General features: G+C 34.2%; 58 protein-coding genes (1 of these 58 running past the window's edge). 34 read left to right on the top strand and 24 right to left on the bottom strand.

Features of this window, described 5'->3' with window-relative positions; all coding sequences use genetic code 11:
- Positions 1-23, top strand: the end of a protein-coding gene (locus NEF87_RS10285; protein ID WP_457919728.1) for a hypothetical protein. Its footprint begins 712 nt before the window's first position; 23 of the gene's 735 nt are visible here — the last part of the coding sequence; the start codon falls outside the window, past its left edge; the stop codon is at positions 21-23.
- A gap of 47 nt (positions 24-70) precedes the next feature.
- On the opposite strand, the gene NEF87_RS10290 is transcribed toward NEF87_RS10285, so the two are convergent.
- Positions 71-1,678: a hypothetical protein gene (locus tag NEF87_RS10290; RefSeq protein ID WP_457919729.1), complete on the bottom strand. Its 1,608-nt coding sequence runs from the start codon at positions 1,676-1,678 to the stop codon at positions 71-73.
- A gap of 222 nt (positions 1,679-1,900) precedes the next feature.
- The gene (locus tag NEF87_RS10295; protein ID WP_371806456.1) at positions 1,901-2,140 is read right to left on the bottom strand and encodes an LSM domain-containing protein; all 240 of its coding nucleotides are present in this window, start codon (positions 2,138-2,140) and stop codon (positions 1,901-1,903) included.
- Between the two features lie 128 nt (positions 2,141-2,268).
- On the opposite strand from NEF87_RS10295, the gene NEF87_RS10300 reads away from it, so the two are divergent.
- Positions 2,269-2,904, top strand: coding sequence for a class I SAM-dependent methyltransferase (locus NEF87_RS10300; RefSeq protein ID WP_457919730.1), 636 nt, complete (start codon positions 2,269-2,271; stop codon positions 2,902-2,904).
- A gap of 26 nt (positions 2,905-2,930) precedes the next feature.
- Here NEF87_RS10300 and NEF87_RS10305 read toward each other — a convergent pair whose 3' ends face one another.
- The 3 genes from NEF87_RS10305 to NEF87_RS10315 form a co-directional block, all read right to left on the bottom strand.
- Entirely contained in the window at positions 2,931-3,845 is a 915-nt protein-coding gene (locus tag NEF87_RS10305; RefSeq protein WP_457919731.1) for an RIO1 family regulatory kinase/ATPase domain-containing protein, read from the bottom strand.
- Between the two features lie 80 nt (positions 3,846-3,925).
- A complete protein-coding gene (locus NEF87_RS10310) occupies positions 3,926-4,366 on the bottom strand; it encodes a peptidylprolyl isomerase (RefSeq protein WP_371806459.1) in 441 nt (146 codons plus the stop codon).
- Positions 4,367-4,507: 141 nt separating this feature from the next.
- On the bottom strand, positions 4,508-4,825 hold the full coding sequence (locus NEF87_RS10315; protein WP_371806460.1) for a hypothetical protein: 318 nt from the start codon (positions 4,823-4,825) through the stop codon (positions 4,508-4,510).
- Positions 4,826-5,046: 221 nt separating this feature from the next.
- On the opposite strand from NEF87_RS10315, the gene NEF87_RS10320 reads away from it, so the two are divergent.
- Positions 5,047-7,473, top strand: a complete 2,427-nt coding sequence (locus NEF87_RS10320) for a clostripain-related cysteine peptidase (protein WP_457919732.1) — start codon at positions 5,047-5,049, stop codon at positions 7,471-7,473.
- Positions 7,474-7,557: 84 nt separating this feature from the next.
- Here NEF87_RS10320 and NEF87_RS10325 read toward each other — a convergent pair whose 3' ends face one another.
- Positions 7,558-8,073: a transcription factor gene (locus tag NEF87_RS10325; RefSeq protein WP_371806847.1), complete on the bottom strand. Its 516-nt coding sequence runs from the start codon at positions 8,071-8,073 to the stop codon at positions 7,558-7,560.
- 188 nt (positions 8,074-8,261) lie between these two features.
- Between NEF87_RS10325 and NEF87_RS10330 the strand changes: the two genes are divergently transcribed.
- Complete coding sequence (locus NEF87_RS10330; RefSeq protein ID WP_371806462.1) at positions 8,262-9,062, top strand: hypothetical protein; 801 nt, start codon at positions 8,262-8,264, stop codon at positions 9,060-9,062.
- A gap of 35 nt (positions 9,063-9,097) precedes the next feature.
- On the opposite strand, the gene NEF87_RS10335 is transcribed toward NEF87_RS10330, so the two are convergent.
- Positions 9,098-9,646 carry a Rab family GTPase gene (locus NEF87_RS10335; RefSeq protein WP_457919733.1) on the bottom strand — a complete coding sequence of 183 codons (549 nt, stop codon included), beginning with the start codon at positions 9,644-9,646 and terminating at the stop codon, positions 9,098-9,100.
- A gap of 192 nt (positions 9,647-9,838) precedes the next feature.
- On the opposite strand from NEF87_RS10335, the gene NEF87_RS10340 reads away from it, so the two are divergent.
- From NEF87_RS10340 to NEF87_RS10365, 6 genes are all read left to right on the top strand, one after another.
- A complete protein-coding gene (locus NEF87_RS10340) occupies positions 9,839-10,627 on the top strand; it encodes a DJ-1/PfpI family protein (RefSeq protein ID WP_457919734.1) in 789 nt (262 codons plus the stop codon).
- Between the two features lie 84 nt (positions 10,628-10,711).
- Positions 10,712-11,761, top strand: a complete 1,050-nt coding sequence (locus tag NEF87_RS10345) for an MBL fold metallo-hydrolase (protein WP_457919735.1) — start codon at positions 10,712-10,714, stop codon at positions 11,759-11,761.
- A 59-nt stretch (positions 11,762-11,820) separates the two neighbouring features.
- The gene (locus NEF87_RS10350; protein WP_457919736.1) at positions 11,821-12,687 is read left to right on the top strand and encodes a GNAT family N-acetyltransferase; all 867 of its coding nucleotides are present in this window, start codon (positions 11,821-11,823) and stop codon (positions 12,685-12,687) included.
- Between the two features lie 127 nt (positions 12,688-12,814).
- The gene (locus NEF87_RS10355; RefSeq protein ID WP_457919737.1) at positions 12,815-14,920 is read left to right on the top strand and encodes a tetratricopeptide repeat protein; all 2,106 of its coding nucleotides are present in this window, start codon (positions 12,815-12,817) and stop codon (positions 14,918-14,920) included.
- A 127-nt stretch (positions 14,921-15,047) separates the two neighbouring features.
- The gene (locus NEF87_RS10360; protein WP_371806468.1) at positions 15,048-15,455 is read left to right on the top strand and encodes a hypothetical protein; all 408 of its coding nucleotides are present in this window, start codon (positions 15,048-15,050) and stop codon (positions 15,453-15,455) included.
- Between the two features lie 377 nt (positions 15,456-15,832).
- Positions 15,833-16,000: a hypothetical protein gene (locus NEF87_RS10365; protein ID WP_457919738.1), complete on the top strand. Its 168-nt coding sequence runs from the start codon at positions 15,833-15,835 to the stop codon at positions 15,998-16,000.
- A 76-nt stretch (positions 16,001-16,076) separates the two neighbouring features.
- On the opposite strand, the gene NEF87_RS10370 is transcribed toward NEF87_RS10365, so the two are convergent.
- Positions 16,077-16,499 carry a hypothetical protein gene (locus NEF87_RS10370; protein WP_457919739.1) on the bottom strand — a complete coding sequence of 141 codons (423 nt, stop codon included), beginning with the start codon at positions 16,497-16,499 and terminating at the stop codon, positions 16,077-16,079.
- A 111-nt stretch (positions 16,500-16,610) separates the two neighbouring features.
- Between NEF87_RS10370 and NEF87_RS10375 the strand changes: the two genes are divergently transcribed.
- Both NEF87_RS10375 and NEF87_RS10380 read left to right on the top strand, forming a co-directional pair.
- Positions 16,611-17,888 carry an NAD-binding protein gene (locus tag NEF87_RS10375; RefSeq protein ID WP_457919740.1) on the top strand — a complete coding sequence of 426 codons (1,278 nt, stop codon included), beginning with the start codon at positions 16,611-16,613 and terminating at the stop codon, positions 17,886-17,888.
- A 558-nt stretch (positions 17,889-18,446) separates the two neighbouring features.
- A complete protein-coding gene (locus NEF87_RS10380) occupies positions 18,447-19,637 on the top strand; it encodes a MalY/PatB family protein (protein ID WP_457919741.1) in 1,191 nt (396 codons plus the stop codon).
- Between the two features lie 25 nt (positions 19,638-19,662).
- Here the strand turns inward: NEF87_RS10380 and NEF87_RS10385 are convergent, their stop codons facing one another.
- Positions 19,663-20,205, bottom strand: coding sequence for a hypothetical protein (locus NEF87_RS10385; RefSeq protein ID WP_457919742.1), 543 nt, complete (start codon positions 20,203-20,205; stop codon positions 19,663-19,665).
- Positions 20,206-20,285: 80 nt separating this feature from the next.
- Positions 20,286-20,942 carry a helix-turn-helix domain-containing protein gene (locus NEF87_RS10390; protein WP_371806474.1) on the bottom strand — a complete coding sequence of 219 codons (657 nt, stop codon included), beginning with the start codon at positions 20,940-20,942 and terminating at the stop codon, positions 20,286-20,288.
- A gap of 40 nt (positions 20,943-20,982) precedes the next feature.
- Between NEF87_RS10390 and NEF87_RS10395 the strand changes: the two genes are divergently transcribed.
- From NEF87_RS10395 to NEF87_RS10415, 5 genes are all read left to right on the top strand, one after another.
- Positions 20,983-22,275: a S41 family peptidase gene (locus NEF87_RS10395; protein WP_457919743.1), complete on the top strand. Its 1,293-nt coding sequence runs from the start codon at positions 20,983-20,985 to the stop codon at positions 22,273-22,275.
- An 82-nt stretch (positions 22,276-22,357) separates the two neighbouring features.
- A complete protein-coding gene (locus tag NEF87_RS10400) occupies positions 22,358-23,131 on the top strand; it encodes a GNAT family N-acetyltransferase (protein WP_457919744.1) in 774 nt (257 codons plus the stop codon).
- Positions 23,132-23,410: 279 nt separating this feature from the next.
- On the top strand, positions 23,411-24,400 hold the full coding sequence (locus NEF87_RS10405) for a hypothetical protein (RefSeq protein WP_457919745.1): 990 nt from the start codon (positions 23,411-23,413) through the stop codon (positions 24,398-24,400).
- A gap of 250 nt (positions 24,401-24,650) precedes the next feature.
- Positions 24,651-24,899 (top strand): hypothetical protein, encoded by a 249-nt coding sequence (locus NEF87_RS10410; RefSeq protein ID WP_371806477.1) that lies wholly within the window; start codon positions 24,651-24,653, stop codon positions 24,897-24,899.
- Positions 24,900-25,066: 167 nt separating this feature from the next.
- The gene (locus tag NEF87_RS10415; protein WP_457919746.1) at positions 25,067-25,876 is read left to right on the top strand and encodes a sulfite exporter TauE/SafE family protein; all 810 of its coding nucleotides are present in this window, start codon (positions 25,067-25,069) and stop codon (positions 25,874-25,876) included.
- A 35-nt stretch (positions 25,877-25,911) separates the two neighbouring features.
- On the opposite strand, the gene NEF87_RS10420 is transcribed toward NEF87_RS10415, so the two are convergent.
- Positions 25,912-26,424 (bottom strand): hypothetical protein, encoded by a 513-nt coding sequence (locus tag NEF87_RS10420; protein WP_457919747.1) that lies wholly within the window; start codon positions 26,422-26,424, stop codon positions 25,912-25,914.
- 381 nt (positions 26,425-26,805) lie between these two features.
- Here NEF87_RS10420 and NEF87_RS10425 point away from each other — a divergent pair, with 381 nt between their 5' ends.
- Together NEF87_RS10425 and NEF87_RS10430 are read left to right on the top strand one after the other, a co-directional pair.
- Positions 26,806-27,270, top strand: coding sequence for a hypothetical protein (locus tag NEF87_RS10425; protein WP_457919748.1), 465 nt, complete (start codon positions 26,806-26,808; stop codon positions 27,268-27,270).
- Positions 27,271-28,169: 899 nt separating this feature from the next.
- Positions 28,170-30,212, top strand: a complete 2,043-nt coding sequence (locus tag NEF87_RS10430) for a leucine-rich repeat domain-containing protein (protein ID WP_457919749.1) — start codon at positions 28,170-28,172, stop codon at positions 30,210-30,212.
- 296 nt (positions 30,213-30,508) lie between these two features.
- On the opposite strand, the gene NEF87_RS10435 is transcribed toward NEF87_RS10430, so the two are convergent.
- Positions 30,509-32,050 carry a phytoene desaturase family protein gene (locus NEF87_RS10435; RefSeq protein WP_457919750.1) on the bottom strand — a complete coding sequence of 514 codons (1,542 nt, stop codon included), beginning with the start codon at positions 32,048-32,050 and terminating at the stop codon, positions 30,509-30,511.
- 127 nt (positions 32,051-32,177) lie between these two features.
- Between NEF87_RS10435 and NEF87_RS10440 the strand changes: the two genes are divergently transcribed.
- Positions 32,178-33,647, top strand: coding sequence for an MFS transporter (locus NEF87_RS10440; RefSeq protein ID WP_371806483.1), 1,470 nt, complete (start codon positions 32,178-32,180; stop codon positions 33,645-33,647).
- Positions 33,648-33,845: 198 nt separating this feature from the next.
- Here NEF87_RS10440 and NEF87_RS10445 read toward each other — a convergent pair whose 3' ends face one another.
- On the bottom strand, positions 33,846-34,409 hold the full coding sequence (locus tag NEF87_RS10445) for a methyltransferase family protein (RefSeq protein ID WP_457919751.1): 564 nt from the start codon (positions 34,407-34,409) through the stop codon (positions 33,846-33,848).
- A 130-nt stretch (positions 34,410-34,539) separates the two neighbouring features.
- On the opposite strand from NEF87_RS10445, the gene NEF87_RS10450 reads away from it, so the two are divergent.
- The gene (locus NEF87_RS10450) at positions 34,540-35,292 is read left to right on the top strand and encodes a hypothetical protein (RefSeq protein WP_457919752.1); all 753 of its coding nucleotides are present in this window, start codon (positions 34,540-34,542) and stop codon (positions 35,290-35,292) included.
- Positions 35,282-35,560 carry a winged helix-turn-helix domain-containing protein gene (locus NEF87_RS10455; RefSeq protein ID WP_457919753.1) on the top strand — a complete coding sequence of 93 codons (279 nt, stop codon included), beginning with the start codon at positions 35,282-35,284 and terminating at the stop codon, positions 35,558-35,560. The genes NEF87_RS10450 and NEF87_RS10455 overlap by 11 nt, the downstream gene beginning before the upstream one ends.
- A gap of 27 nt (positions 35,561-35,587) precedes the next feature.
- Here NEF87_RS10455 and NEF87_RS10460 read toward each other — a convergent pair whose 3' ends face one another.
- Complete coding sequence (locus NEF87_RS10460; protein WP_457919754.1) at positions 35,588-36,217, bottom strand: hypothetical protein; 630 nt, start codon at positions 36,215-36,217, stop codon at positions 35,588-35,590.
- Positions 36,218-36,351: 134 nt separating this feature from the next.
- Positions 36,352-36,948: a hypothetical protein gene (locus tag NEF87_RS10465; protein ID WP_371806488.1), complete on the bottom strand. Its 597-nt coding sequence runs from the start codon at positions 36,946-36,948 to the stop codon at positions 36,352-36,354.
- Positions 36,949-37,085: 137 nt separating this feature from the next.
- On the opposite strand from NEF87_RS10465, the gene NEF87_RS10470 reads away from it, so the two are divergent.
- Positions 37,086-37,631 carry a GNAT family N-acetyltransferase gene (locus NEF87_RS10470; RefSeq protein WP_457919755.1) on the top strand — a complete coding sequence of 182 codons (546 nt, stop codon included), beginning with the start codon at positions 37,086-37,088 and terminating at the stop codon, positions 37,629-37,631.
- Between the two features lie 28 nt (positions 37,632-37,659).
- On the opposite strand, the gene NEF87_RS10475 is transcribed toward NEF87_RS10470, so the two are convergent.
- Together NEF87_RS10475 and NEF87_RS10480 are read right to left on the bottom strand one after the other, a co-directional pair.
- Entirely contained in the window at positions 37,660-38,103 is a 444-nt protein-coding gene (locus tag NEF87_RS10475; protein WP_457919756.1) for a hypothetical protein, read from the bottom strand.
- A 126-nt stretch (positions 38,104-38,229) separates the two neighbouring features.
- Positions 38,230-38,361 carry a hypothetical protein gene (locus NEF87_RS10480; RefSeq protein WP_371806491.1) on the bottom strand — a complete coding sequence of 44 codons (132 nt, stop codon included), beginning with the start codon at positions 38,359-38,361 and terminating at the stop codon, positions 38,230-38,232.
- Positions 38,362-38,519: 158 nt separating this feature from the next.
- On the opposite strand from NEF87_RS10480, the gene NEF87_RS10485 reads away from it, so the two are divergent.
- From NEF87_RS10485 to NEF87_RS10495, 3 genes are all read left to right on the top strand, one after another.
- The gene (locus NEF87_RS10485; RefSeq protein WP_457919757.1) at positions 38,520-39,635 is read left to right on the top strand and encodes a hypothetical protein; all 1,116 of its coding nucleotides are present in this window, start codon (positions 38,520-38,522) and stop codon (positions 39,633-39,635) included.
- A 371-nt stretch (positions 39,636-40,006) separates the two neighbouring features.
- Positions 40,007-40,453, top strand: a complete 447-nt coding sequence (locus NEF87_RS10490; RefSeq protein WP_457919758.1) for a MaoC family dehydratase — start codon at positions 40,007-40,009, stop codon at positions 40,451-40,453.
- 65 nt (positions 40,454-40,518) lie between these two features.
- Complete coding sequence (locus NEF87_RS10495; RefSeq protein WP_457919759.1) at positions 40,519-41,343, top strand: PHP-associated domain-containing protein; 825 nt, start codon at positions 40,519-40,521, stop codon at positions 41,341-41,343.
- A gap of 46 nt (positions 41,344-41,389) precedes the next feature.
- Here the strand turns inward: NEF87_RS10495 and aroC are convergent, their stop codons facing one another.
- From aroC to NEF87_RS10530, 7 genes are read right to left on the bottom strand one after another with little or no spacing between them, the layout of a single operon-like run.
- Complete coding sequence (gene aroC, locus NEF87_RS10500; protein WP_457919760.1) at positions 41,390-42,481, bottom strand: chorismate synthase; 1,092 nt, start codon at positions 42,479-42,481, stop codon at positions 41,390-41,392.
- Positions 42,474-43,190, bottom strand: coding sequence for a type I 3-dehydroquinate dehydratase (locus tag NEF87_RS10505; RefSeq protein ID WP_457919761.1), 717 nt, complete (start codon positions 43,188-43,190; stop codon positions 42,474-42,476). The genes aroC and NEF87_RS10505 overlap by 8 nt, the downstream gene beginning before the upstream one ends.
- On the bottom strand, positions 43,162-44,274 hold the full coding sequence (aroB, locus tag NEF87_RS10510; RefSeq protein ID WP_457919762.1) for a 3-dehydroquinate synthase: 1,113 nt from the start codon (positions 44,272-44,274) through the stop codon (positions 43,162-43,164). The genes NEF87_RS10505 and aroB overlap by 29 nt, the downstream gene beginning before the upstream one ends.
- Positions 44,275-44,285: 11 nt before the next feature.
- On the bottom strand, positions 44,286-45,596 hold the full coding sequence (aroA, locus tag NEF87_RS10515) for a 3-phosphoshikimate 1-carboxyvinyltransferase (protein WP_457919763.1): 1,311 nt from the start codon (positions 45,594-45,596) through the stop codon (positions 44,286-44,288).
- A gap of 40 nt (positions 45,597-45,636) precedes the next feature.
- Positions 45,637-46,503, bottom strand: coding sequence for a prephenate dehydratase (gene pheA, locus NEF87_RS10520; RefSeq protein ID WP_457919764.1), 867 nt, complete (start codon positions 46,501-46,503; stop codon positions 45,637-45,639).
- Positions 46,493-47,383: a prephenate dehydrogenase/arogenate dehydrogenase family protein gene (locus tag NEF87_RS10525; protein WP_457919765.1), complete on the bottom strand. Its 891-nt coding sequence runs from the start codon at positions 47,381-47,383 to the stop codon at positions 46,493-46,495. Before NEF87_RS10525 ends, pheA begins: the two co-directional genes overlap by 11 nt.
- Positions 47,384-47,394: 11 nt before the next feature.
- Positions 47,395-48,552, bottom strand: coding sequence for a bifunctional 3-deoxy-7-phosphoheptulonate synthase/chorismate mutase (locus tag NEF87_RS10530; RefSeq protein WP_457920124.1), 1,158 nt, complete (start codon positions 48,550-48,552; stop codon positions 47,395-47,397).
- 482 nt (positions 48,553-49,034) lie between these two features.
- Here NEF87_RS10530 and NEF87_RS10535 point away from each other — a divergent pair, with 482 nt between their 5' ends.
- From NEF87_RS10535 to NEF87_RS10570, 8 genes are all read left to right on the top strand, one after another.
- Positions 49,035-50,312 (top strand): serine hydroxymethyltransferase, encoded by a 1,278-nt coding sequence (locus NEF87_RS10535; protein WP_457919766.1) that lies wholly within the window; start codon positions 49,035-49,037, stop codon positions 50,310-50,312.
- Positions 50,313-50,523: 211 nt separating this feature from the next.
- Positions 50,524-52,116, top strand: coding sequence for an SBBP repeat-containing protein (locus tag NEF87_RS10540; protein WP_457919767.1), 1,593 nt, complete (start codon positions 50,524-50,526; stop codon positions 52,114-52,116).
- 61 nt (positions 52,117-52,177) lie between these two features.
- The gene (locus NEF87_RS10545) at positions 52,178-52,429 is read left to right on the top strand and encodes a hypothetical protein (protein WP_457919768.1); all 252 of its coding nucleotides are present in this window, start codon (positions 52,178-52,180) and stop codon (positions 52,427-52,429) included.
- Between the two features lie 78 nt (positions 52,430-52,507).
- On the top strand, positions 52,508-52,951 hold the full coding sequence (locus NEF87_RS10550) for a hypothetical protein (RefSeq protein WP_457919769.1): 444 nt from the start codon (positions 52,508-52,510) through the stop codon (positions 52,949-52,951).
- Positions 52,952-53,088: 137 nt separating this feature from the next.
- Positions 53,089-53,607 (top strand): Ada metal-binding domain-containing protein, encoded by a 519-nt coding sequence (locus NEF87_RS10555; protein WP_457919770.1) that lies wholly within the window; start codon positions 53,089-53,091, stop codon positions 53,605-53,607.
- Between the two features lies 1 nt (position 53,608).
- Positions 53,609-54,148, top strand: coding sequence for a methylated-DNA--[protein]-cysteine S-methyltransferase (locus NEF87_RS10560; RefSeq protein WP_457919771.1), 540 nt, complete (start codon positions 53,609-53,611; stop codon positions 54,146-54,148).
- Positions 54,149-54,279: 131 nt separating this feature from the next.
- On the top strand, positions 54,280-55,023 hold the full coding sequence (locus NEF87_RS10565) for an ABC transporter ATP-binding protein (RefSeq protein WP_457919772.1): 744 nt from the start codon (positions 54,280-54,282) through the stop codon (positions 55,021-55,023).
- A 5-nt stretch (positions 55,024-55,028) separates the two neighbouring features.
- Complete coding sequence (locus tag NEF87_RS10570) at positions 55,029-57,497, top strand: ABC transporter permease (RefSeq protein ID WP_457919773.1); 2,469 nt, start codon at positions 55,029-55,031, stop codon at positions 57,495-57,497.
- The last annotated feature ends 174 nt before the right edge of the window (positions 57,498-57,671 follow it).

Genomic DNA, 57,671 nt, shown 5'->3' on the forward strand with positions numbered 1-57,671 from the left:
ATAAGCTAAAAACTGAAGGTTAAACTTCTTTACTAATTAATTGTTTTCATCAAATATTAGAGAAAAAAAATTAGTTCCAATATCGGCTGGCACGCTCATCTCGAATATGATATGGACTAGCGTGAAATAATTTTCCTTTAATAATCATATAAGTGATCCAAATTATAAATATGGTACACAGCGCCGAGAAAAATCCAGCAATAAGTCTTGCTACTAGCCCAGTTAGATCATTTATGATTAAACTAAATATCGTCGCATCGATTCCAATAAGGGTAACAATAAGAATAATTTTGAAATAAGGCGTTATTTTCTCCCTATTTTGCTCTCTAACCTTAGCATAATATCCAGTTCTAGATCGAATACGACTTTGCACTGGTTTCAAATCAGTTTCTTCAGTAGTTTTTCTTTTTGTCATTCCAAAAGTGGAATCTTTAGTTCTGATAAACTCATAACTATCCCTTACTTCATCTAATGCAATGTGCTTGATTCCATAAAATGCTAACAAATTCCATCCAATTGAAAAGGTTATTAAAAAGATCCGGACAGTTATATTGAGGGATATTGTTAATACAAAAATCATAAGTGCATCAAATGCAACAATTATCCACAGGAAAAATAAAGTGGCATCCATTATAGAATAAAAATGAATTTTTGTTTTCGGAGGAAATTTATGTTTTAATATGGGGCGAAGGATTGCATAAAGCCAAGTAATATTCCATAATATAATACAACTCAATATTATATAGTTAGGATCCTCAAATCCCCAAATTATATTCACCAATAACAACACTAAACCAAGCCCAAATAAAATCAAAGTACCTTGATCAGGAACAACTTTAAACAAGGTAATTCCATCATTTTGCTCAACTGGGAAAACAATCTCAAGAGATTTTTCTTTATGGCAATAAGGACAAGATGCTGATAAGAATTCTTCTTCTTTTCTAAAAACTTTTGGAACACATTCATAGCACACAAGTTTTTTGCACGTGTTACACAAAACAGATTTTGTTTCAAAGAGATCATCTGAACATGTTCCACATTTTGGAATTTCTCCATGTGCATAAAATTCAATGGGAACTTGGTGAGTATAGGTAATAAATTCTTCAATTCGATGAATTTTACTTTTTTCTGCTTTTTCTTCAGACGATTCTTCTTCAGATTTCTTTTTTGTGTCAAATAAACCACTCAAAAATGGATGAATCAAACCCCCCACGATGTTGAAGACAAAACCAAATAGAATTCCTTGATCCCAATCATTATTTAAATATAACATATATCCAATAATTGCTAAGCATCCTGCGTAAATCAAACCTAAAACTAAAGTTTTCAATATAAGTTTTGCGGGAGTGCCAGATTTCGTGTAAAATTTTTGTGCTTTGGTTTCCTCACTTGAAGGATCCTTATAAATTGTCATTTCTCCAGTGAGAAATCCTTTAAAATCCCGATATATGGACCATATTAAACCAAACCCCCAAATTGCCCCAATGATATAAGAATTACGGACACTAGCTTTAAATATAATTGCATATGCTAAAAATACAAAAACAATTAACCAAAGAACTGCAAAAAATAAATGCTTCACTCTCTCAGTTTCTGATAAGTTTTTTTTACCTTTTGATCGTTTAAAAAATTGAGATGCAGTTAAATTTTCTTCCTCTTCATGGTTTTCAAGAGTCATTTCATTTTTAAATTGAATTTTTATTATTTTAAATCTACTGTATTTATTTTCCACCAGATTTGTCTTTTATCTAAAAAAAACTCTCAGCATCCAGCAGTAAAGATTTTTAACAACAAGAGAGCAGATTATACCACTCAATTCTCTGATTATTAGAAAATGGCAAAAATATGAAAGTAAGAGTAATAAAATAAAAAATGAAAAGAATAAGAAGAGAGTTAACACTTAATTTGCTTCGGGCTCGATAAATAACACATTATTTCCACGGACAAATAGTTCTTCGAATTTTCCGGATTCTTCGTTATTGGTAAATTCAACAGCATTGGTTACGATGATATTCATAAAATTATCATATTCTTTTAAATTCCCAACATATCGGGTGCCATCTTTTAACCGAACAACAATTTCTTGACCGATACGTTTTTGCAAAGCACGCAATGGATTTCGTGAGTTATTATAAGCCATTATTAATTCTTCTCCCCTAGGGGTTGATATGGTCTAAATAAATGCTTCCATCCTTAAAACGTTTATAGGAAGAAAGTTTGTTTTTAATGGAAAGGAAGGTTCAAAAAAAATATAATCAGGGAAAAAAATTGGAGAAAACAAAAAAGCAAAAGATGAAAGAACGGTATAATTCGCTCAGTTATGTAGAAACTTATGATCGTCGGTATTATAATTTGCAATTTGAAAAATTTAACAATCTTACACAGGAATATCCCATAATAGGTGAAAACATATTAGACTTTGGAGCAGGAACTGGATTACTCTGGGATTTTCTTCAAAAAAACAACTATCAACAACACCATATATCACAATCGCCAGATCCTATTCGTATTGTAGGAATAGATCTTTCTCGAAGTATGCTAAACCGATTTTACCATAAGATAGAAAATCACCTTACATCATCCGAGGCAATAGTAAAGGGTACCCATTTAATTTGTTGTGATGGAGAAAACTTACCCTTTAGATCAGCTTGCTTTTCGAATGTGTTCGCTCTTACAACTTTACAAAACTTACCCCATCTTGCTCAAGGGTTAAAAGAAATGCAACGAATTAGTAAAAATAACGGAATTCAAAGAATTAGCTATCTTCGAAAATCAATCGAAAAAGAAGAATTAGAGCGCCATTTATCTGCAAAATTTGAGGAAGTCCAAGAAATTAAACCACATTCACCAGAAAAAATAGAATATTCTGAAGATTGGCTATTCATTGCCAAGAAGAAAGAGTAGATTTAGATATAACGCAAAATTTTGATTTAATATTTTTCTAACTGTGATCGTTCAGAACCAAACATTCTATCAAGAAATTCATCTACATCAAAGGTAACTTCATAATTTTTCAAGAAAAAGTGCTGAATATTTTGCAGATCTCGCGCCAGATAAGAGAGAGCATTTGGATGGGTAGACTCTTCCCATTGAGGAAAATCGATCAATTGAACTTGTTCATCGGCAGCCATTACAATATTGAATTCACCTAAATCACAATGAATTAAGTGGGCTTCGGTAAATAAAGCTTCAACAATGCGCAAAATTTGATTGACTACATCCATAGGGTCCGTTAACGGAGGGATCAAGCTTAAATCATTGCCATCGATCAATTCCATAACCACGATATGCCGGTTTTGGCCAAGAGCTTTTGGAACATTCAAATTTAAAGGTTCAATTCGTTTCAATGCTTCATATTCGCTTTCAGCAGATAGGCGACTTACGTATAACCAAGAAATATGACGACGATTTTTCACATAATTGCGAAGTTTCCTTACTTTACGAAAACTTGTTTGACCAATACGATGAATTTTTAGAGCCACATCGTTTCCATCGGGAGTTTTTCCAAAAAAAACATCCGATTCTTTTCCCCGCCCGATAGCGTCACCTACGGCAACTACAATATTTTTTTCAACGAGTGCATTTAGTGCCAAAACATCGTAAGATTCAGAAATTAGTTGATAACCGATATATCCCAACTGAGAACTTCTTTGTAAAATACCAATTTGATGAATTTTATCCAATCTAAATTGAGTTTCAGAACGATTAATTCGGGCATAAAAACTAATTTGTTCCACAGGGACAAATTGGAATCGGCGCATCCCCAATTCAATTCCAGTTAAAATACGAAGGTCTTCTTTATCCAATTCTCTTACAAGATTAGCAGCACGGAAAATTTGAGGCATTTTAAGAATAACTCCTTAGAATTTTAGAATTTGGTTTGGTTGTTTGAAGAAAAGTACAAAAAAGATAGAAATCAATGGGATCATTCAATTTGGGTGACTTTGGTCATTCGGTCGCCTTGTTTAATGGAAGTTATCAAATCAAGTCCTTCAACAACCTGTCCGAAAACTGTATGTTTACCGTCTAAATGGGCAGTGTGTTCGCGAGTTAAGACGATGAAAAATTGACTTCCACCTGTATCCTTGCCTGCATGCGCCATACTTAAAGCACCAGGTTTGTGGATCAGCGGATTTCCATCAGTTTCACATTTAATCTTCCAACCGGGACCACCAGTACCAGTTCCATTTGGACATCCTCCTTGAATTACAAATTGAGGAATTACTCGATGAAAAGTAAGACCATCATAAAATCCCTTATTGATCAACTTCAAAAAGTTTGCGACAGTTCCAGGGGCATGTTCTGGGTACAATTCTATCATTAATGTGCCCTTATTTGTTTCCATTTTAACTTTAGGATTAACCATTTTTAACACCTACCCAAATGAATGGAAGATCACCAAAAAAACTTCTGACCATGAAATTAAATTGTTATATCATAGGGTTATGAAAAGGGAAGAAAAAAGTAAAGGCATGATATGATTTATTAAGAAGTATGAAAAAAGAAATTACATTCCACCCGAGTGACTGGTCACTAAATCCAATTCTGCAACCACCACATTCTGATCTCCAACAGATTGAGACGTTTGAGCCAAATCTTTGAACAGATCCCCTTTTCGAATGGTTTTCCCCGAATTAAAAATTTGGTGCTGATCATACAGCTGTGAAAGTTGTTGACTCTCTAATGGTCGACCCGTATTCGTTAAAGTTTGAATCGCTTCAGAAAAAATTCTATCAATGCTCATATCAGGGTTACTGATTTTAACAAAGAACGGTTTGTTTGATAAAGCTGTATTAATCTTGACTACATAATTTTCTTCTGACATTTTAAATCCCTAATTAGTAATTAGTAAGAATTGCTATATATTATCTTTTGAAATTGCACCTTTAAAAAGTCAATGAAAAAATGAACTAATGGATTTAAGTTCATCGAAATTAGAAATTTATTGTATTTCTTCTTCCTTTTTATAAAAAAACTCTGAACTTTTGGGCATAAGACTAAGGGGTTACAAAAAATCATAAATTGTCTATTCTTATATATCTTAAGATGAAAAAGATTTTTTACATTAGAATGATTTTCTTTGCATGCATTTTACTCCCATTCTTTATAGTAACAAATAGTCCATCAATCTTTGATGAACAACAAGAATTGACACCGTTATCACATTCAGAATCAAACGAATGGACTTATCTCATATACCTTTGTGGTGATAATGATCTCGATCCTGAAGCGGTAGAAGATCTAAATGAAATGGAGAAGGGTTTCGTGAATGGTGCAAAAATAAACATTTTAGTTTTATGGGATCGTTATGAACAACCCGCAAATTTATATCTTATATCTAATGATTATGATCAATTTCATTTTACAACTGTCGCCTTAAATTACCCTACAGAATGGAAATCTGAGCCTAATATGGGAGATAATACCACATTGCAACAATTTATTCAATATGCGGAGATTAACTATCCAGCAAATCATTGGGGGTTCAATTTTTGGGATCATGGAGCAGGTCAATATGGTGTCTGTTTTGATGATTCTACCATAAATGAAACCGATGATACAAGTGAAGCTGATGGTTTGGAAATTGAAGAAATTCTCCCAGTATTCGAAAATTCAGGAATTCAAAAATGGGATTTGATTTCATTTGATTGTTGTTTAATGAATTTAGTAGAATGGGTTAATGAGTTTAAAGAATTTTGTGATTATTTTGTTGCATCTCAAGAAAGTATTCCAGGGCAAGGATTTGATTATGTTCAAATAGTACAAGGGTTAACTAATGGTTCCGTTCTCACAGGCTTGGATTTAGGACATTTAATTGTAAATAGTTACTATTCTTATTATACTTCCTTAAGCTCTCAAGTAGGCTACAATTTTCCAACAACAATTACTTTAATCTCTATGGCAGAAATTCAAAACTTGACTCAAGCTTTTGGAACCTTTACAACAGGATTATTGAATGGTTTAACACCTAAAAGCAGAATTGAGTTGCAACAACTGCGAGAAATTGCTTTAGAAATGGATTATCCATTTTTGATTGATTTAGGACATTTCCTCACATTGATTCAAGAGACATCTTCAAACTCCACTTGGAGAAATAATGCTAAAAATGTATTAATTGCCTACGATCAGATGATTATTTCTTTCAAACAGACTAATATGAATAGCGCAACGGGCATGTCAATCTTCTTTCCGGGAACATATTCAGCGAGTATGATAGATTATTATGAACAGCGCTATGATTTCGCATTTATGACAAATTGGACTTCTTTCTTAAAAGAATATCACAGTATGGCACATTTAGGGATCCAGTGGAGTGGTTTAAAGATCATTGAAACTCAAAGTAGTAATGGCGATGGTAATTTGGATAGCGGAGAATCAGGTGATTTGATGGTTAATTTTACAAATATCGGGGATTTAACAATCATAAATCCTTGCTTTAAATTATATATTAAAAATACATCATTAGCGTCAAGTAATTCAGAATGTATGATTGATGGGGTTTTTAGTCCAGATTTAACCATTAACTTGTCATTTTCAGTCGATCTGTTTGAAATCGAATCAAATACAGAAATTGTATGTATTGTAGAAATTAATTTCGATTTAGTGAACTATACTGATATCGATTACAATACATCAATTTTTTTCCTTAGTGATTTTAATGGGACATATTTAACCGGAGAAACAACTCTAAATACCGCGTATAAATTTACCCAAAATACAACATTTGCAGGAATGATGACCAATATCGTATCAAGTTTCATTGTGGAGGTGAATTTAGCCGAATATAACTTTGTACTGAACACATTAAATCATTTCGATTCAAGTGATTTTGATCTTTTCTTATATGGAGAAACAGAAGAAGGTGATGTAGAATTAATAGATTCCATGGAAACCTTCAATAACCCCGAAGTATTAGGGTATGATGCATATTCAAATGAAACCGTTTGGATACAAATTAAATCTTATGCTGGAGAAGGATTATTTATTTTAGAGGTATTATCTGGAGATGGCTTTGAGTTCCATAAAGAACCAGGCAGTTGGTTGGGTTATCCAATCGAAGTTAGTTCCAGCACCATTTTCACAGATTCAATTAACGGTCCCGGTTTTGGAGGAGTAACGTATTATCTAATCTCTTTAAATGCTATTGCTGATATGCAAGCAGTCTTTGATTTACATGATAGTACTTCAGAAACAGGAGGAATGGCAGTATTTTATGGATATGCTGATGATTTTTTAGAATCTGAAAGTGAAACCTACCCTTTAACCCTCTATTATCAAAATGTTGGTATAAGAAAAGAATATGTTGTTTTAGTTGTTATGCCAATAAAGGGAGAAACTAAATACACCCTAAATATAACAATTTCAAAACAATTAATCGCTCCAATTGGTCAAATATCAATAGCAACCATCGCAATAAGCATTCTAATTCTGAAATTACGAAATCGTTCCAAAAAACAAGAACAACCTTGTTAGATTGAATACTTTTATTATTTTTCTTTAAGTATAATAACTTGAAATGAAGGAGAAGCCATAAAAAAGAAATGTTATTCTATTTTTTTAATTCTGACGTAATTGCACAACCGTATCTTTGAGATGTTTAACTTTTTCAACATTTCTATCTTCTTCCAAGATTCCGCCAGCACACTCAGGACATTGAAAATTTAATTCCATCGCATCAATGAAGATATAACGTTGGGAACATCCATTATTACAATGGAAGAAATAATTTTGATCTTCATATTTCATTCGGATTTCAAGTTTTTCAATCACTTCATTACCACGCTCTTTAATTAAGATAGGAAGATAATCAAAATTTTCATTCCAATAATAGACAAACCACCCACTTCGTTTATCTCTGACCCGACGGAATATAGTCAATTTATTTTCATTTAAAATATAAAGAATTTTTCGCACTATATTTAATTTAATTTTGGTCAATTCTGCAATTTTTTCGTCAGTAGTTTCATCATCAGCGGTGAGCAAAACCTTGGCAATTTTGATAGCTTCTTGATTTCCAAAATCTTTTAGTACTTGTTTGAGTGTAGAACTGAGTTCTTTTTTTTCTGTGGGAATTCTATGGACACCTCAATAAAAAATAGTAAGTATTTAAAGATCACATTCGTAAAAAATTTTATTATAATTTGCTTTTTTCACCACTTTTTGCTATTTAAATTTTATTAAACTAAATCTTTAAGCACTCAACAATTACGTAAGATATATAGGAATTCCTACGCTTCCAAGATTATAGGTGTAATATAACAATGACTCATTACTTAATGAAAATAGTTGAAAATCCAAAACCAAAGGATCCAGTGAAAGATGCCCCCGATGTACATAAGCATTTTACTCGTTATTCAAAAGGAATGTTTGACGGCCCCGTATTTAAAGTATCTCAAACAAAAACAAAAATTTCTATTTGGTGTTCATATGAATATGAAGATGTAGCAACCAAAATTGCGTTAAAATTAATTCCTGAAGATGAAATAATGGTGAAGGGAAATATCATTGGGGCCATGGATTTTAAACCTTTGATAGAAAAAATAGGATTTTCAAAAGCTTGGTATCCAGTGAAGAGTAAAGGGAAAGCTGTGAACTATTCCGCCATAAATAAAACAAACGTTCCAGTTGCCAAAGAGATGTTAGTGGCTTTAGAAGAAAAAGGAACACCGTATGTTTATAATTTATTATCCTTTGCATCGAAAGATAAAACGGTAGATCTTAAAACGAAAATGAAGCCTCCACGGCCATCAAGTAAAAATCCCGACGAAACTAGTCCCGGAGGTAAAATAAAGTTCTGCACATTAAAAATTCCAAACACTCCAGAGAATTTAGATTTAGTTCTTGATATGGTGGCTAAAGATTTCAAGGATGAAATCCCCCCAAAGTGGAAATCAATAACTATTTCAAATAGTTATGAAATTACAGATCTTGAATTTCCTCCAAAGGATAAAAACCTAAATTCACGATTATTCCGCTTACATACTCTTCGAAAAGGAAAATTAAACCGCATCGCTGAAATCGATAAAAATAGTGTTACTAATACAATTGAATTCACTGCTTAAGCAATAAAGTTCAATTTTTTATTTTTTTAACAAATTTATGCTGTCATTGAAGAATCCAAAGTCACTATTTGTAATTTCTCGAATAATTCGTTAAGCCCTTTCCCTGATTTTGCTGAAACAAATAAATGATCAATAAAACAATCATTATTCAAAAATTGAGATTTTATCTCTTCCCAATATGATTGGAATTCCAAAATAGTATCACTTTCTACTAAATCTGCTTTAGTTCCAGCAATTATAATCGGTATTCGAGGATTTTCATTCTGTAATAATTTATGCCAAGTAGTAATATTGTCGAAGGTTTGAAAACGACTTAAATCATATAAAATGATAGCAGCTTTAGTTCCTTTTATATATGCATCATGAATAAAATGAAATCTTTGCTGACCCCCTAAATCAAAAGCTAAAAAAGCAGAATTATCTTCATCCTCTTCATTTTCCTCAAAGGGGACACACGCAAAGTCTACACCAATTGTCATTTCTGATGAATCATCAAAATTTTTATGACATTTTGCCCGAATGAGTGATGTCTTTCCTACACCCCCATCCCCGAGGATTGCAATTTTGAATGTTCGAGTCTTCATATGGAGCCAAGTTAAATTGATTTATTGAAAAAACAAGTACTTCTAATTAAATTTCGATTTTTCTGTAAATAATTGTTTCTGTTCAATCGATTGGTGACAGATTTGTTACATATGGGATGTATTCAAGAAAAAATGAATGAAAAAAGGAACAGCTTAAGATTATTTAAATAAGATTTTTATCAGAATAAAAGCATGGGTAGAATAAAAATTAAGAAAGTGATTATTTTGTCCTTGACAATAACGTTATTTTTGAATTTTAATTTTGCTGGGGCAGAATCTCAAGCCGATGATAAGGAAAATATAGAGTATCCAGAATATTCCGCACTAATTCTTCTTGGAACGGGCTATGGTTGGAATTTTTATGATATAAAAGATATTTTAGAATCTTGGAATTGGAGTATAACTACGGCGAGTTTTTCAACAACTGTAAGCGGATGCTTTAACAGGGAAAGTCGGAGTGAAACATGTAATTTAACTATACCAAGTATTTCAAAAAGTTCTCTCAGACAATATGATTGTTTAATCGTACCAAGTGGAGGACATTGGGAAGGATTATCAAGCTCATCAACAGTTCAAGATTTAATTCGCGCAGCAGATAATCGCGGATTAGTTCTTATGACAATTTGCATAGGTCAAGCAGTTTTAGCAAATGCGCATAATGTACTACGAGGGAAGGATGTGGCACTATTTGGAGGCAGTTATGCAATGGTTACAGAAGCAGGCGCAGACACAGTCACAGAACGAGTAGTGACCGATGGACGCATTGTTACTGGAGGGGGAGGAGGAGGACGGAACGGAGGAGGCTATACTCGAGCGCCAACCAATGAAACGTGTCTAGCAATGAGAGAGGCTATTTATAATTATAAATTAACCATGAAACGAATAACTATAGGTAGTGCAATTGGAATTCCAATTTTGCTATCTGGACTTGGATATTTCATTTATTTGATTAAGTCCAACAAAATTTCTTTGAAGAAATAACTGAATTTTTTTTTTATTGTTTTTAAAACCAAAAATGGTAAATGGGTTTTCAATTTCTTATTATTAAGGATTCGAAAACGGAATATGTCGCGAGAATCGAAAAAAAACCGCATTAATCATTTTGGAAAAATCATTAAGGATCCCGATTTCATCATCTTTCGCCCAAATAATCATTATCGAATTAATTCTAACGTGATCTTAATCAAAACGGATGATGAAATGGCGTTATTGGAAAGTGGAAAAAAAGATAACCCCTCAATCCATAAATTAATTCATACTCTGAATAAAGAGCGAATACCATTAAAAACAGTTAAATATCTCTTGATTTCACACGCCCATCAAGATCATTATGCAAACATTCGCCAAGTTCAACAAAATTTTCACCATATCAACACTTATTGCCATGAAAAAGATGCCCGAGTAATTCGTCTTCCATTTTTGCTCCCAAAAACATGGAAGGAAGGATTGCACTACAACAACTGTAAAAAATCGACAATTAATCTATACGCTTTTTACTATTCAGTATTCAGTAATGTATATTTTCAAAGTATTCAATTTCCTAATCGAATCGATGGCACTTTTAAGCACGATATAAGATTGAGGTTGGGAAATGAGAAAATAAATATTTTACACACTCCTGGACATACTGAAGGTCATATTTCAGTTTTAGATAGTAGAAAGAATCTCTATTTGGCAGATTTTGTTCCAAATACCCCATGGATCGATCCCAATCCTTTTTCTCTTAATGCGATGATTCATTCAATTAAAAAAATAATATCTTTCGATTCTACCCAAATTCATCGAGCAATTCGAGGACATGGAGATATTCGGAGAGAACAACCAAATGAATGGGAAATTTCTAATTGGTGGGATGAAAAAGCCAGATTTAGAAAATTTTTAGAAACGATCAATTCTACCTTGGATTTAATCCCAACAAAACTTCAAGGAAAAAATATGAATGTGTATCAAATTACAAACTTATTTAATGAAAAATTTCATCGATATAGCGCAATAATGCGTCGATTTTTTATCCCACCTGCAGTTACATGGGGTATAGCGTACACTTTGAAGCTTCACCAAGAAGGAAAAGTAAGTTTAGTAAAACAAAAGAGCAAATTTTTGTGGACTGCTTAAACGTTCGATATTATGAATGATTATGAAATGTTTATAAAATCAGATTCATTTAGGATATTATGGATTTTCGCACTTTAGATACTATATCTGTAGAACAAATTTTAGAAGCCCATAATGATGCTTTCTCAGAATATGAGGTTCCAATGGAATTTCCGATTGAAAGATTTGAACAAATTAATAAATTGCGTGGTGTAAACTACAATTTATCAATTGGTGCTTTTGAGGATCAAAAACTTGTCGGGTTCATTCTTAATGGCGTTGGAGAATGGAATGGAGTTCTTACTGCATATGATTGTGGAACTGGAGTAATTCAAGGAAAACAAGGAAAAGGAATAGGAGGAGAGATGTTTAAACATTTAACACCTATCTTGATCCAAAATAAAGTACGTCAATATCTTTTGGAAGTTATGAAAGGCAATGAACCTGCAATTAGACTATACAAAGGTAAAGGATTTGAAGTGATTCGACATTTTGATTGTATTATTGCAGAAAAGGAAAAAATAAAATTCAACATCCCGGATTCAGACTTTTTAAAGAAATTAAATTTCTCAATTATAACAAATCCTGATTGGAAATTATTAAAAACTTTCTGGGATGTCACTCCTTCATGGCAAAATTCTATAGACTCAATAGAGAGACTTCCAAATAGTTTCAAAATTATGACAGTTTCCCTTTCAACTGAAATTATTGGTTATGGAGTTATTGAACCCCGATCAGGTGGCATTCTTCAAATAGCAATAGCACCAACCCATCGGAAGAAGAAAGTTGGATCAAAATTATTACAGAAATTGATTGAACTTTCCCCCAACACTCCTCGAATCCATTTAATTAACCTCGATGAAAGTTCAAAATGCTCAAAATACTTCTTCACTCAAATGGGTTTTGAAAGTTTTTCCCCTCAATTTGAAATGTCACTTAATTTTTAAACAAACCTCGATTTATATTTTTTCATCTGTTTTTTAGAAAAAACTTCCGACTGAATAATACGAAATATATTTAGGATTTCAGATTAATACATTAATCTGAGAAGGGGAATTGAGGAGAAGGATCAATATGCTTTCTAAGAAAAAATTTTCTGATTTTATTGAAAAAGCTAAAAATTTGCATGAAACAGAACCCATTGATGAAGTAAAATTTCTTCAAGAAATTCTACAACAAAAGAGCCTTTCTCCTGAACAAAAAATCATTTGTAATTTACAACTTGCATACGGTTTTTTGGTATTATCTCGAGTAAAAGAATCTGATTTATTATATAGAAAGATGTTACAGGAAACTTTGACTATTAACAATAAAGAACTTTATGCTGATGCGTTAGAAGGTGTAGGAAATGTCTGTATAGATACAGGCCATTTAGATGAAGGAAAAAAAAAATTAAAAGAAGCAATTGGAATATACCAAAATCTGAAATTAGCTGAAAAAGAATCGAAAGCCTCCAACACTTTAGCTGTTTTATACTATCAAAAAAGTGAATATGAGAAAGCGATTCACTGGTACAATAGATCATTGGATTTAACGGAAAATAAAGAGTCAGCAAGATACGTTAATGCCTTAGGAAATTCTGGATTAATTTACCATTCTCGTGGAGATATGGCCAAAGCAATTGAGGTCTACGAACAAGCCGTAGCAATTTCCAAAAAAAATGATTATTATTTTGCCAGAATGATTTTTCAAGAGAATTTAGGGGATTCATATCGTGAAATGGGAAAGTTTGAAAAAGCTAAAGAAAATTTCGAAGAAGCCTTACACTTTGCCGTAGAGCATAATGATGAAAAACACATTGGAACGATTTCAAGTGATTTCGCCAACTATTGGGTGGAACTTGGTCAATTTGAGACCGCTTTCACATATTTAAAATCAGCTTTAAAAAATCTTAAAAAAGTTAATTACCCTTTCGGTTTAATTGATGTTTATTACAGTTCAGCAAAATATTGGCTTGCTAAAGGCCAAATATTAGACTCAAAAAAAGATTTAGAAAAAGCATTAAAAATTACAAATGAAAATCAAGTATTGGAGTACAAATGTGATGTTTTAACGCTACTCGCAGAGATTCACGAATCTTTAGGAGATTTAAACAAATCATACGAATATTTGATGGAAGCAGATAATCTAGCCCGGGAGAGAGAATCAGAATTTGAACATGCCAATGTGTTGCTTCAACGGGCCCGAATCAATATTAATCACAATAATTTCAATGAAGCTATCATGTTTTTAAATGAAGTTTTATGGATTTCAAAGAAAACTCAAGATATATGCATGATTTCTGATGCAAGCTTGTTATTTGCTCAAATTTATTTAACGCAATACCACCAAAACAATAAAAAATACGTTTTTTTTGAGAAAGCAAATGATTATTTAAAACAAACTTTAAAAATGACAAAGGAAAAACAATTGCTCCCAAGATATTTGAAAGCTCTTGTAATTGAAGGTGTATTATTATCATCTCAAAATCAACATGATCAAGCAAATCAATCTTTACGTAAAGCCAAAGAAATTGCTGAAAAGATTGGTATGCACACAAAAATGCGTGAAATTCAAGAACGACTTTCCTTCATTGAACAAAGTTCAGCATATCCAAAAATTTCACCTCAACAACAAAGATTTACGTTATCCATAGCATTAGAAGATCTAAGGAAAGTGACTTCCTCATTCATTAAAAATATTTTAACCAAGAAAGATGTAGAAGAAACCTTTATTGTTACTTATAAAATTCATGAAAAAACGGGAACAATGATTAACGCGGTAGATAATTTAGATATTAATGATCCTCAGTGGTATAACATTGTAATGCAAATGGGGTTGCTGTATACGATTAACTTTGGCCAAGGGCATAAGTACCACAAAGGTTTTTTTGGTCCATTTCCATTTGGAGAAACATTTCTCCGGGCAATTGTTTATACAACCCAGTTAAAAGATACAACTCAAATATCTGAGAGAAATGAGGGAAATATATTCGTCATAATTTGCTATGTCTTTCCAAAAAGAATGAGCCCTCTTTTATATGATCGTGATAAATTGGAAACCATTTTTTTTAAAGAGTTTGAAAGCGTGAATGACGTCTCCCAGTTAGGTGCGATTTTTTTAAAAAAAGCACGTTTCAATATTTTTGAAAGTTTAACTCAAGATTTAAAGGAATCTATTGAAGATCATCAAAAATTCTAAAAAATTAAGAAGTTCATTATTATTAGTTTAGGATTCTTTTTCGATTTGCATATATTCAAATTTGTATTTTATTTACAGATATATAATATAGTATGATTTTGAGGAATATTAAGGAGATTATTAAATAATGATGGCCCCTTGCCCCCAATGTGAAAAAAATATTAACAAAAAATTGAACATCTGCCCTTTTTGTGAATTTGTAATTAGAAAGGAAAAAAATGCATTGCTTCCACTAATTTTCTCAATTTTTGGAGCAAGTATAGCAACTATTGCATTTTTTGGAGAAATGCTGAGTTTAAATAATTATGTAGCGATAACACTTGTTATATTAGGAAATGTTATGACTTTTTCATTTTATCGGCCAAAATTTAAAATTCCACATTTAGCATGCATTATTTGTAGTGGTATTTGTATGATCTATATGATAATTAATATGGAAATGTACTTCTTCTTGACGCTTTTTCTATTTTACGCTTTTATTGGAGTATGGTCTAATTTGAAAAGGAAAAATCTTGCAAAATACGCAAAACATTAAGAAAGTTATGCGCCTTTTATTCTTTTTTTTATTCTTTTTGACCCAAAACTAGTCTTCACCAGAAATCAACACATATTTGGATTTTTAACTCATTTCACAAGTTTTTGAATAGGTTTAAAATAATATTTAAATGAAGTTTCTAAGGTATCTAAAAAATAAATGAAATACCACAATTTTCTAATTTAGTGTGAATACTACATTCAAGACTTATTAATTCATAAAATATTTTATAATTCATATTCAAATAATTCTAAGATATATTATATCTTTTTCAAGATTATTATAAATGATAAACACATTTACATGCCACTAATCGAGTCTTAGCCCAATTTTATAATTTCAAAATATTTTTATAGACTGATAACTAAGTATTAACTATGTTTCCACAAATTCTTACCATGTATGAACATGCGTGTTTTGAAGCTTTTTCAAATAAAAAAGAAGAATTGGAAGAAGATTGCTTGAAATTTGAAAAAAAACCTACTGATTCTAAGTTTTCACCCCACATTCATACTTTCAAAACTCAAGTTCAATATCTAACTTAGACCCATTTATTGATAATGGCCGGTTCAACAATAAAAACGATAAAAAAGACAAAACAATTACTTCACGAATTCAAACTTAGGAATCCGAAATAATTGAGATGACTAAATGTATAATCCCCATTATTATATAACCCAATATTTCAATGAGATCCCGCACCAAAAAAATTTCCCAAAAACTAACATTTCCACTTCTAAGAATTCCGGCAATTGCTGAAAGAATTATAAGCCCCAAAAGAGATAAACCGATGATATACAAATACCGAATATCATTCGTAAAGCCTAAAGTAATTAGAAATCCGATTCCCAATATAATAATGATGGCAAATAAATTTTTAGTTGGCCCATTTACATCTTTAACCATTGCGGGCTCTTGATAGCTTTCTTCTGAACCCCCAGATGCATATTCCCCAATTTCTTCTTGAGAACCTCCTTCATTAGTCGAACTCTGTGTTAAATGTGGTTCTACAAATCTTTGAGAGTCAGTGGACCATTTTTCCATAATTACATATTCGTCCAGTCATTTATAAGTATTGTGCAAGCAATAAGCCCTAAAACATATGGTACCATGAGTTGCCTTGAGATACTCTAGGGGGAGAAATAGATAGGTGAATTGTATAAAGATACATGTCGAACGGAAAAAATGAATTTTGGAGATAAACTCAATCGCTCCATATTTACATCAGGTTTTGATAATAAAATGCCACCTAATAAACACTTCATAACGTTTAAATTAAAAATAAAACAGATTAAGGTACCTCTACTTATCTGTTTCCTATTCTTTTTAATGGGTTTAATCTATTTTGCGATTACTGAATCGTCAACAGATATCAATACTCTATTACTCCTAATTTTTGGTATTATAGATCCTCAAACACCCTCAATGTTTTCGCAAATCTACACTATGCTATGGACCATAGTTATATCTCAAGTTATTATTGCCCTCATCCTAAGCAGTCTCATGGAAAAATATAATCCAATCACCACATGTCAAATTTATGCCCAAATTCAAAAAGATCATACTGTGATTATTAGTTATAATCATCTTGGAGAACGGATCTATCAAAATTTAAAATTTGCAGGAGAAGCATACTCCATCATTGACCAAAACACCGAAAATGTTGATGAATTAGTAAATAGTGGAGAACCAGTTGTAATTGGGGATCCTACTGAAAAAAACAACTTAATTCAAACAGGAATACTAAATTGTAAGAAAGCAATCATTTTATCTAACGATACAAGAGAAACCATTACGATAGCTTATCGAATAAGGAAGCTAAACCCCGATTGCGAAATATTTGCTCGAGTTTTTGAAAAAAAACTAGCACAATTCCTACAACGTGCACCGGTAAAAGCAACTATCTTTTCAACATCGGATTGGACGATCCAGGATATTGATCGATGGTCCAAATCAATCTATGGAACAGCACTTGTTATTGGAAATAATCATATGGGGCAAAAAATTGCAGAACTTATAGGTAATCGCCCAAAGCGTCAAGTTATTATGGTTGATCATTTTAAAGATGAAAAATATCCTAACAGGAAGGAACAATCGCAAATTTCAACTTTGAATACAGCCGATTGTACTCTGGAGTATCTCGAGAATAGTGTAGAATTACGAAAAGTAACCCAATGTTTTATTTGTTGGAATAATGAAGAAAAATTTACACGATCTTTAATCCTTTTGACAAATCTGGTTCAAAATTATGGATTTATAAAAGTTTATGTCAGAATTTTTGATAAGGAATTGTTTTCTTTGGTGAAAGAATTGGGAGGCATCCCGTTTTCAACATCACTGAACGCTGCTAATCATTTGAAAATATTAATGGAGAAAAAACACACCAAATCCGCATTTTTGAGGATCAATTCTTCAGAAATTCGATACTCATAATAAACTACAAAATACTCGCAATCCAATCTTCAAGGTAATTTTGCATTTTAAATACAAAATTGTGACTATAGAATAAAAAAGCACAATATCTTTATACTTTTTTTGGTAAGCGGATAATTTTTCTAGTATATCTGTTTACTTCATGCTACTGGCGGATAATTTTTCTAAAATACTTATATATGGGCCAACCTATATTTGTAATAGAGCAATCCTAAATTGGAAAGGCTCAAAATTATTCATAATTCCTAAAAACCAGGAGAGTGATATTAAGGTTTACAAAACCATTCAAAAAGACAAAATTATCCCAGAAGAGGTCCCGCATGAACAGCAAACCAAACCGGTTTGTAAAAGATAAACCCCTTAAAGGGGCGAAATCAAGGTGAAACTCCAAAGAGTTCACCATCCAAAAAGACAAAATAAATTCATGCGGTGACCGATTACAACGTGACAATCCACATTAATAAATTCTTAGATGTCACTTCTTTTTTATTCAATTACCTATCTAATTGATTAAAATATTTCGAGATGTTTATTTGAATTCCAATGTTATTTTCTATCATGGAATTTTCGATGGACCTTTTTGATAAATATTTGGATCGAACACCCACAAAATCCATTAAATGGGACCCCGATTATATGATTGAACGCTTTAAGACGGCAGATCTTCTCCCGTTCAACCATGCAGAAATGGATTTCATTTGCCCATATCCAATAGTAGAGTGTGTGCAAAATCGCAGTAAACATGAAATTTATGGCTACACTTTGGTGAAATCAGATTATTATGACTCTGTGATCAATTGGTATCAATCTCGGCATAATATCAAATATAATTCAGAGGAAATTCTATACTCAACAGGAGTAATATTCAGTTTACGAAATGCGATCCAATTTTATACTAAAGCAGGAGAGGAAATCGCGATTTTTACACCCATATATCACCCATTAGCGCAAGCCGTCTCGGATCAAAATCGAAATCTGGTCATGATCCCCCTATATTATGAAAAAAAGAAATATCTAATGGATTTTGTAGCTTTAGAGAAAATCTTTCAAACCCATCAGATTAAAGTTTTAATTATTTGCAATCCCCACAATCCAATTGGACGTGTGTGGACTCATGCAGAATTGACCCAATTGGGAAATTTGTGCATGAATTATGACGTTATGATTATATCCGATGAAATACATTGTGATTTACTCTCGAAAGGCCATAAATATACCTCGATAGCAGCAATTTCTTCGAATGATGAACTTAAATCAATCGTTTTAAGTTCAATGACGAAAACTTTCAATACATCAGGACTAAAAATCGCAAATATCTTTATAAAAAATGCGGAACTTCGAAAACCCTTCTTCGAGTATTATGATAAGAAGTTTATTTATGCACCGAATGTTTTTGGGATTCATGGAATGCAAGCAGCCTATGATCATTGTGCTCCTTGGGTCGATTTATTGACACAATATTTAGACCAAAACTTCAATTTTGTCAAGGAATATCTAAGCGAACATTCCCTGAACATTGATCTCATTCAGCGAGAAGGAACACCGGTGATTTGGCTGGATTTTCGAAAGATTCCAATAGCACCGAATAATGTCTTTAATTATCTCCTGAAAAAGGCTCGTATCATTTCCTATGATGGAGGTGATTTTACCGCAAACGGGGAAGGTTTTCAGAGATTAAGTATAGGTTATCCTCGACATATTTTGAAAGAAGGTTTAGATCGGATTCACAATGCCATAGAACTATTATAGTAATCAACACTTCTTAGGTCGATTTCTAGGAATTTGAGTTTTTTGCATTATTTATTGTTTCTTTTAATCGAGTTTCAATTCTTTTTTCCCCTACAAAATCATATTTCTTGTTAACGAAGTGAAATATCAAACTTCCAATAATAAAAGGAATTGCCGCAATTAGTGTTATGAGAAATGGTGCGATATCAAGATCAAGTTGGGAAAGCCAATCTATTTGAAAGATGTCTTCATTATTAAGTGCCCGTTTGAAGACAAAATAAAAGGTGGGAGGATTTACAAACGTCTCAACCACAATGACGGCCACTAAAATCTTATATTTTTGAATTAAGGGATCAATTTCATTCTTATTTGGGTAATAATTACGATTTTTAGTAAAATAATACAATTTCTTGAAATAGGTTTGAAAAAAAACGGGAATACCCACAAAAAGTGCAACTAAACCAATAGCTGCCAAAATCCTCCAGTTAACTAAAATTAACACAATAATTACAATAAAAATGATAAAGCTAATAGCAACAAGTCCAATAATGAACAGTTTTTTATGTTCGTCAATCCAATTTGAGTTCATGATTTTTGCTCAGACTGAAATATGGTTCTTCCTCAATTTTAATCTTTTTCTCAATGTCTTCAAAAATATCTGGCAATGTTTTATTCAGTTTTTTGGAGAAGTTTAATAACTTTTTCATGAATATCCGGCGTATTATAAATCATATTCACCCATAAAACCGATTCCAATACACGATTCAATTCTAAATATTCAATGTTTTTGATTTTTTCAAGTTTTTCTATCGGAATCGTTTGTAACAATTCCATTAGAGCATTTTCCTTTTTGATAATGAGATTAGTCATCTGCTCTAAAAAACGAGTCGATTGGAACTCTGTTTTTAAAAGAATCTCTAGGAAGCACTGCATTCCAGTAGAGTATTGGGTGATAATTTGTTTGACTTCTGGATCCGTTCGAGTATCATTTGAAATATGTTTATGACTCAAATAAAATTTGGCGGAGCGGATATATAAGTTAAAACTGGAGAGCTTTTGATCCGGATGGACCACTACACGTTTCCCGGCAATATTTATTAGTCCTTTCTTCGTGAGAAAACTTAGATAACGGTATAAAGTCTTTTTTGACTTCGGGGATGGAGTTTCTTTAAAAATTTCCATGATTTCTTCAATAGTTTTCGGGGAATTCCGAAGAAATTTAAAAATCATGGAATAATTAGTATCCAACAGAAGATTTAGCTCTGTCTTTGTGAGAATTTGAACGGCTTTTTGTTCGTAGGTGAGTAGATCTTGAAATTTATTCATATAAATATTTTAATACTAGAATAATTTATTAATTCTTACAATGCAAGAACTAATCTCAAAAAATGAGAATGATATAAATAATATAGGAAATTACTGGACACCCGCAAAACCAGCTGAATTGTTACAGAAACTAGGAAAATTAGTAAAAAATAAATATATTTTTCCAGATATGGCAGATAAATTAGCAATTCATCTATCTTCATCTACTTTTAATAAAAATCATGCATATTTCACCACACCACTTAAATTTGCTCAAACTCTTACTGAAGAATTACAAAATTTTTCCAATGATTTACATTTTTTCCTTGAATACAATCCCGAAAAGGCAAAGTTATGTGCAGCATGTCAAGAAGATCCTACAAACTCCGAAGTACAAACGCAAGATTATTTTGATCTTCAACGATATCGAAACGGGAACTTGGTTGAAGTACGGAGATTACCAGGTAATATTGGTTATATTCGCTTAGATGAATTTCCCGAGCCGGAACTGTTTGGAGAAACTATTTTAGGAGGATTGAAATTTTTAGAAAATACACTCGGAATTATATTTGATGTCCGAAATAATGGTGGAGGCCATGCCGAATTTGTCCAAATTATTATTAGTTACTTTTTTGGTAATGAAAGAAAATTACTTTACACATTTGAAGATAAAGATACTGGAGAAATGCAGCAAATGTGGACCCTTCCCTTAGTAGGATCTAAAAAAGGAATCCATAAGCCAATCTCAATTCTAACTAGTAGGAGATCTGCTTCTGCAGCAGAAGATCTTGCATATACGATGCAAACTCATAAGCGAGCTAAAATTGTCGGAGAACAAACCCGCGGAGCTGCGAATAATCCAAAGCAATTCGCTATTGATGATAATTTCCTTATCAGCATCCCCGTGGGAAGACCCATCAATGCCATTACGAACACTAACTGGGAACAGGTTGGAGTAACACCAGATATATCAGTTAAGCAAGAAATTGCTTTAGAGACGGCCCATATTGATCTCCTCCAGCAAATCGAAGCTCAAATAGAAAATCCAAGGATACGAACTTTGTTTGGGTTTGAGAAGAAATTTGTAAATGCAATGTATAACCAAAAGCAAATCCCTAAGGAATTAATTCAGAAAATGGTCGGAGATTACGGAGGGTGTTCTATTCAAGAAAAGGATGGAAAAATACTTCTTATTAGGAAAAATATGGGGTTACCATTGATTACCACGGATTTTCAAGATTATTATTATAATGAACAGTTAAGGATATCATTTAAATTTGAATCCCAGGATACTTACTTATATCTTGATTACAGAGATTATTCCACAAAACAAGAATTTCAGAAAAATCAATAAATATTTTAAGATCAGCCTTAAAAAAAACTTTTTTATTCAAATTTATCAATTATTCCATCTAAATATTAGTTGTGTGAAAAAAATGGAGATTCAGCTAATTACAAAAGCAAATGAAACCCGCTTCTTCGACTATGTTCATGGAAGGGAATGTGAATTTTTCTATTATATCTATGATTATAAAACAAATTTCCCGGATTTTCGATTGTTTATTGCAATCAACAAGGAGAATGAAACTAAAGGAGTATTCTTCATTCTGAAAAATCAATATGTTAAAATCGAGGGAACTAGTGAAGCAACGACATGTTTTTTAGATTTTCTAGATGATTTGAAACTTAATTTGAAAATAATTACTGCTCAGAGCAAACACAAAACACAGATAAAAAATCGTTATTCAAACTATCAAAAAGAAGCAGTGCGTTATAGGATGATTCTGCAAGGTCAAAAAGAACAACTTTCTTGTAAATACGAGTCAATTTCATTGGGTGAGCATCAGAAAGAACATATTGCATCACTTTTTCGCAAATCTGATCCAGTTCATTTTAGTAAATCTAATGCTTCTGAAATTCAACTTGATGATACTCACAAAGCTTTCGGGATAATTGAGAATAATATACTTACTTCGGCCATTACTGCTTGGAATTATAATAGAATAGGAAAAATTAATACATTGGGAACCCACCCAGATTACTTACGACAAGGGAGAGCAAAATCGCTTCTTAAATATACGATAAATTGGCTTTCATCTTGCACAGATCACATAATAATCCAAGTTCGAGCTCAGAACACGGCAGCAATCCACTTGTATGAACAATTAGGATTCAAAATTCAATTTAAGCATTACTTAATATATTTTTAGTTCTTCTTTTCTCACGAGTGTGAGTTGAAATTAATGAAATCATCAATAGACATTTTTTGGTGGTCTTCAATTAAGGTGTTCTAATTATATTATAGACGGATTAATACCTAAACCCTTCAGAGGTCGAAATTTATCATGGAAGCCACTTATTATCGAATTTTTTGTTCAATTATGCTATTTAAGTTAATAATGAATATATATTTTTATCACTAAATTGTAAGCATACATACAAAATTTAATAAGATCAAATTTACCAAAATTATTACGAGTGAGAATAAGATGATGACTTTAAAAAAAGTAAAAAAAGTATCAAGCTACCCTCAAAAACTAATCATTTTTTTTCTGATTTTTATATATTTGATAATTTGGATACCGAAAACAAGTGCGGAACCAAAATCTTCAACTTTGACAGTCTATAACCCCAATTCAAATTCAATCTGGGATATAGCTCACCCCAATGGATATTTAGTCAGTTGGGAATCGCAAGGCGATAACATGGTGACTATCTATCTGTATAAAGGAACATCGTATGAAGGTAATTTGGGATCGGCTGGAGATTACGAAACATCAGAATTAGTCGATCTCACTAGCCCCTCTACCATGGTACCTGGTACAAATTATCGTATCAAGCTTGAAGCTTGGCCTTCGGAAGAGGAAGGGTGGAGTGATTATTTTGAAATTATTGATAGCAGCAAAGTGAGTGACGATTCAAACACTGATACTTCTACTATTGATTCAGCTGAGTGTAATAAGGATTCAGACTTTGAATTTTCAACAGTCGATTCTTCTGATTCCGAATTTCTTGGATCTACAATGGAAGAAGATAAAATCGTTTTAATTGATCACTTTTATGAAATCCAGTCAAATTTCACGGTAGACACGAAAATATTATTCCATTTTCAAGTTCCCTCGGTCTACCAAGTAGAAGCTTGGGTTCTGGACTTATCGAATTACTATTTATATAAAAATAAAACAAGTTACGATAGCTACAAAATTGCAGGGGGATCTTGTTATCAAGCCACTGATTTAACCTACAGCATCTCAAAGTGTGACAATTATACCATCTTGTATCGTCCCAAAGGCGGGACAGGCGCATCAGCTTTGCCCATGACCTATCGTGTCGATTACTATGGAAAATGTTCTGGAGGTATTATGGGTGACATAGATGCAAGTATTGGAGGTTTTATAGGTTTGCTGTACGTTGCACTCGTAGGAACTATTAGCTTGACTTTGAAACTTTATTCAGAAAGAAAAATTCAAGTAAAATGACAATCTCATTGCATAAAACTAGTAAGCAAAGAAATGATGAGAAAATAATTATAGTTTAAAAAAACGGTTCAAGATAATAGTCAAGTGTTTAAAAAAAGTATTCATTTTTTTCATATTTCCTTCTATAAATCCTCAAAATGTCTCATTCTACTGGTGATTTCTTGCCAGATTTAGTTTTTGTTTTAATTTTTATTTTATTTTTGCTTATTTTTTCTGATAGATTTAAATGGAGAGAGTCGCATTATAACTCATGGGTCGTAATGATGGTATAGAATCAATACTTGGAGTATCTATCTCAGATATCACTGAACAACTGTGCAAGACATGTGATCATTATTCATTTTATTCATGCAATCAGAATCATTCCGCAGCTCCACTTAAAGTCAGTATTGATTGTCCCGACTACATTCTAAAACCAAAATACTTACCAATACAAGAGCTACAAATCCAAAAAGACCAAAAAACTAAGAAAAATGCTCAAAAAGTAGCAGAATGTTAAATTAAACATCCTCTTTTTTAAGTTAAGTGGGTTTTCAGATAAAAATTATTTTTAGTTAGTTGGATCGATTTATTGGGAGCTTTATTTCTTGGTTTTTTGAGCTCTAAATCCAGCATAATTCTAATGAAATGGTGTTCTAATTATAATTAATCTGGGAGTTCTCTCATATGGAAATCATTTCACTAGCACTTCTTCTTATTTTATCCTTTGCAATTTATTTTTTCCTGTCGATGGTTGGATTGGGAGGTGGGATGTTAGTAGTTCCCATGCTTATTCTAGTCTTTGAAATCCCTCCCTCTATCGCAATTGGAACATCCCTTTTTGCAATGAGTATTAGTACTTTCGCTGCAACTATGGGATATTGGTCCAGACAATCAGTGAATTGGAAGTTAGCTTTAGCCTATAATGTCTTTGATATCCCCGGAATAATTCTTGGCGCACTATTAACCAAAATTGCCCCCACAGCAGTGCTAGAGTTCATTTGTGGTTGTGGAATCATAGTATTAGCAATCGTGGTACTGACGAAAAAGTCGATACAAAAACGATCTGCAAGTATTGCTAACCAAGAGGCTGAAGATGATAATTTTTATGAACCAGACTTCTCATTTGCGTGGACAGGTAAAAACTTGATTGTAGTCATTTTTTCTTCGTTTATGGGAGGTTTAATAACGGGAATGGTTGGAATCGGAGGAGGTACAGTTGATACAACCTCCATGATTTCAATTGGAATACCAATGAATTATGCGGCAGGATCATCTTCGCTTGCTATGTTTATGACCAATATTTTTGGAGCAGTTACCCATATATCTTTAGGAAACATCTGGTGGGATTATGCCATCCCTTTAGGAATCGTAGCATTAATAGCAGCATTTTTGGGGAGCCGCTTAGCACCTAAATTGAACAGTACAATGCTCCGGAAAATGCTCGGAATCATCGCACTAATCACAGGATTACGTTTAGCATTTAATATTCTCTAAAATTTAGGGAAATTTCAACAATTCTTACTTCCATTTTAGTCCCAATCACCATCATCAAAACTAACTCCGGCGGAAAGGTTGAAATTACCACGAATAATTCTCGGAAGCATGCCTAAAATAGCGAGATTAAATATGCCTATGATGACTCCCGTAAATAATATCGGGGCGAGGTCTTCTGATGGCAAAATTTCTGTAAGGAAGAAAAAGTTTAATATTCCTACGACTCCAGCCGGAAATAACCAAAAAATCAACCCCAAAATTCGAATTTTCAAGGATTTTTTAGGAGAATGGTAATTGCGAATCTTGACTTTCCTAATTTTCCCTATACCTTCGCAGTAGGGGCACGAAGATCCCACGACGTCATATTCTTCAGCCAGCACAACTTTTAAACAATCTGAACAAATGACTTTCTCGCAATTTGAGCATCCAAACGAACAATAATCACATACCCATGAATTACAGTTTTCACATAGTGAATGGGGGGTTGATCGGTTACATTTTTTACAAAGATGGACTTGGTTTTCCTGTTGGTCTGGTTGCCCATTCATATTTCATCATCAACGTCTAGAAATTTATTTTTTATCTTTTTCCTCTTTTTTGGAGGAAGATTTCAAATAATCAACCCTTTAAAATAATCTCCCATTAATGGATTTTTAAAGCTAATATTTCTTGAGATCTTCCGACAAATCGGACAAAAATTATAGCAAAAAACAAAACTTACATTAATTTTCACAATATAAATCATAAATTTGTGTTTAGTCTAAAAATCAATCCATTCGCCATCAAAAGTGAACTGAAAGTCAGAGTAAATTCTCACCCAATCAATGAAGCAATGATCTATTTGAAACTCTGTTTTTCCCCTTTAATCAGAAGCTCATAACTTTTCTCTTTTATATATTCCTAATTTATACAGAGAGTAGGTTGATCCTATGCCATCATCTCTTTCCTCTTCTCTTGGTTCGAAGTACCTGATGTTCTTCGAATATCTTGGTCTCTTGCTCGTGATTGCCTTTGTGCAGTTGGTAATTCCCTTTCCCCCCGCCTATTGGGTGCTTTATGGTGTGCTGGGGATCTGTGGGGTGAGTTTAGTTTATGTACTTTATTCCAAAGGATGCTTTTTTTCTTCCCAGATCCATCACACGCCAAAATTTTTACAACGGGCGGGGTTCGAGGTTGGTCTCTTAATTGTGATGGGCTTTTGTGTGTGCTTCTGCAGTGAGTTTTGCTGGACCTTTGGTTTTTCGGAAGCCGAAGCCGCTATCTATGCAGGCAATTTCAAGGTCTTCAGTTCTCTTTTGACCTGCATCGCGTGTGTTCTAATTGTGTTGCAAGGCCTTCCCCTACTCTTATCTGGTTTAAAAATGCGCGTTTCTCCATTGGCTGTTGAAGTCTGAATCTCATTTTCTGATTTTAAATAAATTTTCATCAACAAAAAATCAATTATAGAACTCAGACTAATATATATCAAACTAAATGGTTCCTTTATTTTCTTCAAAAAGAATTTATCTTTGGTGATTGAAAAAATGACTAGTTTGGAGTGGATTTAAATCAACATATAAGAATTTAAGAAGAGTAAAATGCGTCCGAATAGAAATACTGATTAAAAGAGTAAAGATTTTTAAATTCAGAGAAGAATGTTAGAAGAAATGAACTTTCAGTTGAATACTGAAAAACCGATGATTAGAAAGATGATAAATTACCCTATTCGTGTTTTTTTATCTTACTAGTTTCTTTTTTTTTTTAAAATATTGGGGATCAATATGGTTTTGGTCCCACCCATAGGGATACCATAAGGAAAATCCCTCCGATCGAAAAGAAATGTATATTAGTGCTTTAATAACTTCTCCTTCAGAGTCCCTCAGATAACTTAAACATTTTATTTTTTATCTAGATAAGTATTTGATTAAAAAAGTTCCACAATTGTAATAGGGAAGTTTTCTGCTTTAGACTGAATAATTTTACAATTTTAACTATAAACAGGAGTTTTGATTATCAAATAATTGATTACTCAACATAAGGATATTTCCGAGGTGTTTTCACTTGGCAGATGAACGTTCAGAAAAAACTCAAAATCGTCAACTTGTGGTACATACACTGAAATAAATTAACATTTGATAGTCTAATTTTAGGATAACGATTAATAAGGGCAAAAATGTCTTTTTTTATTGTCACATCAAGAATCGAACTAATTAATATTTATAGTCTTTATATCTATAAATTATTATTATAATTTTTTGGAATATTTAAGATAATATAAAATAACACCAACTTTCCGACAAAACTGTGATGAACTATGCCAAAGGGGATCGATCCGAACAAATATTTTTACGCCCGCACACTCCTCTCACAAAAACTGTCCATTGCGGAAGTTCGGAAAGAATTAAAGAAAATTTTTGGAACCAGTATTTCTCCGAACAAATTGATCGAAATTAAAGCTGAAATCGAGACTTCCACTCCCCCACAAGCCCCTCTGAAGCATAATACAGGTATTAGTCGAATATTTCGAGGGAAATCGGATACAAATGATCAAATTGCATCGCAAACAGAAATGTTCAATGCGATTGTAGCAAAACTGGATGCAAAAATCGATCAACAAGCCATTTTAATTCATCAACTCTTTGATAAATTCGAAAAATATGGTAAAACTTTTGCCTATTGGGAAAAACGCTTTGCCCATGTTGATTTTGTAGAGCATATTCATGATGGTCCAGAAGGTGTGTCTGATCTAGAATTTTTAGAACATCGAAAAGCCACCATCACAGATTTTCTCCGAGCTAATCCGAAAATGGTGCAAGAAACCATTGATAGCGAGACAATTGAGATCATTGCAACTACAACAAGCATTGATTCTCAGATTGTACGGCTGGTTCTTCAGGAAATGTATGGAAGTGATAAAATTGAAGATTTGGAAGGAATTACCGAAGTTCAGCGATTAATTCTGGAGTACAACGCAAAAATTGCACAACTGGAGAGTACCATGGATACTTCGAATTCAATTCTTTTAAATGGCAAATCTCCATTGCGCCCTTCAATCCCACCACAAACAGCAATTTCATCATCGGAAATTTCCAAAATCGGATCAAAATCAGTGCTTCCTCACATTCAAATTGAAAATCAAGAATTCACCCAAAAAGAGAAAAAAACAGCGAATAGTAATCAAGTGACACTTTTTGGTATGTCTTATCAAATCAGTGAGGAAAGAGGTATCAAGAAATTAGATCTCTCAAACACAGGGCTCACCACATTACAAGAGATTATTGGACTAAAACATATCAAAGACCTCCAAATCTTGGATCTCTCAGAAAATAATCTTAAAGCAATAAATTTTGCAGATCCCTTATTTCACGATTTTCAATTCTTAGGCTCAATTCAACACTTAATTCTCCGATTTAATCAAATCACATCAATCCAAGGATTAGAGCGGCTTCCAAATTTAGAAGTTCTTTATATATCTCATAATCAGTTAACTAGCCTCCAAGACAGTGGAATTCAACAACTTAAACAATTATATGTTCTTGATTTATCCAATAATGAGATAGATATGGTAGAAGGGATAGCTGGCATTGAAAATCTCACCCAATTAGATTTATCATATAACCACATTCAATCTTGGAGCGGAATTGAACATTTTCTCAGTCTCACCACGTTGAATTTAGCCCATAATGAATTTTTAGATATGCAAGGATCAGGATTACAGAATCTAAAATCCTTGGATATGACCCACAATCAAATAGATACACTCGCTGGGTTAGAACATTTTCAAGAGATTGAATACTTAATATTAGCAGAGAATAATATGCTTCAAATTGATCGAACATCAGGGCAGATCTTCACCAGTATTATTGGATTGGATCTATCGAAAAACAATTTACAAGATCTCTTAGGATTAGAACAGTTCCCAGCGGTAGAGGATTTGAATATCGCAGATAACCAAATTGAATCGTGTGTAGGAATTGAGGTATTACCCGCCCTTAATAAAGTGAATTTAGCAGGAAATTTGCTTACCTTTTTAAATGGATTACAAGATTTGGGAGATGTCCAACAACAATTAATAAGGAGTTCAGAAACGAATTCGATTTCAGGTTTACAGGAATTAATTCTATCTCGAAATCAAATTATGGAAATTACAGAATTAGAGAAATTCTCCATGTTAGCAAAAATAGATTTACAGGAAAATGAAATCACCTCAATCCAAGGGTTAGGAAAATTGATGAATCTGGATGAACTCTATTTGGAGGGAAATCCCGTTTACGATTGGGTAGTTGAAGAAAATGGAGAGGATCCATCCATAATTGCCAAATGGGCCGTAAATTATTGCATCCGAATGCGGTATTGAGATAAAAAATTATCTTTCAAATTGAATCTCATCAGAAAGCTAAATATATTCAATTTTATCACAGTTTCAATTTCCCAAAAAAAATGTGTTTTCTGAAATATTATTAAGAAATACTATTATGAAAAAGAAATGAGAGAAAAAAGGAATTCTATTAAAAAAATTAAGATTACTTGTCAGAAATCACTTGATTGGAATTTTACATAAGCTTGCTCTTTCAAATTATCCTCATTTGCTCAAAAAAATAGCTTCCTATAGCTCAAGTTTTTTTCCAACATACAAGCAAACCATGGATGATATTATTTATCCTTTAAGTATTTAAGTACCTCTTGAATCACAAGTTTGGAATGAATCATCGTTCCAGGAAGCCCTCCAGCAGTTTTATCACTTTGAGACCCGATGAACCATAGTCCTTCGATGGGGGTCATATGCGGAGCCCCAGTTTTACCCATGATAGGGGCCCTTCCTCCAAATGCATGGTGTGATTGATGGGTACGAAGACGAAAATCAGCAGGAGTCATAATTTCTTGAACGAGAATATGTTGACGAAGATTGGGAATAATTTTTTCCGCTTCAATTAATAATTTTTCAGAGAACTCTTCCTTTCGAGTTTCCCATGTACCGGAATCAAGTTTATTGGGGGCAATAGTATAAATCGTCATAGCAAATTTACCCGGAGGAGCCATGGAAGGGGAATGGAGTGAAGGAACATAAATGAGAAAGCCATCTTTCCCTTCATGATATTCTCCATTGCGGCACCGGATGACGGCATCCTCAACCTCATAAGTCCCATAATAATAACAGAGAGCTGCTTGTTGAAATTTTCGTGGATCAAGATCTAGACCGAGATGAATCATATGAACAGATTCCATTAGCGGAATATCCACAATTTGATCCACATAAGCCGAAGGAAGGTTTTCTTTTCCAACTATCTTAAAAAAGAACTCTTTGGCACCTCCACTTGCCAACACAATATCGGCTTCCACTTTTGTGCCATTTGATAATTGAAACCCATGAAGTTGATTATCATGAAGAAGAAGACGCTCAACAGGAGAATTTACATGAATTTGTCCTCCATGAGCCAAAATGTATTTTTCAAAGACTTGCACCAAGACTTCCATGCCGCCCAGAATGTAAGTATAGCTAGGACGAGCACCCGCTCTTGACACCTTAAGAGGGAGTCGATCATCATGAGCCGTTTCACAATTTACAATTGGAATCCCCAAAGCAGGAAATTCCGAAGGTTTGGTAACAAAATCCGCCAAAAGTCCAAGAAAAAGACCTTTAATTTCCTTATGGGTAAAAAAATGATCCATAAGCTGAGCAGCGGACATATTTTTTTTATCTTTTACCCGTTGAAACAGAAAAAACAGACGTAATTGAAGAAAAATCTTATGGAAGGCATTTGCCGATTCAATACGGCGGGAAAGTGCAACGATGTCAAGCATTGTATTATGAAATTGATAATAACGTGTTAAATTCTCGGCTTCGTCAGGATAGAGCCGTATCAACTCATTTCGACGCCAATATTGTCCTTTATACTCTGAGGGCTTCCACAAATCATAATCCGGCATTACTACTCCCCGATCTGATCTCTGAAATTGAATTTGATCATACAGCCCAAGATCGACTAATATTTTACCTGCAGGTTCTTCAGGTAAAAAATCTTGTACAAGCATGGGGCCTAAATCCCAACTAAATCCTTCCTTATGAAAAGTAGCAGTCACTCCTCCGATGTTTGGAAATTGTTCATAGATTGAAACCTTATACCCTGCTTTAGCTAAATATGCCCCTGCAGTTAACCCTGCCATTCCAGCACCAATAATTGCAATTTTTTTCATTCAATCATAACCCTATCTAATACTCCATATATGTAGAAAAAATCTTGGGAGCATTGTATTTACTTGATTGAACAAATTTATAAACTCTTTTGACAAGATAATTACAACCTAATGAAGTTGAAAAACAATGAGTGACATACAAGATAAACAAAACACAGAATTGACATTTGAGCATAAACGGTGGGTTCATGCGAGTTTTGGAGCACGCGATATGTTTAGTCAATGGCATACGGCTGCTTTTGGAGCATATACAATATTTTTTTATGAATCAGTTGTCGGTTTACCATCACAGTTTGCTATTGCGGCCTTTTTAATTTTCTCGTTATGGAATGCGGTTAATGATCCATTGATGGGATACATCATGGAGAAATTCACTATGCCGTGGCAACGCAAATGGGGATTCCGTCGGTTTCCTTGGATCGTGATTGGAAGTATTTTATTTATTTTTTCTTATCTCATCATTTTTTTGGTTCCGTTTGGATGGTTTGGAACGGAAGCTTTGGTGGTTGCAAATAAGTGGAAAATATTTGCGTGGTATGTTATCACCCTCTTAATTTATGACACCACATTTACGATTTTTGATATTAATTCTCAATCGCTCTTTCCCGAAAAATTTGCGAAGCAATATGAACGCAGAGTGGTTACTGGATGGGGCACATTTTTGGGAATATTGGGGTTGGTTCTATCCTTTGTACTCACAGGTTTAATTGCAGATCAAAATTTTCCAGAAAGTTATCGAAAAGCAGCCTTACTAACATTTGGAGGAGCATTTTTCTTCTTGATCTTATTTCTTCCCGGTATGTATGAATCCAAGCAATTGCGAGAGAAATACAAGCATAGCGAAGGGACGAAAGGACAAGCCAATGAACCCTTTTTGAAGGTCGCCAAAGATATTTTGACCGATCGCACAATGGCCATGAAAATTCTATTCTACTTCGGATATCAAGCAGCCGTTGCTCTGATGAATGCATCAGCACTCTATATAGTCACATACATCCTTGATGATCCCGAAAATGAATCTTTTATATTTATTATGGGTGGAATGTTAGCAGGGGCGCTGATTTCAACACCATTATGGGTCAGAATATCCCAGCGTGTGAATAACAACAAAAAAATGTGCATTGTAACGGGTCTCCTTATGTTTGCCACTTTTCTACCGATGATTTTTGTTAGTAGTCTGGTAGGATGGATAATTTGTATATTCTTATTTGGAATCAGCCTAGGCGGACAATGGTTTATTAATCCCCCCACTATGGGAGATGTATTGGATTCCGTGGCAGTTAAAACAGGGAAGCGCGAACAATCTCTCTACTATGGTTTTCAAACCTTTGTGATTCGCTTTGGGGAAGCATTTAAAGCAGTAGTTATAGCTTTGGCACATCTTACAACCGGATTTCAAGAGGGGAATCCAACATTAACAGATATGACTAATGCCGTTGACAACATCAACTTAGTTTTATTTGGAATTCGAATCCACACAGCAATTGTACCTGCTCTCTTAGTATTGGTGTGTACTTTGCTTTTCTGGAAGTACTACGACCTGACACCTGAAAAAATCAAGGAAAATAGGTTGAAACTTGATGAATTAGGAATATAGCCTTTTTAAAGTATTGATTTTTTTTGAACTTCTTTTTTATTATTATGGGTTTATCAAGTCCTACATAGGTAATTCTGGGTAATATTATGATCATGACCTAGAACTACAACAAAAATGGACCAATTTGTAATTTGGGATTATAATTGTAGTTGAGAGGTCCAGAAGAAGTGGTTTTATATAGAAGTAGAAATAATTTCTTTATGGTTTGTCAATACCCTTGAAAAGCGAATGCTCAAACAAATTGGGATTCATAATTCGAGCGAAACTCGGAATCCATTTTGGCACAATTTGTTGATAAAGAAGGTATTTATCACCAAATTCTTGAATTAGCCGTTGTTCTTCATACTGGCTCAAATAGGAATAGAGACCTATCGAAATGCCGAAAATCATCCAAGACACCACACTAATGGACATAATTCCCAAACCTACATGAAAAATCAAATCACCTAAATACATCGGATGTCGGCAATACCGGTAAATCCCATGGTAGACAGGCAATTGATAATTAGCTGGGCGAAAAAATAAATCTGCTTCACTTCTACGAAGAATATAATAGGAAAGAATAATACAAGACAGACCGATACTGAGTCGAAGATAGAGGGGGATAACGTGATTCAGCCAAGTCGAGTAATGTAAGATAGAGTCACTTATCCAAATGCCAAGAAATAGCATAAATAGGGCCGCTTGAAACTTATCACCTTGTGGATGTTCACCAGGCATTTTTGTCCATTGATGGTGACTCGGAATCCAGGATGTTGGCATAAACGAAATTACGTGAGTGAAATATTTAATATTTATGTGTTAGAATCATTTTGATGGCACAAAGTATAAAAAACTATAATGGAACAATCTTCCATAGTGATTTATATTCCACAAAAATTGTGACTAATTTATGAATCCAAATAGTTCAAGTATTTCAACATCAAATCTTGAACAATGTCAAGATAAGATGCTTTTAAAATTCAAAAGCACAATTAAATTATATTATAGGAGCGATTTAATACGGTTTGTTGCTGATTCGGTATTCACAATATTAATTTTGTGGAGGTTTTTTACCCAAAATGATGTTGCATCCATTTTATCTTTTATTATACCGATTGTTATTTTATTTCTATTAAATTTGATCTTATCACTCTATTTATTATGGAATCTAGTCATTTCAATCAAGCTCAAGAGAGAAACCGGAAGTATTCCAAACGGATCTATATTTATGGAGAAAATATATCATTTAATCATCAAGTTATGCCAAAAAAGGCATTATTTCAAATGGAGAAAAGTGAAAAAGAAAACCAAAGAAGAGAGTCGTGAGGTTGTTATTTGTTCACTCTACAATATTGTGTATGAAAATGTTTCCTATTCACCTGCAATAATAATAGTTTATTTATTTATGGTGATATTCACGTTTAGTATAGACATTTATATTGGTATATTATATGTCTTTTCTTTAATATTATTTAGATATGATTACCGTCGCCAGAAAATCACATTGCAATGGATGCAAGCATTTCTTGATATTTTTCGATGGCAAAATCAAATTGATGAGATTCCAGTAGTGGAGAATAACCAGAACTATTCTCTTATGGAAGAAGATTTTGCCCAATATGAAACCAGCCATGATGGAGATATATCTACGAATGAATCATAAGTTTGCATCTAATCCCCGAAGAAATAAATATGAATTGTGGGTTGAAATTTTGGATTTATGCACATCTCAAGAGATTCATTTAAGTCAAATCATAAGAGATTTGCGTTTGCGGACAAGTAAATGTAAGGAATATTTATTATTTCTAATGCAAAAAGATCTTCTTCATGTAAAACATTCGAGTACAGATAATTCAATTGTCTATATAACAACTAATAAGGGAAAAAAGGCGGTTCAACAATTTATGCAACTTATATCGAAATATTTTTAGTTGGTTTAAGAGTTCAGAATTCATTGTTTAAATGGTTTTTATTTCTGTTTTTTTTGTTTTCTTCCCTTTCTCGTTCAATTTATTCGCAGCAATTAAAATCGGAATCGAAATTAACCCTCCAATAAGAAACGGAAGAAGGATTTGCACTCCATAGAGATTATAGGGAAGAAGAAATGTGGGAGTATCGTGTTGGAGATTTGGAGGAACGGTCCGTACATAATAGGAGATCGCGGCAGTAATCCAGGTATAAGCCCATGCAATAAATGTAGCCATCCCCAACCATTTGGCTTGTTGATACATTTTGCGTTTATTGAAATAGGAGAGGAAAGTTTTGTATAAAATGATAATCATAATAAGAAAACTTGGCCAGGTGTGAAAATTGAAAGAGAGATCATCAATCTCAAAAGGAACTACTTCTTGTTTTGTAATGGCATCTAAAAAACCGGTAATCCCCGCAAAAAGGCCAAGAAGATATAAAGTAGTAGCAAACCCTCCAAAAGCTCGATGTGAGCGAAATAGGATATCATTCCTTTTAAGTTGGGACAGTTTCTTCTTGATATAGGCAGCATATATTCCGGTGGCTGCTTGTACGGTCGCACATAAAGCACCGAGCATAGTTATGATGGTATTATACTCCGCTGGACTTGAAATTGGCATAATTATTCTTGAGTGGAGAAATTATTTAAGGGTTTCACTTAGAGAAAAATCGAAAAATCTGCGGGAAACTGAGAGATTGAAATTAAAAAAAAGATTGATTAGATTTATTAGACTGATTAGAAAGAAATGAAATATTATCGAATCTTTTCAATTATTTTATTAATTTTCACCGATGTTAATCGTTTGAGAGTGGTTGAAAACTTTGTTTTGTCATAAGCACTTGAAAGTAATAAAATAAAACATAAATTGTACAAAAGAGAAATGTTAGATTCATTGATAGCAGCCAGATGTTGAATTTTTTGATGGGTTTCTGTTGTAAATTTCTGCTTTGTTTGTTTTTCAAAGGCTATCTTGATCCGTTCAAATCCCCATTGGGCGTATGCCTTTTCTCGCAAAGCTTCCAATAATTTGGTCATTACCATGTAATATAGAACAGTTTCTTGCCCAACTAATTGTTCAATTCCCCCCATTCCATCAAAATTAGTTTGAATTCGCTTTTCAGTGAGGGTTAAATCAACAGAAAAAAGATCACCGAAATGAGTTAAAAACTCGTGAATTTTATGACTTGCGAGTAATTGTAGGGAATTCTGAAGATCTTTTATGAACCTTGAAAGAATTTCATCCACACCTGTTAATTGCATGGTATTATCAGGATTTTTACCCATGATCCGTTTACCTCCTAAAAACAACTGTTGATAGACGGCATTCTCAAGCATTTCCTGTGTATTCATTTCCGTAGATAAAATCCCCCAAAATTTTGTTTGATTACTATTAATTAGAGAAAATTATGGCATATATATTTGGGGTTTTACTAAGCAAGCCAAAAATCTGCCAAAAATACTTATAGGGTTTTTGATAAAATTATCTTATGAATTTGCAAAAAGAATATAAAATGAGAAATGGACAAGTTCTGCAAATATCTAAAGCAAATCCAGATGATGCAATTAGAGTTATAAAATACTTAAATCAAGTAGGCGGAGAATCCGACAACTTGACATTTGGAGAGAATGAATTTAGTAAAACTGTGGAACAAGAACAAGAATTTTTATCAGATCTTCAAAAATCAAACAATTCCATTTTAATTCTGGGAATTATAGATAATCGGCTAATAAGTGTAGCAAATTTGTCAGCATCGTCTAAATCCAGGCTAAATCACTTGGGAGAAATAGGGATCAGTGTGAGAAAATCCGCGTGGAATATAGGAGTTGGCAATGCAATAATGGAATATTTAATCGCTTGGGCCAAAGCAAATCAAATTATTCGCAAAATAAATCTAAGTGTCAGAACCGATAATCAACATGCTATTGAACTTTATCAGCGATTTGGATTTGTTAAGGAAGGACTAATGACTCGAGCTATGCAAATTAACGGACAATTTTACGACACATTAGAAATGGGTCTAGAAATAGATTAAAAAAACGGATTTGGTAAAAATCAATTAATTAGGCTCGAATTTCTGCTTTTACTCCGCAGGATTCACAGAAACAGTTTCCATTATTATGAATTGCTTCTTCCATGGTGCTGGTAAATTTTTTTCCACATTGTGAACAAAATCTATGAGATTCTTCTACGGATATAGCAACAGTTTGGGAAACGGGCATTTTTGGTTGAATTGGGCGAGATTGATTTGGACTAATTAATAACTTGATTATTATATATGGAAATAACAACGACAATACAACAGAGTAATAGGTTATGTAAAGTGAGAGTTTGACTGCATAGTACGTTAAGTATAAAGATCCCTTTACAGCCCAATAAGTTATAGTTAAGGCAAGGACAGTGATAGCAACGGCTAATGCAAAAAAGATGATTTGATCCCGGAGGGACATAGCAGCAAATTGAGCATGACTCAGTTGGCTCCAATTGATATATGATTCTACGGACATTTTTTAGTGGTCTCCAATTAAGGTTATCTAATTATATTATAGAATGATGGATACCTAAACCCTTCAGAGGCCGAAAATTATCATGGGGGCCACTTATTATCACATTAAAATCAAGTCAAAAAAGAGTTAAACCGCTCGACGCACCGTCCAAAATCCTTCTTTGCGACGGTTTTGAAGGATTTGTAAAAGCCAAGACCGATAGACTTCAGTAGGTTGAGAATTTTCAGGAGGAATAAATAAGTTTGTTTGATTGTTCATACAAAGAATATAGTTTTCTTGGTTTAATTGACATTTATTGGAAGGATTCTAAAAAAAAAGAAATAAATAGATTGGTAAGACCCTTGTTGCAATCTGGGAGTAGAATCTATTTAAATTAGGGAAGAAGATTTATTAGTTTAAAAACTCCTAATAAAACCATGCCAAGAGGATCAAGAGGCGGAGGATCACGGGGAGGAGGGGGACATTCCCGAAGGAGATCTTCATACCACCGATATAGACGCCGGGGATATTATCACCATCGAAGAAGTAGCCCAATATGTAACTGTTGTTTCTTTATTGTATTTTTTGGAATGTTTGCGACAATCGGAGGATTTATTTTAATTTCACCCCGAACAAACATCACTGAAATCACTTTATCTCCTTTTGAAACCTATATGGTAGAATCAAAATTAACAGCAAATTATGTTGATGTTATTGCTAATAGTGGTATCAGGACCTATTTTTTTAATGAAGAACCTGCAAAATCAGAAAATATTGAATATTCGGAACAAGATTCCTTTAATATTCCGGGAGGGTATTATGAATATGTATCTTACTTTATGAAGACGGGTACTACATTTACTCTTAATTTTTCCAGTTCATCAGGGGAACGGATCGATTTTTATCTCCTTAAAGGGGAAAATCAATATAACAATTTCATCGATTCCGAAAACTCCTTTTCCTCAGAAGAAGATTTTTACGTTGCTGCTTATACAGATTTTCAATACACTTGTTCAAAAAGTGATCGATATTATCTCGTTTGGGAAAATTATGATGATGCTACGGTTGTTAATTACTCCATAGACATAAATTTTACAGAATATGATGTGTCAGCAGCCCTTAACACATACACTGGGGCTTATAGACTCGAATCTGTCACCTATCCTATTATGATTTTTAAAAATATGCTCAATGATACAGATCTTTATCTAAAAGTGGAAGTAGAATTACCTCCGATCATTCAAAATCCTATCCCCGTGTTTGGTGGAGTTTTAGCAATTATAGTTATTTGTGGTGTATTAATTGCAAAATCGCTTAAGAAATCGAAGAATAGCATAACACCAGCTTCGAAAATTTCAGAAGGATCCTTTGATCCCTCCCTATATGGCAACACTGGGAGTACACCGAAGTCAGGATCTCATGACACAAAAGAAATTAAATTGTCGAGCACTTGCGGGTCATGTAGTGCAATTTTAGATGAAGATTCCCAAAAATCGCTTTTGATGGATGGGTTTGTCTTTTGCAAATATTGTGGCTCTAAAATTACACGATAAGTTTTACTTTTCATTTTTTTTATTCCTTTGGTTTATCCGTTCATTAGATTTAGGACTATTGTTGCAATCGTGAAAATCAGTTTAAAATGAAATTAATTCCTTAGTACAAGCAGAGAAAAAATGAAATTCATGGAGTCTCGCAAGAAATGCACGATCGTTTTCGAATTCAATTAAATTTAATTTCATGGCTTTTAATGATCATCTCACTTAATCCAAATTCATTAGAACTCCCCTTGATAATACTATGGATAATAATCTTTCTTATTACGGTGATCTTAATTTTAATGCTGATGATTTTCATAAATAATTTCAAAAAAAAAAACCTCCTGTGAACTGAAAAGATTTTTTTTTGCTCAAAGTGAATTCATTGTATGGGAGAAATCAAATTAGCATCTTTTGATGATTTCAAAATTGGTGATTCGAAATCAATAACTAAATCGACTAGTGACGAAACAGTTAAAATTTTTGCAGAATTAACCGGTGATTTTAATCCCCTTCATGTAAATGAAGAATTTGCTCAAAAAAGCATGTTTAAACGGCGTTTAGTCCACGGTGCATTCAGTTCTGGATTGATCTCTACCGTGATAGGAATGAAGTTACCTGGTCCTGGAGCACTCTATTTGGATCAGTTTTGCAAGTTCAAAAAACCGGTCTTCATAGGAGATATTTTGACTGCCACAGCAACAGTTGTGGATAAAATAGTCAAAGAAAAGGAAGGCAAACCTCCAATGAAATTGCTTATTCTTGAAACAATAGTCACTAATCAAGAAAATGTAGTGGTGACTGAAGGAAAGGCAACGATTTTAGTCATGAATTAAGATATTTTCTTTAACTGAATACACTCGTTTTTTTATTTTTAGATATGAAACAAGAAGGTCCAAGAATGGTTAAAGAAATTTATAAAATCGAAGATTTCGGAGCAATTTTTGATGCTCATGTGCATACATATTTTGATTTTCACGATGGAATGATTAGTCCTCGAGATTTAGTTCGTTACTCGCGAAAGTGGCGATTTAATTGGATTAATGCCATGGCCCATGATACGATTCGCGGAGTTCCTCGAATAAAAAAAATTGCGAAAGAATACCACATGCCAGTTATTCCATCCATGGAAGTTTCCACAGGGTTTAACCATCTTTTAGCCTTTGGTGTCCAAGAATGGCACCTCGCCAAAGATTCATGGAGTCCAGAGGAAATAATTGATCTTCTAAGAACTCAGGATTGTGCCATTTTTGCATCCCACCCGGCGATTAACCCATTTAGAGGATATTGGACTCCAGAAATATTAAATCGATTAGATATTGATGGAATTGAATGGTTAAATGGATCAAACACAGTTTTAAATAAAATTACTCGAAAAAAGTTTGCAAATTATCCCAAAGGAAAGATTGGTGGATCAGACGCCCATCACATAAGCCAAATGGGTTTTGCATATACCCAAGTGGAAATAAATAGTGATGATCCCGATGATTTGGTCAGGGCATTACAAAAAGGAAAATGTCATCCGCGTGGATGGTATGTTCCATTACATCGCATCGGGTGGTGGCAAGTTTACATTAGTCTAAAAAGAGCATTTTTTCCATCACTTCCCATAGAAAACCGTTGGATCTCACCACGATATGAAAAAATGGGACAGATACCTCCGAGACCATTTTCTGCAGTCCGTTGGAGACAAAAGATTTTATCACAAGAAAAATTACATAGTTAAGAAAAAAAAAGTATGGATTGATTTCTATATAGAAAAAGCGAACACTTTAACTATGACTATAAAGGACATCAAGTAAGACTAATCCAACTATTGCTTCCAGTACAACTACGATTCGAGGAACAATGCAAGGATCATGACGACCTATTATCTCAAGAGGAACTTCAGATTGAGTTTCAAGATTTAAAGTATGCTGTATCTTCCCAATAGAAGCGGTAGGTTTCACGGCAACTTGAAAAGTTATTGGAGTACCTATGGATATTCCGCCAATAATACCTCCACAATGATTGGTTTTGGTGGTGATCTTCCCATTTTGCCATACAAAAGGATCATTGTGATCGGAACCACGCATCGAAGCTGCAGCAAAACCCGTTCCAAATTCGATCCCGCGCACACCAGGTATAGACATAATTGCGGCAGCAATATCGGATTCTAAGGAATGAAACCATGGATCCCCTAAACCCGCGGGAAAACCTTCTATCCGCACTGATACAACACCACCAATAGAATCTTTTTCTTTCTGAACAGTCTTAACGAGATTTTCCATTTGGTGAGCAAATTCAGCATCCACCGTTCGAATTAGGTTCGAATCAACATTCTGACGAATACTTGAGACAGTATATTCAGTAGGATCGTGAATATTACCAATCTGCGATGCATACGCTGCGATTTCGATCTGTTGTTGATGCAAAATTTGGCGAGCAATCGCCCCCGCAGCAACTAAGGGTGCAGTCATTCTTCCTGAAAACCGTCCAGACCCCCGTAAATCGATTGTGTCACCATACCGTAAACGAGCAGGATAATCCACATGGGATGGTCTTGGTATTGTTTTAAATTGGGAATAATCCTTTGACTTGGTATCAATGTTTGGAATCGTAATTGTCAAAGGTTCTCCAGTGGTTTTTCCAAGATGAAGCCCAGAAGTAATTTGAAAAAGATCCGCTTCCTTTCGGCCAGTGGTAATATTATTTTGACCTGGACGGCGGCGATTGAGCTCATGCTGTATCCTTTCTTTGTCGATAGACAGTTGTGAAGGAAGACCTCTTATCTCTATCCCGATCTCTGAAGTATGAGATCCACCAAAGAGATTTATTTGCAAAGTTCGGCCAAAAGTATCGTTTGGGATTGTTTTTTTATCCATAAATTTTACGACCATAATCCAATTCGTCAGAAATTAAATGGGAAATTTCAGTTAAAGAGATTTGTCCAACAGCGGTTTCCTTCCCAAGTCCAGAAGACACGTATGTTAAACTATTACAGCGAGTGTAGCCCTTAATTCGACTTGAGACCCCATGTTCTCCCATTCCAAAGATCGTAACTGCAGAATTCTCGCTCAAAATTTCATTTTGAAGGAGATCCAGTTGGAATGATTCTTCTTCATTATCAACAAAGGTGACAATTTTAATGATATCAGGATGCAGGAGAGCCATCTTTTCATACATTGTTCTAATTTTTTTTGGAATCGTATGGTGAAAATCGTGATAGGACAGGATTATCTTGGTATTGCTTGTTTTCTCCCGAAGAATAACATCAAGGTTCGGATAATCCCCCATTTCAATATCAACATAAGCATAATTTAACTCAAAAGCAGATTGATAAAGCTGGAAACGAAGATCATCGGGAATATGAGTGGATGCCCCTTGAGATTGACTACGACATGTGAAAATTAAGGGTTTCTCGATATTTACTCGAAAGGAAGTTAGGACGTCTTTCGTTAAATATTCGGGATCCAGATAGTCCATACGAATTTCAATAACATCAACAGCAGCAATCTCCTCTTTTGGTGGGATTCCGGCGAGGAGCTCTTGAGGATTAGAACCTCTAAGACAGAGAACGGTTTTTGATAACATAGTTTATAGCCTCTTTTATTTGGAGTGTAGTTTGGGTGGTGGATATGATAGGTTTACCAAGTCCTTCTAATAATATCATAACGACTTGATCATCCTGATTTTTTTTATCATTGTGCAAAAAATGGAATAGTTGATCAGCGTCTCCTGTCAAACCCAGATCAGACAAGAAGATCGGCAAGTGATATTGTTGTAATAAGTTTTGAATGCGAAGAAATGCAGCTTCCGATAGAAGTCCACATTTTAAAGCAAGATAATTAGCAGCATTGATACCAATGGCTACAGCATTTCCATGGGGAATAGAGGAATATCCAAGAGTTTCTTCGAGAGCATGCCCGATGGTGTGCCCATAATTCAAAATTTTGCGGAGCCCCGATTCTTTCTCATCTTGTTCAACAATCATCACTTTAAATTGAACGGATTGAATAATCAAGGTGGAAAGTAGTGAGAGATCCATCGCTAAAATACCCGCTACATTATCTTCCAGAAAGGTGATGTATTCTTCTCCAGACAAAAAGGCATGTTTAATAACTTCTGCCATTCCATCAATAAAATAATTCTTCGGAAGGGTGAGCAAAAGAGAAGGATCAATCAAAACTTTGATTGGATTATTAAACACACCCACAGCATTTTTCCCGATAGATGTATCCACACCTAATTTTCCCCCCACAGAACTATCAACCATGGCGAGCAGAGAAGTAGGAATCTGTAGAAAAGATATCCCACGCATGTAAGTTGAAGCTACAAACCCTCCCATATCTCCTGTGACACCACCGCCAAGAGTAATGATCGTTGACTGACGATCAAGGCGAAGAGCGATTTGTTCATGAAGATCTGAAAAAGTTTGTAAATTCTTATTGGCTTCTCCTGCAGGAAAGGATATAAGAGCACATGAGATATTCGCTTTGGTGATGGCCAATTGTAATTTATCTCCCCATAATGGCTTTACATTTGAGTCACAAATAATTAAATATTTTTGTGCGGGAGAAAGTTGTTTAACAATCTGATGAAAGCAATTCTCTTGAATTACTATAGCATAGGGTCGGGATGAAGACTGACAGGTAATTGTAGTTTTATTGTTGTCCATTGTTGTATCTCCTAAGCGTAAAATTGATTTAAGAGTTCGAAGAATTGCGGAAATGATTTGTTCACACATGAAGGATTTTCAATCGAGATTCCGGGAACTTTTAACCCCATGATAGCAAAAGCCATCGCCATCCGATGATCATTGTAAGTCGCCACTTTTCCGCCATGATAGGTTTTTTGTGGAATTATTTTCATGGAATGAGATGTAGTTTCCACTCCGACCCCCAAATGACGTAGTTCCGAAGCAGTCGCTTCAATCCGATCAGTTTCTTTGTGCTTTAAATGAGCAATATTTGATATATAAGATGCTGTTGAAGCAAAACTGGCCACGATACACATGGACTGTACAAGATCAGGGCAATTCCCCATATCAATACTTAATCCAATCAGATTTTTGTTTGGACTTCGGGATAGGTGAATGCCTTCAGAGTTAACAAGTACTTGACAGCCCATTCGATGCAATATTTCTAAGAAGATGATATCACCTTGATGAGAGTGAGAATTCAAACCTTTCAAAGTAATATTTCCTCCAAGAATTGCCACAGCGGCGAAGAAGTAAGAGGCGCTAGAGAAATCCCCTTCGACAACATAATTGGTTGCAGTATATTTTTTTTGATTGGATATTTCAAGAAGTTGAGTCTGGTTATCTTGATTTACTTCAATTCCGAATTGATTCATCATCGAAAGAGTGATATCAATGTACGGGCGCGAATGAATTGCCGAAGTCGGTAGAATCTGAACAGATTGGGATGCGAACGGTGAACTTATCAAGATTGAAGAGAAATATTGCGAACTGATATCCCCCCGTAAATGACATTTACCCCCCGTTAGGCCCGGAAATATTTTCACTGGAGGATAGCCATTAGATTTCAAATACACTATTTTACACCCTAATTCGAGCAAAGCATCAATCATTGCACCAATCGGCCGCTCTTCCATACGTTTATCGCCTGTGATAGTGATAGGACGATTTGCTAAAGTACATAATGTGACAAAGAACCGAAGGGAAGTTCCCGAATTTTCAAAACAGAGAGAATCGTGAACAACTTCGAATTGCCCTCCCGTTCCATGTATCACTAACCCTTCTGAATTTTCCTCAATGTTAACACCCAAAGACGAAAGACCCTTAAGTGTAGCTCGCGTATCACTACAAAGACAAGGATTTTCGATATGCGACACACCGTTAGCTAACGCTGCCATAATAAAAGCGCGGTGAGTGACACTTTTTGATCCAGGAATATGAAGTTCAAGATCTATGGGTTTGAGAAGAGATTCTATTTCAAGGGTTTTTTTCAAAGGTTTTTTTTCCAATATAGCTTCCATTTAATTTTTCCTTCCTTTTTGTTTTTCTTCTTCCAATTTTCTAAACGATTCGATTGTAGGATCCCAGATTCCTAATTTGAGCGGTTTTTTGTAGTTCTATTAAACAATCTTGAAGAATGGGATGAGAAATATCCGCTTGTATATCAAGATAGAATACATAATCACCCAAACGTCTTTTCGAGGGCCGAGATTCAATTTTAGTCAGATTAATCAATTTCGCTGCAAAAATTTGGAGAATTTCATTCAACAATCCGGGTCGATCATCACGGGGATCGATTAATAATGTCGATTTTGATTTAACTCGAGAGTTGAAATGTTGGATCACATATTCTTTAGAACTCACCACGATGAATCGAGTAGAATTCAAGGAAGAATTATGTATGTTTTCGGCCAACATAGGGATTCCATAGAGATCAAGGCAGATCTGAGGAACTATCGCAGCAATTGCAGGCGAATTGGATTCTTGGACTTTTTTGGCAGACTCGGCATTACTCGTTGTATAAATCACATCAACTGCATTCAATTTATTATCTATAAAGAGATCACATTGGGCATAGGCTTGAGGATGAGCATAGATTGTAGTAACTTGAGACAAATCACCATGACCTGTCAAATAATGAGCAATTTCTAGATCTATTTCAGCGATAATTTGCATCCCTTGTCGATTATACTCGATAATACTATCCATACTGGTACCAATGGAACCCGCAGTTGAATTTTCGAGAGGTATTACAGCTAAATCAATTTCATTATCTGCTGCCCGAAAGACTCGAGAAATGGATTTTTCAAAACTTAACTCCTTTGAAATTTCCAATGGTTGTAAATATTCGATAACTTTGAGCGCAGCTTGATGCGAGAACGTCCCTTGAGGCCCCAGGGTTGATATAGTAAAATTTTCAATTGTCATTTAACTTCACCATGTGTTTAATGAGTTGATTGCTTTCCTCCATTGCTTTCTCCTTGAAATTTTCAAAAAAACTCGAAGCAAACTGGAATTTTTCCATAAATCCAGCTAGATCTTTTGTTAGGATAATTTTTGACATTTCTTCGAGCGTCAATTTATGTTCCAAGAGAGTTTTTTGGGTAAAGGGATTATGCATCGGAATCGATCCATATAATCGGCCATTCTGGGCAAAAATTCGCCCAATCATGGCCAGCTCCATTCGATAAATAGGGCTTGTATATTCCAAAGTTTCATGGATATCAAAGCCCATTTTCGCCATAGTTATCCCAATTGAAATACTGTTGTAGTGAATTAAGACTTGGATTAAACTCATCATCTGATCATGGTTTTCTGGAGTGGTGATTTTTAGTTTGACATCCTTTTCCTCAAAATATCCTTGAAAAATTGGGAGCCAATCGTTTCGATCCCGAACAGGAGTCATAACCATGGTTTGTTTGGTGATCGTTCCCACAGAGGGATTGAACATTGGATGAATTCCGATAATATCTGCCGATGATTTCAGAAGGGCACTTGTGGGTTCCATTTTTACGGAAGTCATTTCAATGACAAGTTTTTCTGGAGTTAAATCCGCAGCAATCTCATTGATGACATTTACAGTTTGATCAATAGGTACGGAAATAATCACAATGTCAGATGCAATTACTAAATCACTATTGGTTAAGGAAGTTGAGACATCTGAAATTAAAACGCGAATCTCATCGGAACTGAAGAGAGAGGAAAAGAAAGATCCGATTTGTCCTAAACCTCCAATAATTCCGATAGTATAATTTTTCAAAGTTCTACCTAAGGGTATTATGTTTGGGTGAATTTTTGATTCTTCCATTTCTTTCTACCTTATTCCATTTCTTGAGCTTGCAACAAACGCATCTCTGAAATGATTAAATTGAAGACTTTTCGGATCAACGTTGGATTAACATCATTTACTGCGGCTAACCGCACGTATTTTTCAGTAATTTCCTTTTCTCGATCAGGTTGGTATACGGGAAGCGAATTTTTCTTTTTAAACTCAACTAATGCGGGGACAAGATTCAACCGATTGGCAATCAAATCAATAATATCTTCATCCACATAATTAATTCGCCGTCTCACTTCATCTAAAGTCATCGTGGTTCCAGTTATCACTTTCTTTTCAATTTCGAGAATCGGCTTGATATTTTCGATTAAATCGGCAAACATTTCCGGAGGCAGGGATTGAGCCCCATCGCACATTGCAAGGTCAGGATTATTATGAACTTCAACTAAAATACCGTCTGCGTTAGAAGCAATTGCAGCTTTGCTCACTGGGATGATTAAATCCCGATTACCTGTGGCATGGCTTGGATCAACAATGATTGGTAAATGAGTCCGCATTTTCAATAATGGAATCACTGATAAATCGAGGGTATTCCGGGTTTGGGTGGAAAAGGTTCGAATTCCTCTTTCACACAAGATAATATTTTCATTTCCTTCAACCATTAAGTACTCAGCAGCATTTAACCATTCATCCACAGTTGCTGATAAGCCGCGTTTTAAGATAATGGGGATATCGGATTTTGATGCTTCTTTGAGTAAATCAAAATTTTGCATATTACGGGCTCCAATTTGAATAACATCTACATGATTCGCAGTGACTTTAATATCTCGTGGATCCATCACCTCCGTTATGGTGGGAATATCGAGTTCTTCACCTAAATCTTTAATTAGTTTCAAACCTTCTCGCCCTAATCCTTGAAAAGAATAGGGTGAAGAGCGAGGTTTAAACACTGACCCTCGGATGAGATTAGCTCCTGCTTTTTTGACTAATTTAGCAGTTTGAAAATATTGATCTTGATTTTCGATAGCACAGGGTCCGGCGGCAATTGCAAAAAATTTGCCTCCAATTTTGACGTTACCTACGTCCACTACAGTATCTACTGATTTGAATTCACGACTGAATCGCATAACTTTTGACATTTGAATAATTTCTCCATTAATTTGAATGATATATTTATATATTTTTATATTTTGAGCAATCTATTAACAGATTACTAAAAAAAGGAGGAAATTCTGGACCCGAGACAATTTTGAAATTGTTTTACTCAAAATTATTCGTGTATCAACAATTTAATGGCAATCTAACCGCAAAATTTCCATTTGCCCCTTCATTAGATTGCCATCTATGCATAGAAATAAAAGTAATAAAAGAAATAAAGCCAAGCAGTCATAAAAAGACTTGAAACGAATAAAATAAGAGAGTTTTTAGAAAGTCTTTTGGAGATAAAAGTCCTCACCTGTAAAAAAATGTTCACCTTGCAACTTTTTCAACTCCATGACACTCCTACAACAAATGAAATAAAGATCATTTTTAAATTTATTGTCATAATTCAGTCCTTCTACCAAGTCGAAAATCATGAGAAAGCATATATTTCTGCAGAAATTTTAACAATTTATACACAACACTCAACTTCATGGATTTTTTGTAAATATATATATGAGATAAATTACAATCTTAAATCATGCCAAATCATAGTTTGGAAGAAATCACCACATGTGTCTCGAATCAAGATCGATGGCGCAGTCTCGAAACCCTAAATATGATTGCCTCAGAAAATTCCATGTCTAAAACAGCCATGAATACCGTGCAGTCGGATTTTCATCATCGCTATGCCGAGGGATTAGTAGGACAACGTGCTTATCAAGGACAAAAATTCCAAGATCAAATTGAACAAATCACCATAGATTTAACTAAGGAAGTATTTCGAAGTGATTTTGCAGAAGTTCGGGCACCAACCGCTACGATCGCTAATCTGGCGCTTTTCTTTGCCTTTTGTAAACCCAAAGACGATTATTTTGCAACTACCGTTCCAGATGGAGCGCATATTTCCTATCGGAAATTCGGAGGGGCAGGTTGTCGTAGTCTAACCATTCATAATATTCCCTATAATCCTGATAAATTCAACATTGATGTCAATCAATTTGCCGACCAATTACTCACAACTAAACCAAAATTGATTACTTTGGGAGGAAGCGTCTATCTCTTTCCCCATCCAGTCACCGAAATTGCCAAAATTTGCAAAGAAACAAATACCATTATCCATTATGATGGTTCCCATGTCCTTGGTCTTATAGCAGGAGGTGAATTTCAGCAGCCTCTTCAAGAAGGTGCCGATATATTATTGGGATCTACCCATAAAACATTCCCAGGACCACAAGGTGCAATTATAGTGGGTTCCAATTCTCTACTTCAAAAAAATCCCAAAGCCTTGCAAAAAATTCAAAAACGCATTTTTCCCGGTTTAGTATCGAACCATCATTTGTGGCGATTACCCCCTCTTGCAATCACTTTGTTAGAAATGAAACAATATGGTAAAGAATATGCGCAAAAGACCATTCAAAATGCTCAAGCATTAGGGAAATATTTAGATAATCTTGGGATTAAAGTAATTGCCAAAGAATATGGATATACAAAATCCCACCAAGTAGTTGTGGATGTGAAAGAATATGGAGGAGGAGGGCAGGCAGCGATTAATTTAGAAAATGCCAACATAATCTGTAATAAAAATTTACTCTATCAAGATGATGTGAACACTGCATTAGATAATCCTTCGGGACTTCGTATTGGAACTCAAGAATTAACTCGATGGGGAATGAATGTGAAAGATATGAAATCTGTTGCAGAATTTTATGCTCGAATCATTATTGATAAAGAATCTCCTGACCGCATTAAAGAGGAGATCACTCAATTTCGACAACAACCACAATTTGGTAAAATTCGTTATTCCTTAGATAACTAACAATTTTTTTAATCTCTTCTATTATACAACCTAGATAATTCGTTTAAAAATTATTTTTTTAGAAAAGGTATTTTGTTCAAGAAGTTTAGCACTTAAAACAATCTTATGCATTTTTTCTTCCCTATTTTAATATTTGTTAAAGCTTTCTCCTTTCTAATGAATTATTATCATTGTAAGACAATTTACTAATTCATCAAAAGTAGGGAATCAAATGAAATCTACACAACATGTGAAATATATAATGGTTCTATTTGGAATATTGATCTTAAGCCCCTTAATGATTCAAGCATCATCTGGTGAGGAACTTGAAAATCCAAAAAATTTTACGACTTTCTTTGGAGGAGCAGGAAATGATTTTGGGAGAGCGATTACTACGGATAATAATGGAAATATTATTGTTGTAGGTCATACTACAAGCACTTCGATTTCAGACACAGATCCTTCAATTCAAGACTACAGTGCTGGTGAAGATGTTATTATTGCTAAATTTTCTCCTACCGGAGAATTGATATTCTATACCTATTATGGAGGATCGAATCAAGACAATGCTGATGGAGTTGCGATCGATGGAGATGGAAACATCATTGTTACGGGTTACACGTCTTCTCTTGACTTCCCAACAACTAATGCGCTATTTCCAAACTATACCGGAGGTAAATTTGATTTATTTATATTGAAGTTATCATCGGATGGAGATAAAGTCATTTTTTCCACTTATTTTGGAGGAACCGGTGATGATGGCAATTATGGTCATCATGGGAATGGAGTTATTATAGACTCAAATGGCAATATCGTACTAAGTGCTTCCACGACATCCAGCGATCTCTTAGTGAAAAACCCAATTCAACCAAATCGAACCGGTTTGTCAGACATACTTATTTTAAAGTTGTCCAATGATGGACAAGATATTGTATTTGCCACCTATTTTGGTGGATCAAGGGATGATTTTGCTGGAAATTGTGTGGTTAATTCCCAAGATCAAATATGTTTTACAGGTGTAACCGATTCAACGGATTTTCCCGTTGTCGATGGAATTCAATCGACCTATGGAGGAAAAATCGACGCTTTTCTCACAGTGATCGATTCAGATCAAACGGAGGTGGTATATTCCAGCTATTTTGGAGGAGCTCAAATGGAATATGGAAGTCGAATTGGCATAGATGGAGATAATAATTTAATATTGACGGGATCTAGCGCTTCTTCAGATCTGGAAATTCAAAATGCATACCAAAAAACAAAATCGGAAGGATTAGATGCATATTTAGTCAAAATCTCAATTAAAAACCCAAGTATCACCTTTTCTACATATTTGGGAGGTGATGTTCATGAGTGGGGATTTAATATGGCAGTAGACCAGAAAAATAACATTTATCTCATCGGTCAAACAATGTCAGATAATTTTCCTACGAAATTCGCACAACAAAGAACTTTTGGCGGAGATTGGGACGGATTTCTGGCTAAATTTTCTCCATCGGGAAGATTACTATCTTCATCCTATATTGGTGGAACTCAGAAAGAATTTGGTTTTGATGTAACAATAAATAGGGATGATCAATTAGTATTTGTCTTTTTTGCAGAATCTCCTGAACTTGATGTAAAAAATGCATTTCAGACTGAAAATGGTGGAGGTAGTGATATCTATCTCCTTCAAATTAAATTTTCAATACTTTGGTGGATTTGGATTATCATCGGTGTTTTCTTCATAACCATTGCTTTTATAATCGGTCGCATTATGCAAAAAAAATATAAGTCTAAATCGCAAAAAATTTCTATTCCTTCGGAAGTTGAGATAGAAACCAAGTGATTTTTTTTCATCAAATATTCACCTCATAATTTTTTTAATATATTGCCTTTTTTTTCATATAATGATCCTTACTGTTTTCGATGGTTTAGCAGATAATTGGAAAAATTTCTGGAGTACTCTTGATTATGTTGCTTTCTGGGGCTGGATACTTTTAGTCTTAGGTGTAATCTTCTTATTCTTACTTATCTTCTTCACTGAATTTAAACGTCCCGAACGGGATAGTGTCAAATTTACTTCAATTGTCATCATTATTGCAGCCGCATTAATGGGTATAGGCCTGCATATGGTCCTTACCGCGGGCGGTTTGTGGTAAAAAAAAAACTCTTTTTTTTCGATTAACTACAATTTTAGAATATCAGCATTTTTAAGAGGATCTTTGATTAATGTAAGTATGATTTTACAAGGATCATTTACTTTTTGGACAATCATCTACATCTTGATTGCTACAATATTTTTATGGCTTGCCCTTTGGCTTGCAACCAGAATCATTGTTAGCAAAGATTTTGGCAACCGGAAAAAAATAATGTTGCTATTGACCGCTCTACTCATGGTATTATTAGTTCCAATAGTCACAGGTGCAATAATCACTGTAATTGGACTACCTGGAGAATTAATGGTGATGATAAGAGGATTAATTGATAATGGAGGACACAATTATGTTAGTGGTATGGCTCCTATTATTGCATTCTTAATTTTCTTAATAATATTAAAATTCTTAGTTGGAATGGAATGGCGCCACACCATTTGGGTAGGTTTAATTGGAATATTCTTATTGTATCTTTTCTATTCGTTAGTGCCAGAATTAGATTTCATGGGAGCGATGGGCTATACTTAATAAGTTTTTTTAATAGACAAATCAAACCAACTTCTACACAAACTTTTTTTTTATTTACAGTTAAATGCCCAATTTCTTCCACATCTTTTAAAATTAAAACATAAGATATAAAAAACGTAAATACTTTATTCCGATTGATGAATTACTCTTTTGATTTCATGTATGATATCATCAAAAATCGAAATAAAGACTATGATGGAGTATTTTTTACTTGTGTGAAATCAACAGGAATCTTCTGCCTCCCTTCTTGTAAAGCGAAAACACCTTTTTCCAAGAATGTTGAATTTATTTCAACAGCATTAGAGGCAAAAGAAAAAGGTTATCGCCCATGCAGGCGCTGTCATCCAATGAATGGACCTCATTTTTATCCTAAATGGCTAGAGAAAATTGAAACATACTTAGCGAATAATCTCAATCGAGCAGTTCTGGATTTAGAATTAAGTAATTTGGTTAATTTAGAGATTTCTACAGTCCGACGTCACTTTAAAAACAAACATACCTTATCCCTTAAAGAATTTCACCGAAATTTGCGATTAGAAAAAGCGAGAAAATTGATGCAAGAGGGAAAAACAATGAAAGAAATCCATCCATTAGTTGGATATCAATCTGTAAAGGGATTAAAACTAGCATATACGAAACATCTTGGAATTATGTAGCATGGACAAAACTGAAGTTATCATGAAAGAAGTCGATACCCCTCTGGGTGTCATAGTTTTTGCTTCTTCACCAAAGGGTTTATGTTTATTGGATTTTAAATACCGAAAATCATTTCCTACAATACTCAAAAGAATTGAAAAACTATACGGGACCAATAAAATACAAGGCACCTCTTCCTTTATTGAACAAGCCGAACAACAACTTCAACGTTATTTACTGGGACAACTTCAACAATTTACAGTACCTTTAGATATTCGTGGTAGTATATTTCAATTAAAAGTGTGGCAAGCCCTTCTCCAAATTAAATATGGGAAAACAGTATCCTATTTAGATATTGCCAAGAAAATCAACCAACCAGAAGCAGTTCGAGCCGTTGCGAATGCCAATGGACAAAATGGAATAGCAATAATTATCCCTTGCCACCGTGTAATTGGATCAGATGGATCATTAACAGGATATGGAGGGGGTTTACCAATTAAAAAAAGACTTCTGCAGATAGAATCTGGAAAAAAACAAGGTAAAATAACCAATTTTCTTTGATATAGCCATTTTTTTCGATTACTGATACTTTTTGTTAGTTTATGATAACATTTATTATTTACCGGACATTGTTTCATTGAAGAATCATTATTTTTTTTGTTCATTGTTAAAACAGTAATTTGGCGATTCTAATGAATAACTTGGTTAAAGCAGAAAACCTAGTTCGGAGTTTTGAATTTGGTGAAACCCAAATCCATGCCCTCGATGGTGTAGATTTAAGTATTAACGAAGGAGAGTTTGTAGTAATTCTTGGTCCTTCGGGTGCGGGGAAGACTACACTTTTAAATATGATTGGTGGAATTGATCACCCAACTACAGGAAATATCATAGTAGATAGAATTAACATAAAAGACTTAAATACCAAACAATTGAATGAATATCGGAAAAATCAAGTAGGATGGGTTTTCCAATTCTTTAATATTGTGGATAGCTTACGCGCTTGGGAAAATGTTGGTTTGGCTCTGGAATTTCAGGGAATTAAAAATCGTAAAGAAATCAAAGAAAAGTCCTATAAAATTTTGGCAAAAGTGGGACTAGAAGGAAAAGAGTTACGTTTTCCAAGCCAATTATCAGGCGGAGAACAGCAACGGGTGGCTATTGCTCGTGCTTTAGTAAAAAATCCAAAATTAATCGTCGCAGACGAACCTACGGGTAATCTCGACTTTGTGACAGGGCAAAAAATAGCAGAATTAATGCAAACCTTAAATCGTGATGAAGGAAGCACTTTCATTGTAGTGAGTCATGATACTTCTATTACTCGGTATGCAGATAGAATTTTCCACCTGAAAATGGGTAAAATCGAAAAAATCATCGAAAATCCAAATTCTACAGAAAATGTAACGAATTTACCAGAATTCAAGAAAGTTCAGGAGTGATACATATGAAAATCATGGATATAAAGGTTTTTCGGGAGATTAAACAGCAAAAATTTCGCTCGATCCTTATTGTAAGTATTGTGGCAGTTACCCTCACCATGGTTTTAGGAATGCGTGCAGGATACCCTATGGTAATAGCATCATATGAAGAAAATTTAAGGAATAGTAATGTAGCTGATGGTAGATTTTCACTTACAGCTCCAGTTCTTGAGGAATCAGTTGAAAAAATTCAAAATGATTCCGAATTCCTAACCAACCACAAAATTGCCGATGTGGAAGGGCGATTAATTACCTATACTGAAATTGAATATAATGGGGAAATATTTCCGAGTATTTTGATAGGAGTAGAGTTCCCCAATCAAATAAATCAAGTGAGTTTACAATCAGTCTCTTCTTTAGGAGATACAAATCCAAACTTCTTGGCAAATAGTTCAAATTGCATTATTGATGCGGCATTTGCGGGGAATTTACTAGGACAAGATACTCAAATTGGGGAAAATGTCTCACTTCAATTAGGGGCAATGGAAAAAAATCTAACAATCCAAGCCATTGGGCAGGATCTTGATTTCTGTTATGTGGTAGATCCTATCTCACAAATGTCTTTAATGGGCCAATTGGCAGTAATATGGATTGATTTATCAGAAATGCAGCAGTTTATGTTTAATGGAATGCCCCTTATTAATCAAGTATTATTTACTGTTGAAGATCGGCTCAATGAAGATAAAATTAATATCGCCTCGGATGCTTTACTCCAAAATTTTGCCTCACAAGGAATTGATCTCAGTACACTTCAATATGAGAAGTTTGATGAAACCATTGATCGACAATTTTTCAATGCTGATGCAGGATCAATGGACAAAATGGGAACTTTGTTTGGAATAATTGGGCTAATTATGTGTTGTGTGGCAATCTATAATACGATTTCCCGCTTAGTCCAATCTCAGCGGAAAAATATTGGCTTATTTATGAGTTTAGGTGCAAATCCAAATAACATTGTTTTACATTATGTTAAAATAACTTTTTATTTGGCGGTAATAGGTTCACTCATAGGTATTCCATTAGGGCATCTATTTGCTATAGGAATGACAAAATTACTTGCCCGAGTCTGGCCATTTCAAGTACTGTTATTTCCAATAGTTATTGAAGAATATGTGTTTGGAGCGTTAATTACTTTGGGTGTTTGCATCATATTTTCAGGCCTGAGTGCATTTCCGATAACAAAGATCACACCTCGAGAAGCAATGTCTGCAATCTTCAATCGTATAAAAGCCACCAAAGCCGCTTTCTCGGAACGTCTCTTTTCATGGCTCCCCGGATTTCGATCTATTCACATGAAAGTCCCGATCAGGGAAATTTTTCTCCGTAAACGTAAATCCGCCGTCACAATTTTAGCAATCACAACTTCAATGATCATGTTGATTACCTCAATAGCAATGGTAGGGAACATGTTTGGAGCATTAAATAATAGTTTTGAAGTCTACAATACGGCAAAATACCGTGTTTTATTTGAAAGTCCAGTTCCCGCAACAAACATTAGCAATTTTATGCAGAATCTTCCTGCGGATACTATAGAGCACTATGAAAGCACAATTACGGTGTATTCTAATTTAAATGTTGATGGCAACAATGAAGGCGGATTTATTATCGAATGCTATCAAGCGAATTCAACATTTCGGGACATGAACATCATATCAGGTGAGATCACCGATAAAAAATCACTAAACTCATCAACAATCTTTTTAGGAAATACTATGGCGAAGGACAATGAAATTGTTCTCGGAGATGAAATAAAAATTGGACTTATTGACAATTTTACAGTGAAAGTGGTGGGAATGGTGGGTGAATTTATAGATAATTCTGGCTATTGGACCATTGAATCCTTCAATGCAAATAATAATAGCATTCATTTTGGAGTACCATCCAATTATGTGAACGGTTTATTATTTAATCCTGGAGAAGATGTTGACATTGTAGAATTACGGGAAACTATTGGATCTGAATTCCCAATAGCTCAATGGGTGGATGCTCAACAATCGCAGCAATCTATGATGGCACTAATTCAATCCATGATGAGCCTACTCATCCTCTTTGTGGTGGTTGGGATGGTAATAGGTGTACTCTTTAGTTTCAATACCATGTACATGGGCTTTATCAGTCGAGAAAATGATTTTCTTGCATTTAAAGCGATGGGAACAAATCCCCGTTACTTTTCAAAAATGATATTCTGGGAAAACGCCATATTAAGTGTGTTTAGTCTTATCGTGACCATTCCGGTGGGATATTTTGTTTACTGGCAGTCTATGACCTATATGATGGGGGATAACTATTACATCCCACTTTCTATACCTTGGTACACTTGGCCCGTAGTCTTAGGTTTAAGTTTCATCTCCATTGGATTAGCAACTCGAAAATTAACAAAACGAATTCGCAAAATGGACTTAGCCGAAGAATTACGATCTCGAATGGTTTCTTAACCTATTTTTTATTTTATCTTAGTCTCTCTTCATGAAAATTTTTTGATTAAAGCCAAAAGAAAAGGTAGAGTTGTTTAGCGAGCAAAATGAAATATTATTATACAAAAATGTATCATATCTGATTAGAATATATAAAAAGGAATCATATGATTCATCAGAATTAAAAATATACTA

The organism is Candidatus Lokiarchaeum ossiferum, assembly GCA_025839675.1.
GTDB lineage: Archaea > Asgardarchaeota > Lokiarchaeia > Sigyniarchaeales > Promethearchaeaceae > Lokiarchaeum > Lokiarchaeum ossiferum.

Coding starts and splice junctions, on each gene's coding strand:
- NEF87_RS10305 (WP_457919731.1), bottom strand. CDS start 3,845: ATGCCTCAAATTTTCCGTGCTGCTAATCTTGTAAGAGAATTGGATAAA.
- NEF87_RS10410 (WP_371806477.1), top strand. CDS start 24,651: ATGGGTCGTAATGATGGTATAGAATCAATACTTGGAGTATCTATCTCA.
- NEF87_RS10425 (WP_457919748.1), top strand. CDS start 26,806: ATGCCATCATCTCTTTCCTCTTCTCTTGGTTCGAAGTACCTGATGTTC.
- NEF87_RS10570 (WP_457919773.1), top strand. CDS start 55,029: ATGAAAATCATGGATATAAAGGTTTTTCGGGAGATTAAACAGCAAAAA.
- NEF87_RS10430 (WP_457919749.1), top strand. CDS start 28,170: ATGCCAAAGGGGATCGATCCGAACAAATATTTTTACGCCCGCACACTC.
- NEF87_RS10475 (WP_457919756.1), bottom strand. CDS start 38,103: ATGTCCGTAGAATCATATATCAATTGGAGCCAACTGAGTCATGCTCAA.
- NEF87_RS10495 (WP_457919759.1), top strand. CDS start 40,519: ATGGTTAAAGAAATTTATAAAATCGAAGATTTCGGAGCAATTTTTGAT.
- NEF87_RS10335 (WP_457919733.1), bottom strand. CDS start 9,646: ATGAAGACTCGAACATTCAAAATTGCAATCCTCGGGGATGGGGGTGTA.
- NEF87_RS10460 (WP_457919754.1), bottom strand. CDS start 36,217: ATGCCAATTTCAAGTCCAGCGGAGTATAATACCATCATAACTATGCTC.
- NEF87_RS10420 (WP_457919747.1), bottom strand. CDS start 26,424: ATGAATGGGCAACCAGACCAACAGGAAAACCAAGTCCATCTTTGTAAA.
- NEF87_RS10310 (WP_371806459.1), bottom strand. CDS start 4,366: ATGGTTAATCCTAAAGTTAAAATGGAAACAAATAAGGGCACATTAATG.
- NEF87_RS10470 (WP_457919755.1), top strand. CDS start 37,086: ATGAATTTGCAAAAAGAATATAAAATGAGAAATGGACAAGTTCTGCAA.
- NEF87_RS10540 (WP_457919767.1), top strand. CDS start 50,524: ATGAAATCTACACAACATGTGAAATATATAATGGTTCTATTTGGAATA.
- NEF87_RS10320 (WP_457919732.1), top strand. CDS start 5,047: ATGAAAAAGATTTTTTACATTAGAATGATTTTCTTTGCATGCATTTTA.
- NEF87_RS10535 (WP_457919766.1), top strand. CDS start 49,035: ATGCCAAATCATAGTTTGGAAGAAATCACCACATGTGTCTCGAATCAA.
- NEF87_RS10415 (WP_457919746.1), top strand. CDS start 25,067: ATGGAAATCATTTCACTAGCACTTCTTCTTATTTTATCCTTTGCAATT.
- NEF87_RS10290 (WP_457919729.1), bottom strand. CDS start 1,678: ATGACTCTTGAAAACCATGAAGAGGAAGAAAATTTAACTGCATCTCAA.
- NEF87_RS10565 (WP_457919772.1), top strand. CDS start 54,280: ATGAATAACTTGGTTAAAGCAGAAAACCTAGTTCGGAGTTTTGAATTT.
- NEF87_RS10405 (WP_457919745.1), top strand. CDS start 23,411: ATGATGACTTTAAAAAAAGTAAAAAAAGTATCAAGCTACCCTCAAAAA.
- pheA (WP_457919764.1), bottom strand. CDS start 46,503: ATGACAATTGAAAATTTTACTATATCAACCCTGGGGCCTCAAGGGACG.
- NEF87_RS10555 (WP_457919770.1), top strand. CDS start 53,089: ATGAATTACTCTTTTGATTTCATGTATGATATCATCAAAAATCGAAAT.
- NEF87_RS10560 (WP_457919771.1), top strand. CDS start 53,609: ATGGACAAAACTGAAGTTATCATGAAAGAAGTCGATACCCCTCTGGGT.
- NEF87_RS10465 (WP_371806488.1), bottom strand. CDS start 36,948: ATGAATACACAGGAAATGCTTGAGAATGCCGTCTATCAACAGTTGTTT.
- NEF87_RS10505 (WP_457919761.1), bottom strand. CDS start 43,190: ATGTTATCAAAAACCGTTCTCTGTCTTAGAGGTTCTAATCCTCAAGAG.
- NEF87_RS10295 (WP_371806456.1), bottom strand. CDS start 2,140: ATGGCTTATAATAACTCACGAAATCCATTGCGTGCTTTGCAAAAACGT.
- NEF87_RS10545 (WP_457919768.1), top strand. CDS start 52,178: ATGATCCTTACTGTTTTCGATGGTTTAGCAGATAATTGGAAAAATTTC.
- aroC (WP_457919760.1), bottom strand. CDS start 42,481: ATGGATAAAAAAACAATCCCAAACGATACTTTTGGCCGAACTTTGCAA.
- NEF87_RS10480 (WP_371806491.1), bottom strand. CDS start 38,361: ATGAACAATCAAACAAACTTATTTATTCCTCCTGAAAATTCTCAACCT.
- NEF87_RS10455 (WP_457919753.1), top strand. CDS start 35,282: ATGAATCATAAGTTTGCATCTAATCCCCGAAGAAATAAATATGAATTG.
- NEF87_RS10435 (WP_457919750.1), bottom strand. CDS start 32,050: ATGAAAAAAATTGCAATTATTGGTGCTGGAATGGCAGGGTTAACTGCA.
- NEF87_RS10385 (WP_457919742.1), bottom strand. CDS start 20,205: ATGAACTCAAATTGGATTGACGAACATAAAAAACTGTTCATTATTGGA.
- NEF87_RS10350 (WP_457919736.1), top strand. CDS start 11,821: ATGGATTTTCGCACTTTAGATACTATATCTGTAGAACAAATTTTAGAA.
- NEF87_RS10395 (WP_457919743.1), top strand. CDS start 20,983: ATGCAAGAACTAATCTCAAAAAATGAGAATGATATAAATAATATAGGA.
- NEF87_RS10550 (WP_457919769.1), top strand. CDS start 52,508: ATGATTTTACAAGGATCATTTACTTTTTGGACAATCATCTACATCTTG.
- NEF87_RS10445 (WP_457919751.1), bottom strand. CDS start 34,409: ATGCCAACATCCTGGATTCCGAGTCACCATCAATGGACAAAAATGCCT.
- NEF87_RS10490 (WP_457919758.1), top strand. CDS start 40,007: ATGGGAGAAATCAAATTAGCATCTTTTGATGATTTCAAAATTGGTGAT.
- NEF87_RS10525 (WP_457919765.1), bottom strand. CDS start 47,383: ATGGAAGAATCAAAAATTCACCCAAACATAATACCCTTAGGTAGAACT.
- NEF87_RS10355 (WP_457919737.1), top strand. CDS start 12,815: ATGCTTTCTAAGAAAAAATTTTCTGATTTTATTGAAAAAGCTAAAAAT.
- NEF87_RS10345 (WP_457919735.1), top strand. CDS start 10,712: ATGTCGCGAGAATCGAAAAAAAACCGCATTAATCATTTTGGAAAAATC.
- NEF87_RS10315 (WP_371806460.1), bottom strand. CDS start 4,825: ATGTCAGAAGAAAATTATGTAGTCAAGATTAATACAGCTTTATCAAAC.
- NEF87_RS10450 (WP_457919752.1), top strand. CDS start 34,540: ATGAATCCAAATAGTTCAAGTATTTCAACATCAAATCTTGAACAATGT.
- NEF87_RS10370 (WP_457919739.1), bottom strand. CDS start 16,499: ATGGAAAAATGGTCCACTGACTCTCAAAGATTTGTAGAACCACATTTA.
- NEF87_RS10360 (WP_371806468.1), top strand. CDS start 15,048: ATGATGGCCCCTTGCCCCCAATGTGAAAAAAATATTAACAAAAAATTG.
- NEF87_RS10390 (WP_371806474.1), bottom strand. CDS start 20,942: ATGAATAAATTTCAAGATCTACTCACCTACGAACAAAAAGCCGTTCAA.
- aroA (WP_457919763.1), bottom strand. CDS start 45,596: ATGGAAGCTATATTGGAAAAAAAACCTTTGAAAAAAACCCTTGAAATA.
- NEF87_RS10340 (WP_457919734.1), top strand. CDS start 9,839: ATGGGTAGAATAAAAATTAAGAAAGTGATTATTTTGTCCTTGACAATA.
- NEF87_RS10365 (WP_457919738.1), top strand. CDS start 15,833: ATGTTTCCACAAATTCTTACCATGTATGAACATGCGTGTTTTGAAGCT.
- aroB (WP_457919762.1), bottom strand. CDS start 44,274: ATGGACAACAATAAAACTACAATTACCTGTCAGTCTTCATCCCGACCC.
- NEF87_RS10330 (WP_371806462.1), top strand. CDS start 8,262: ATGACTCATTACTTAATGAAAATAGTTGAAAATCCAAAACCAAAGGAT.
- NEF87_RS10440 (WP_371806483.1), top strand. CDS start 32,178: ATGAGTGACATACAAGATAAACAAAACACAGAATTGACATTTGAGCAT.
- NEF87_RS10380 (WP_457919741.1), top strand. CDS start 18,447: ATGGAATTTTCGATGGACCTTTTTGATAAATATTTGGATCGAACACCC.
- NEF87_RS10400 (WP_457919744.1), top strand. CDS start 22,358: ATGGAGATTCAGCTAATTACAAAAGCAAATGAAACCCGCTTCTTCGAC.
- NEF87_RS10485 (WP_457919757.1), top strand. CDS start 38,520: ATGCCAAGAGGATCAAGAGGCGGAGGATCACGGGGAGGAGGGGGACAT.